This window comes from Streptomyces sp. LMG1-1-1.1 (assembly GCF_040815545.1).
Taxonomy (GTDB): domain Bacteria; phylum Actinomycetota; class Actinomycetes; order Streptomycetales; family Streptomycetaceae; genus Streptomyces.
This window is the reverse complement of the sequence record NZ_JBFPNH010000087.1, coordinates 167954-224628: the sequence shown is the minus strand read 5'-3', so window position 1 is coordinate 224628 and position 56675 is coordinate 167954. Positions and strand designations below refer to the sequence as shown.

Below are 56675 nucleotides of genomic sequence, written 5' to 3'. Positions count from 1 at the left end.
TCGAACTTCCGCAGCACCGGGATGCCGTAGTTGAACTCGTGGTTGCCGAGCGCGGCCGCGTCGTAGCCGATGGCGTTCATGGCCTGCGCCATGGGGTGGACCGGACCGCCGGTCTGCGTGATCGGGTCGACCTTCGCGTAGTAGTACGACAGCTGGGTGCCCTGGATGGTGTCGCCGGCGTCGATGAGCAGGGTGTTGCGGCGCCCCTTGGCGGCACGGATCTGCTCGACCAGAGTGGAGATCTTGGCGAGGCCGACGTCGTTGTGGGCCTTGTCGTCGAACTCCTTGTCCGTGAAGTAGTCCCAGTTGAAGACGTTGCCGTGCAGGTCGGTCGTGCCCATCACGGTGAAGGAGTACCGCTTCTGCGGACGCGGACGGCCCGCGGCGGCGACCTCGGCGGCCTCGGCGGGCGCGGCGGCGGCCCCGGCGACGGCCGCACCGGCCCCGACGGCGGCCGAGCGCTCCAGGAACGTCCTGCGGTTCAGCGGCATGTGTCTCTCCCCTTTGGTTCTGTGGCGCCCGCACCCAAACGTGGTGCACAACGCGCGTAGATTCTGGCCCAGACCTTCACGTCGGCAACAGACCTTTCGGGTTACGGAGTGGGAAAGTGTTCGGTGGACGATCGCCAACGAACACGGAGGATCAGGACGTGACGCAAGAACACGCGACCCCAGAAGCCCCCCAGGTGACCGTGCGCGGCGAGGGGCGCCTGGAAGTCGAGCCCGAGCTCGCCCGCATCTGGCTGACGGTCTCCGCACGGGGCACCGACCGCGCCGAGACACTCGCCGACCTCACCCGCCGCAACACACACGTGCTCGACCTGGTCAAGGCGCTCGGCGACACGGTCGAAAAGCTGGAAACCGGCAGCTTCTCCCTCGCCCCCGAACTGACCCGAAAGGGACGCGGAGAGCGAGTACACGCCTACACGGGCCGCGTGCGGGTGACCGCCGAACTGACCGACTTCACCGCGCTCGGCGAGCTGGTCACCCGACTCGCCGACCTGGACATGACCAGCGTCGAGGGCCCCTGGTGGGACCTACGCCCCGCCTCCCCGGCGTACGCGGAGGCACGCCGCCTCGCCGTCGACGAGGCGGTCCAACGGGCACGCGCCTACGCGGCGGCGCTGGGCACCTCGCTCGCCTCACTCCTCGAACTGTCGGACGCGGGCCTCGCCCAACCGCCCACGCCGCGCCGCGCCGGCTTCGGCGCGGCGGCCGTGGCCTACTCCGCCGAGGCAGCCGGCGAGACCCCGGCACTCGACCTCGAACCCCAGCGCCAGACGGTCACCGCCGAGGTCGTGGCCCGCTTCACGATGCGACCGCCCGCACTCTGAGACACCCGGCCCGGGCACGCGGAAAACGCTCATCGGAGCACCCCTGCGCACAGATTCAAGACTTGTCAACAACCTTTCACGGAAAGGTTGTTGAGTAGTCATGCCCAGCCAACTTCCTACTGGTGGGTAAGCCCTAGGCTCGCCTCATGCGCCGAGCGAAAATCGTTTGTACCCTTGGGCCCGCCACCGAAACATACGACCAGATCAAGGCGCTGGTCGAGGCCGGAATGGACGTGGCCCGCCTCAACCTCAGCCACGGCGGCCACGCCGAGCACGAGGAGCGCTACCAGCGCGTCCGCAAAGCCGCCGACGAGACCGGCCGTAGCGTCGGAGTCCTCGCCGACCTTCAAGGCCCGAAGATCCGCCTCGGCCGCTTCCGCGAAGGCCCCGTACTCCTTGAACGTGGCGACGAGTTCACCATCACCGTCGAGCCGACGGAAGGCGACCGCCACTGCTGCGGCACGACCTACTCCGGCCTCGCCACCGACGTGACCACCGGCGAACGCATCCTCGTCGACGACGGCCGCGTCACCCTGGAGGTCACCTCCGTCGAGGGCCCCCGAGTCAAGACCCAGGTCATCGAGGGCGGCATGGTCTCCGACCACAAGGGCCTCAACCTCCCCGGCGTCGCCGTCTCCGTCCCCGCGCTCTCCGAGAAGGACATCGAAGACCTCCGCTGGGCGCTGCGCATCGGCGCCGACGTCATCGCCCTCTCCTTCGTCCGCAGCGCCCAGGACATCGAAGACGTCCACCGGATCATGGACGAGGAAGGCCGCCGACTCCCCGTCATCGCCAAGATCGAGAAGCCCCAGGCCGTCGACAACATCGAAGAGATCGTCGCCGCCTTCGACGGCATCATGGTTGCCCGCGGCGACCTGGGCGTCGAAATGCCCCTGGAACAAGTGCCGATCGTCCAGAAGCGCGCGGTCAAGCTCGCCAAGCGCAACGCCAAGCCGGTCATCGTCGCGACCCAGATGCTCGACTCGATGATCGACAACTCCCGGCCCACCCGCGCCGAGGCCAGCGACGTCGCCAACGCCGTCATCGACGGCACCGACGCCGTCATGCTCTCCGGCGAGACCAGCGTCGGCCGCTACCCCATCGAGACCGTCCGCACCATGAGCCGGATCGTCGAAGCCGCCGAAGAGGACGTCCTCGCCAAGGGCCTCCCGCCGCTCACCGACCGCAACAAGCCCCGCACCCAAGGCGGCGCCGTCGCCCGCGCCGCCGCCGAGATGGGCGACTTCCTCGGCGCCAAGTTCCTCGTCGCCTTCACCCAGTCCGGCGACACGGTCAAGCGACTCTCCCGCTACCGCTCGCCGATCCCCCTGCTCGCCTTCACCCCGGACCCGGCCACCCGCTCCCAGCTCAACCTCACCTGGGGCGTCGAAACCTTCCTCGGCCCGCACGTCGACTCCACGGACGCGATGGTCGCCCAGGTCGACGAAGAGCTCCTGCGGATCGGCCGCTGCCGGCCCGGCGACATCGTGGTCATCACGGCCGGCTCCCCACCGGGCGTCGCCGGCTCGACGAACCTGGTGCGGGTCCACCACATCGGGGAGTCGCTGACGTAGTCAGTGCTTGGGCCCGACGTGCAGGTCCATGAGCGCGACGGAGGCTTTGCGGGCGATGGAGATGTTCTGCGCGGTACGCGACTGGTTCGCTGGCTTCCACTCGACGCTCACGCGGTCGAGGGCGTCGGTGAACAGTCCGATGATGTCGGCGGACGAGTTGGTGAAGAAGTAGCGGGGGTACTCGTATCGCTTCCGCTCGCCGCCGATGAGCCGGGTCGTCCAGTTCGTGATCCGGCTCCCGTCGGAGTGGATTAGTCCCCGGATGAAGTCCCACGGGTGCAGGTCGACGATCTCCTGTTGCCAGGCTTCGAGGGCGATGTGGCGCTCGTGCTTTCTACCGGGACCGTGCTGAGGGAAGAGGCATACGAGGTGTTGGGAAGTGATCTTGACGTCTGAGCACCCTTGCCGCTGCACCTTCGATGCGTGATTGCCAGGCAGGACGGAATGCATGGCTCGCACGCAGGCGTCGATAAGCCCCGGCCAGGTGTCGGTACACGAGATGGAGAGGCTTGGAACCCGCATAGCTGGGCTATGGGCGATGTGACCGTCACCGAGGTAGAGCCCCAGCAGGTACGCGTACGCGCCTCCGTCGAGCTTGCGCCCGTCGCACCGTGGACACAAGGGGCTGCGCCTGCCCGGGCACTCGCCACGCTTCGCGCGATCCTCGTGCTTCCAGTAGCTGATCGTGCCCTTCGGGACATTGAGTTCGCGAGCCACGTCCGCGTTCCTGGCGCCGCCTCGAAGGAGCGCGACCGCCCGCTGTCGCACTTCAGTGCTGTGAAAGATCATGCGATTACTCTGTGCAATGAACCGTCGCCGTGTGCAGCAAAAAGCGGACATTCACGCGAAGGTGAACGTCCGCTTCAGATGCTGTGCCGGGTGCGGGACTCGAACCCGCAAGCCCTCACGGGCAGATGTGTTTGAGACATCCGTGTATGCCATTCCACCAACCCGGCAGATTGCCACTCGGAGTGTACCCGGTCACTGGCCCGGCCAGCAGCTAGGTAGGCTTCCTAGTGCAGCGCACTGCCCCGCAACGAGGAGCCCCCGTGACCGCCCCCGAGTCGCCCCAGCCCGCCGACGACGCCGAGGCGTCGCACGTCCCGCCGCTCACGACCCGCGTCGTCATCGCCGAGGACGAGGCCCTCATCCGCCTCGACCTCAAAGAGATGCTGGAGGAAGAGGGCTACACGGTCGTGGGCGAGGCCGGAGACGGCGCGACGGCCGTCGAGCTCGCCCGCGAGCACCGCCCCGACCTCGTCATCCTGGACGTGAAGATGCCCGTCCTGGACGGCATCTCGGCCGCCGAGAAGATCGCCGGCGAGTCCATCGCCCCGGTCCTCATGCTCACCGCCTTCTCGCAGCGGGAGCTCGTCGAGCGGGCCAGGGACGCCGGCGCGATGGCTTACCTGGTGAAGCCGTTCAGCAAGAGCGACGTGGTGCCGGCCATCGAGATGGCGGTCTCCCGCTTCGCGGAGCTGCGCGCGCTGGAGAAGGAGGTCGCCGACCTCTCCCAGCGCCTGGAGACCCGCAAGCTGGTGGACCGTGCCAAGTCCGTCCTGCAGACCCAGTACGGGCTGACGGAGCCGGCCGCGTTCCGCTGGATCCAGAAGACCTCGATGGACCGCCGCATGTCGATGCAGCAGGTCGCCGAGGCCGTCATCGAGGACGCCGAGGAGAAGAAGGCGGCCCGGGAGCAGCAGTAGTAGTCCCGCCGCAACCCTCGTACGGCGAACGGAAGAAGGCCCGCCCCACAGCGTTGTGGGGCGGGCCTTCCGTCATGAGTGGTGCGGGCCGGGGGTCAGTCCTCGCCGAGGTACGTCTTGCGCACCTCGTCGTCGACGAGCAGGTCCTGACCGGTGCCGGACAGCTTCACGGTGCCGACCTCCATCACGTACCCGTAGTCCGCGAGGGAGAGCGCGGCCTGCGCGTTCTGCTCGATGAGCAGGATCGTCATGCCTTCGGACTTCAGGGCCGCGATGGTCTCCATGATCTTCTGCATCATGATCGGGGAGAGGCCCATCGAGGGCTCGTCCAGCATGAGCAGCTTGGGCTGGGACATGAGTGCCCGGCCCATCGCCAGCATCTGCTGCTCGCCGCCGGAGAGGGTGCCTGCGGCCTGCTTGCGACGCTCGCCCAGGATGGGGAAGAGGTCGTAGGCCTTCTGGATGTCCTTCTCGATGCCGGCCTTGTCGCTGCGGAGGAAGGCGCCGAGTTGGAGGTTCTCTTCGATGGTGAGCCGGGGGAAGATGTGCCGGCCCTCGGGGGAGTGGGCGAGGCCGAGCGAGACCACTTTGTGGGCCGGGATGCCGTTGAGCACCTGGCCGTCGAAGGTGACCGTGCCGCTGGTCGGCTTGAGGAGCCCGGAGAGGGTGCGGAGGGTCGTGGTCTTGCCGGCGCCGTTGGTGCCGATCAGGGCGACGACCTGGCCCGCCTCGACGGAGAAGGAGATGCCCTTGACGGCCTCGATCTTGCCGTAGGCGACCCTGAGGTCCTCGACCTCCAGAAGTGCGGTCACTTCGAGTCTCCTTCGGTGGTGCTGTCCGCGTCGGCGGCCGGAGCCTCGTCGGCGGGGGTGTCGTCGGCTTCGGGGGCCTCGTCGGCGGGCTCTTCCGCCGTCTCGGTCGCCTCGTCCTCGGTCGCCTCGTCCTCGGTCGCCTCGGTCGCCTCGGTCGTCTCGGCCTGGGCGGCCTCGGCGACCTCTTCGGCGGCCTCCGCGGCCTCTTCGGCGGCCTCGGCCACGGCCTCCGCGGCCTCTTCGGCGGCTTCGACCTCGGCCACCTCCGCCGCGCCGGGTGCCTCCTCGTACGGGGTGCCCAGGTACGCGGCGACGACGCGCTCGTCGCCCTGGACGACCTCGGACGTGCCCTCGACGAGCTTCTCGCCCTGGACGAGGACGGCCACGCGGTCGCAGAGCTTGAAGATGAACTTCATGTCGTGCTCGATGACCAGGACCGCGATGCCGCGGTCGCGGATCGCGAAGACGAGCTCCTCGGTGGTGCGGGTCTCGCTCTGGTTCATGCCGGCCGTGGGCTCGTCGAGCAGGAGCAGGCCGGGGTCGCTGGCGAGGGCGCGGGCGATCTCCAGCTTGCGCTGCTCGCCGTAGGGCAGGTTGCGCGCCAGGTGCTCCGCCTTGCTGCCCAGGCCTACGAACTCCAGGAGTTCCATGGCCCGTTCGCGGGACGCGGCTTCGGCTCGCTTGAAGCCCGGGCCGCGCAGCAGCGCGGACCAGAGGCCTTCCTTGGTCCGGGTGTGACGTCCGACGAGGACGTTCTCCAGGACCGTCATGTTGGAGAAGAGGCGGATGTTCTGGAAGGTACGCGCGATGCCGGCCTGGGTGACCAGGTGCGGCTTCGGCGGCAGGACCGTGCCCTTGTAGCTGACCTTGCCCTCGGTGGGGACGTACAGACCGGTCAGGCAGTTGAAGAAGGTCGTCTTGCCGGCGCCGTTGGGGCCGATCAGGCCGACGATCTCGCCCTCGCGGACGGTCAGGTCGACGTCGCGGACGGCGGTCAGGCCGCCGAAGCGCATGGTGACGCCGCTGGCTTCGAGGACCGGCGCGGCCGTGACGGTGCCGGTCGCGGTTTCGGTGGTGGTGGTCGTCATGGCTTTCACGCCCCTGCCTTGGCCGTACCGACGCCCGTGTCCTCGGGCTGTCGCTGTTCCGGTACGGCGACCTGGTCGTCGTTCTCGTGGAATTCCAGCTTCGCCCGCTTGTTGGCGATGAGGCCCTCGGGGCGGAAGCGCATCAGCAGGATGAGGGCGATGCCGAAGCCGAGCAGCTGGTAGTCCTGGAGGAAGGACAGCTTGGCGGGGATGAGGAAGAGGAGCGCGGAGCCGACGATCGGGCCGCTGATCGTGCCCATGCCGCCGAGGATGACGGCTGCGAGCAGGAAGGCGGAGTTCGGCGGGACGGGGCCGGCGAACACGTAGTTCTCCGGGACCACCGTCGTGTTGACGTGTGCCTGCACCGTGCCCGCGAGGCCGGCCAGGGCCGCGCCGAGGGCGAAGGCGACGAGCTTGACCCGGAAGCCGTTGATGCCCATGGCGGTGGCGGCGGTCTCGTCCTCGCGGATCGCGACCCAGGCGCGGCCGATGCGGCTGTTGCCGGCGCGGGCGAAGACGACCACGACCAGCAGCATGATCAGGATCATGAGCAGGTAGTAGTTGGCGTAGGCGCCGAGTTCGACGCCGAGCACGGTGTGCGATTCGCCGAAGTTGTAGCCGAAGAACTCCAGCTGCGGGATGTTCGGGATGCCGTTCGGGCCGTTGGTGATCTGCGGGCCCGACGTGCCGTCCAGGTTGCCCATGGCGATGCGGAAGATCTCACCGAAGCCGAGGGTCACGATGGCGAGGTAGTCGCCGCGCAGCCGCAGGGTCGGGGCACCGATCACGACGCCGAAGACCAGCGAGGCGGCCATGCCGGTGAGGGCGGCGGCCCAGAAGGGGAACTGGACGCCGAACGCCGACGAGGTGGCGCCGGAGACCAGGGCCGCCGTGTAGGCGCCGACGCCGAGGAAGGCCACGTATCCGAGGTCGAGCAGACCGGCCAGGCCGACGACGATGTTCAGGCCGAGGGCGACGGTCGCGAAGATCAGGATGTTGACCGCGATCAGCGTGTAGGTGTCGCCGCTCTGCTGGATGAACGGGAACGCGATCGCCATGACGATGGCCGCCGTGACGGTCACCTGGCGGTTGCGCGCCGTGATGCCGGAGAGCCGCTGGGTCAGACCGGACTTGACCAGCGCGGTGGCCGAGAAGCCGACGAGGATCAGGTACGCGATGAAGAGCTGCGGCTCGGAGTCGTCGGTGTCGATGCCGAACGTGACGACGAAGAGTCCGAGGGCGAACACCGCGACGATGACGAGGATTTCGGCCCAGGAGGGCAGTCGCTTGGCGGGGGCCGCCTTGCGGGTGTCGTCGGGCAGCAGGTAGGCGGCGACCGCGGGTACGGCGGACACGAGGACGGCGACACCGGCGCCGGGCTCCAGGTCCACCACGGCGCCGAGCTCCCAGACGATCGAGATCGCGGTGAAGGCGGTGGTGGCGAAGGTGCCGAGGCCCAGGATCCACAGCGCCTTGCGGGTGCCGGTGGGGGTCAGCCAGCGGAGGCCCTTGACGCCCAGCGCGGAGAGCGCGTGGAGGGCGGTGAGGACGCCGCCGACGAGGGTGAGGAGCTGGAGCGGGGCGGGGTTGCCGTAGATCGTGAGGTTGCCGGGGAAGGCGGTGGTCCACGTCCAGGCGAGGAAGGCGCTGGCGACGGTGGCGAGGCTGCCGCCGACGATGGCCCAGTGCAGCAGCGCCGGCTTGGGCGCCGCGGTCGTCTTGTCGATGCTCGTCATGGTGCTCACGCCCTGTCCGCGACGCGTTCGCCGAGCAGGCCTTGGGGCCGCACGAGGAGTACGAGGATGAGGAGGACGAAGGCCCAGACGTTGGACCAGGCACCGCCGCCGAGCTGCTGCATGCCGGGGATGTCCTCGATGTAGGCGATCGAGAGGGCCTCGGCGAGGCCGAGGACGACGCCGCCGACCATGGCGCCGTAGATGTTGCCGATGCCACCGAGGACGGCGGCGGTGAAGGCCTTCAGTCCGAGGATGAAGCCCATCTCGAAGTTGATCTGGCCCTTGTCGACGCCGTACGCGACGGCGGCGACGGCGGCGAACGCGGCACCGATGGCGAAGGCCATGACGATGATGCGGTCGGTGTTGATGCCCATCAGCTTCGCGGTGTCCGGGTCCTGCGCGGTGGCCTGCATGGCCCGGCCGCTGCGGCTCTTGGAGACGAAGACGCCGAGGGCGAGCATGCACAGCGGCGCGAGCACGAGGATGAAGGCGTCGGCGCGCTGGATCGAGAGGCTCTCGGTGATCTTGAAGGCGTCACCCTTGAACTCGGGGAAGCTGACGGCCTTCTTGGCGTCCGGGTAGAACTGCCAGACGAGCTGCTGGAGTGCGATGGACAGGCCGATCGCCGTGATGAGCGGTGCCAGCCGGGGCGCGCTGCGCAGCGGGCGGTAGGCGAACCGCTCGGCGGCGGTGGCGACGGCCACGGAGGCTATCGCGCCACCGACGATCATGAGCGGTATCGCCACCAGCAGGGACGTGCCGCTCGGGAGAGCGGTGTAGGTGGTGAGGGCTCCGAAGCCCCCGATCATGAAGATCTCGCCGTGGGCGAAGTTGATGAGCTGGACGATGCCGTAGACCATGGTGTACCCGATGGCGATGAGGCCATAGAGGGCACCGAGGGCCAGGCCGTTGGCCAGCTGTTGCGGCAGTTCGTTCACCGCAGGCCTCCGATGAGCTTGTCGGATATGACTCCGCGCGAGGGCGCTGTTTGCGCCCTCGCGCGGGATGGTTCATGTGGTGCGGGGTTCCCGGGTGGGTACCGGGGAGGTGACTACTGGTTGAAGGTGTCGCTCTTGACGTCGATCCACTTGCCGCCCTCGACCTTGTAGACCGTGAGCTGCTTGTTCGTGGTGTCGCCGAACTCGTCGAAGGAGACCTTGCCGGTCACACCGTCGAAGGAGACCTTGCCCAGGGCCTCGGTGACCTTGGCGCGGGCGTCGGAGGGCAGCTTGCCGTTGTTGGCGGCGACGACGGCCTTGACGGCCTGGATGATCGCCCAGCCGGCGTCGTAGGAGTAGCCGCCGTAGGCCGCGTAGGGGTCCTTGTAGCCGCCCGCCTTGTAGTCCTCGATGAACTTCTTGGCGGTGTCGAGCTTCTCGACCGGGTAGCCGATCGAGGTGGCGAGGTCACCGTCGTTGGCCTCGGCGGAGGCGCTGATGAAGGCCGGGTCGTAGATGCCGTCGCCGCCCATGACGGGGATCTTGGCGCCGGTCTTCTTGATCTGGTCGGAGAGCAGGCCGCCCTCGGGGTACTGGCCGCCGAAGTAGACGGAGTCGGCGCCGGAGGCCTTGACCTTGTCGGCGGTGGAGGAGAAGTCGGTCTCCTTCACGGTGACGTGGTCGGTGTCGACGACCTGGCCGCCGAGACGCTTGAACTCGTCGGAGAAGATCGCGGCGAGGCCCGCACCGTAGGTCTGCTTGTCGTCGACGACGAAGACCTTCTTCTTGCCGGCGTCCTTGAAGAGGTACTGGGCGGCGAACTTGCCCTGGACCACGTCGGTGGCGGCGGTGCGGAAGTAGGTCGGGAAGGGGCGCTTGAACTCGCCCTTGCCCCAGTTGTCGCCCTGGCTCAGCGCCGGGTTGGTGTTGGCGGGGGAGACCTGCGCCAGGTTGGCGGCGGCGAAGACGCCCTGCATCTGCTGGGAGACGCCGGAGTTCAGCGGGCCGACGACGCCGAGGACGTCCTTGTTGCCGACGAGCTTGGTGGCGTTGGCCTGGCCGGAGGCCGGGACGGCCTGGTCGTCGAGACCCTCGATCTTGAAGGTGACGCCGGGGACTTCCTTGTTCTTGTTGGCGGTCTGGACCGCCAGGTCCACCGAGTTCTTGATGCCCTGGCCGAGCGCGGAGAGGGAACCGGTCAGCGGCGCGTCGACGCCGATGACGACGGTCACGCCGCCACCGTCCGCGTTGTTGTCGCTGCCGCCCTTGTCGTCACGCGAACCGCATGCGGTGAGAGTGAGCGCTCCCGTGGTGAGCACGCTGGTGAGGATGAGCAGTGAACGGTGTCGCACGAAGAATCCTTTCCCTGGCGCGGCCCCCTCAAGCTGAGGCGGTGCCGTGAAGCTGTGTAGCTAGAGGTGCCGTTTCGATGCCGGGCCGTACGGGGTGATGCGGGCCGTGCAGTGGAAGCGCCCGGCGGCGCGGTGACTGGCCGTGACTCTAGGCGCAGGTGGGGAGGGTCGGGGAGCGCCGAGGTCAGGATGTGACTGTCTTGTTATGCCGACGGGGGGAGACGGTGTGCGGCGCAGGGGCAAATGGGGGCAAATGGGCCTGTAGCGCGGTGTTCACATCGTGAGAATCCCCAGTTCCGCTAAGGGGCTTGAGCGGATCACGGTCCTGACGGCGGCCCTGTGAGGGTCTCCGGATAGCGGAGATGGCCTCTGATGTGAGCGGACGAAGATCCGTCGTCGCCCGCGGGCGGCACCGGGCCCGTACATTGCGCCAATGTTACGGAGTGTGACGGCCGGCGTGGCCGAGATCAGCCGCTGGGGGACGCCGGGGGAGTCGTCCGCTGCCCGGGCGGGCGCCAGTTCTCCGAACTTCCGGTCGCACCCTTCGCCGCCTCGCAGCGCCGACGCGACTCCCGGTCGGCGAACGCCGTGGCCGCCTCGCGGCCCGCGCGCCGCTCCTCGGCCCTGGCCGCCGCGAGAACGTCGTCGTGGATCTCGTACTGCTCGTTGGAGAGGCCCTTCTGCTCCCAGTCGAGCCCGGCCCACATGCTGCCTTCGAGGGCTTCCTTGACCCAGTAGGACACCAGGCTCGTGCAGATGTCGGCGGGCGTGCTCGCGTGCGCCGAGGGGGAGCCGGTGCTGGGTGCCGGTGCCGGCTCCGGGGCGCGCTCGCAGCCGGCGGTGAGGGTCACGAGGCATCCGGTCAGGGCCGCGGCAAGGAGGTATCCGGTCGGGCCGACTCGGCTTCCTGTCACGGGAGTTCCCTCGCTGGGTGACGGATCGGGTGTTCTCCGGGGCGCGGTCAGCCAGTGAAGCGTGTCGACCCGTGCGGGGCAAGAGGGCGCGGGGCTGCGGGAGTTGGTGCGCATACGCCGAAGGGGGGCGGTGCGCTCACGCACCGCCCCCCTTCGATCGGGCTTCGGTCAGGCCTCGTTGGCCCGCCCGGCCGTCGGCAGGTTCCCGGCGTCCTGGGGGTTGACGTCCCGCAGCATGCAGGTCAGCCGGGCGGAGCAGACCCGCTTGCCCTGCTCGTCCGTGATCACGATCTCGTACGTCGCGGTGGACCGTCCGCGGTGCACCGGGGTCGCCACGCCGGTCACCAGGCCGCTGCGCGCGCCGCGGTGGTGGGTGCAGTTCAGGTCGACGCCCACGGCGATCTTCGAGACCCCGCCGTGCAGCATCGAGCCGACCGAGCCCAGGGTCTCGGCGAGGACCGCCGACGCGCCGCCGTGCAGCAGCCCGTACGGCTGGGTGTTCCCCTCCACGGGCATGGTGCCGACGACCCGGTCGGCCGAGGCCTCCACGATCTGGACGCCCATCCGGTTCCCGAGGTGTCCGGCCGAGAAGAGCGCCGGGAGGTCGACGCCCAGCGCCGCGTACTCGTCGATGACCTCCTGCGGGAACTTCACGTGCTGCTGCTCGCCCATGGGTCCGGCTCCGTTCGTCTGCGTACGGCTGCTGATCGTGGGTCGCGTGATCGCGCGACCGCCTGAGCAAACGCTTAGGCGGAAACCGATTGTTCCAGACGGACGACGACGGACTTGCTCGCGGGGGTGTTGCTGACGTCGGCCGTCGACTCCAGCGGCACCAGGACGTTCGTCTCCGGGTAGTAGGCGGCCGCGCACCCCCGGGACGTCGGGTAGTGCACCACCCGGAAGCCGGGCGCCCGCCGCTCCGTGCCGTCCGTCCACTCGCTCACCAGATCCGTGTAGTCCCCGTCGGCGAGGCCGAACGCGGCCGCGTCGTCGGGGTGCACGAGGACGACCCGGCGGCCGCCCTTGATGCCCCGGTAGCGGTCGTCCAGACCGTAGATCGTGGTGTTGTACTGGTCGTGCGAGCGGAGCGTCTGGAGCAGCAGGCGGCCCTCGGGCACCCGCGGGTACTCGACGGGCGCTGCCGTGAAGTTGGCCTTGCCGGTCGCCGTGGGGAAGCGGCGCTCGTCGCGCGGGGCGTGCGGCAGACCGAAGCCGCCCGGGTTCGCCGCGAGCCGGGCGTTGAAGTCCTCGAAGCCGGGCACCACGCGCGCGATCCGGTCACGGATCGTGGCGTAGTCGGCCTCGAAGGCCTCCCAGGGAGTCGCCGACCCGTCGCCCAGGACGGCCCGGGCCATCCGGGCCACGATCGCCGGCTCGGACAGCAGGTGCGGGCTCGCCGGCGGCAGGTTGCCCCGCGAGGCGTGCACCAGGCTCATCGAGTCCTCGACCGTCACCACCTGCCGGCCGCTCTTCTGCACGTCCTTGTCCGTCCGGCCCAGCGTGGGCAGGATCAGCGCACGCCGGCCCGTCACCGCGTGTGAGCGGTTCAGCTTCGTCGACACGTGGACGGTCAGCCGCGCGTTGCGCATCGCCGCCTCCGTCACCTCCGTGTCGGGCGTCGCCCCCACGAAGTTGCCGCCCATCGCGAAGAACACCTTCGCCTCGCCGTCGCGCAGCGCCTGGATCGACCGGACCACGTCGAAACCGTGGTGGCGCGGCGAGACGATCCCGAACTCCTTGTCCAGGGCGTCCAGGAAGGCCGGCGCGGGCCGCTCGAAGATGCCCATCGTCCGGTCGCCCTGCACGTTCGAGTGGCCGCGCACCGGGCACACGCCCGCGCCGGGCCGCCCGATGTTCCCGCGCAGCAGCAGCAGGTTCACCACCTCGCGGATCGTCGGCACCGAGTGCTTGTGCTGGGTCAGTCCCATCGCCCAGCAGACGATCGTCCGCTCCGAGGCCAGCACCATCTCCAGCGCCCGCTCGATGTCGGCGCGGTCGAGCCCCGTCGCGGCGAGGGTCTCGTCCCAGTCGGCCGCGCCGGCCGCCGCGGCGAACTCCTCGTAACCGTGCGTGTGCTCCCGTACGAACTCCTCGTCGACCGCCCCGGCCGTCTCCAGGACCAGCCTGTTGAGGAGCCGGAAGAGGGCCTGGTCGCCGCCGATCCTGATCTGGAGGAAGAGGTCGGTGAGCGCGGCGCCCCTGAGCATGCCCTGCGGGGTCTGCGGGTTCTTGAACCGCTCCAGACCCGCCTCCGGCAGCGGGTTCACCGAGATGATCCGGGCGCCCGCCGCCTTCGCCTTCTCCAGGGCCGACAGCATCCGCGGATGGTTCGTGCCCGGGTTCTGCCCGGCCACGATGATCAGGTCGGCCCGGTGCAGGTCCTCCAGGGAGACGCTGCCCTTGCCGATCCCGATCGTCTCGGTGAGTGCCGAGCCCGAGGACTCGTGGCACATGTTGGAGCAGTCCGGCAGGTTGTTCGTGCCGAACTCGCGCGCGAACAGCTGGAGCAGGAACGCGGCCTCGTTGCTGGTCCGGCCCGAGGTGTAGAACAGCGCCTCGTCGGGGGAGGCCAGCGCCCGGAGCTCCTCCGCGATGATCGCGAACGCCCGCTCCCAGGTCACCGGCTCGTACCGCTCGCCGTCCTCCGCGAGCAGCATGGGCTCGGTGATGCGGCCCTGCTGCCCCAGCCAGTACCCGCTGCGGGTCGCCAGGTCCGCCACCGGGTGCGCGGCGAAGAACGCCGGGGTCACCCGGCGCAGCGTCGCCTCCTCGGCGACCGCCTTCGCGCCGTTCTCGCAGAACTCCGCGACGTGCCGCTTGTCCTCCTCCGGCCACGCGCAGCCCGGACAGTCGAAACCGTCCTTCTGGTTGACCTTGAGCAGGGTCCGGGCGGTGCGACCGAGGCCCATCTGATCCCGTGCGATCCGCAGGGTGTGCCCGATGGCGGGCAGGCCCGCTGCGGCTCGCTGCGGCGGCGTGACCTGCGGTGCGTCCTGTACCGGATCACCGGCCGGCGGCTTGCTGACCATCGCGCTCTCCCTTGAGCGGTATTCCTGTGGCGTACGCGTTCGATCCTGTCACGGACCACCCGCGGCCCGGCCCGCAGGTCGCCGGGGACGGGGCCGCGCGACCGGGAGTGTCAGTGGGCCGTGGGAGGATCGTCCCGTGGCCGAGACAGCATCGAAGAAGACCGAGAAGACCGAAGCGGACCGCCCGCGACTCCTCCTCATGGACGGGCACTCCCTGGCGTACCGCGCGTTCTTCGCGCTGCCCGCGGAGAACTTCACCACCGCGACCGGGCAGCCGACGAACGCCATCTACGGGTTCGCCTCGATGCTGGCGAACACCCTGCGCGACGAGGCGCCCACGCACTTCGCCGTCGCGTTCGACGTGTCCCGCAAGACCTGGCGGTCCGAGGAGTTCCCCGAGTACAAGGCGAACCGCTCCAAGACCCCCGACGAGTTCAAGGGGCAGGTCGAGCTGATCGGCGAGCTCCTCGACGCGATGCACGCCCCGCGCTTCGCCGTCGACGGCTTCGAGGCCGACGACGTCATCGCGACCCTCGCCACCCAGGCCGAGGCCGAGGGCTTCGACGTCCTGATCGTCACCGGCGACCGCGACTCCTTCCAGCTGGTCAGCGACCGCACCACCGTGCTCTACCCCACCAAGGGCGTCTCCGAGCTCACCCGCTTCACCCCGGAGAAGGTCCAGGAGAAGTACGGCCTGACCCCCTCCCAGTACCCCGACTTCGCGGCCCTGCGCGGCGACCCGTCCGACAACCTCCCCGGCATCCCCGGCGTCGGCGAGAAGACCGCCGCCAAGTGGATCAACCAGTTCGGCTCCTTCGCCGAGCTCGTCGAGCGCGCCGAGGAGGTCAAGGGCAAGGCCGGCCAGAACTTCCGCGACCACCTGGAGTCCGTCCGGCTCAACCGCCGCCTGACCGAGATGGTCCGGGACGTCGAACTGCCGAAGACGGTGACGGACCTCGCCCGCGAGCCGTACGACCGCACGGCCGTCGCGCTCGTCCTCGACACCCTGGAGATCCGCAACCCCTCGCTGCGCGAGCGGCTCCTCGCCGTCGACCCCGGCGCCGCGGAGGAGGCCGCCCCCGCGCCCGCCGCGGGCGTCGAGCTCGACGGCACCGTCCTCGGCGCGGGCGAGCTCGCCCCCTGGCTCGCCGAGCACGGCACCCAGCCGCTCGGCATCGCCACCGTCGACAGCTGGGCCCTCGGCACGGGGAACGTCTCCGAGATCGCCCTCGCCGCCGCCGGCGGAGCCGCCGCCTGGTTCGAGCCCAGCGCCCTCGACGAGGCCGACGAGCAGGCCTGGGCCGCGTGGATCTCCGACGCCGCCCGCCCCAAGGTCATGCACAACGCCAAGGGCGCCATGCGGGTCTTCCCCGAGCACGGCTGGAGCATCGCGGGCGTCACCATGGACACCGCCCTCGCCGCCTACCTCGTCAAGCCCGGCCGGCGCTCCTTCGCCCTCGACGCGCTCTCCGTCGAGTACCTCGGCCGCGAGCTCGCCCCCGCGGCCGCCGCCGACGGCCAGCTCGCCTTCGGCGCCGACGACACCGCCGAGGCCGAAGCCCTCATGACCCAGGCGCGGGCCGTCCTCGACCTCGCCGACGCCTTCGACGAGCGACTCGGCGAGGTCGGGGCCCGCGGGCTCCTCCACGACGTCGAGCTGCCCACCTCCGCCCTCCTCGCCCGCCTGGAGCGGCACGGCATCGCCGCCGACCGCGACCACCTGGAGGCCATGGAGCAGCAGTTCGGCGGCGCCGTGCAGCAGGCCGTGAAGGAGGCGCACGCCTCCGTCGGCCACGAGTTCAACCTCGGCTCGCCCAAGCAGCTCCAGGAGGTCTTCTTCGGCGAGCTCAACCTGCCGAAGACCAAGAAGACCAAGACCGGCTACACCACGGACGCCGACGCGCTCGCCTGGCTGGCCGGCCAGACCGAGCACGAACTGCCCGTGATCATGCTCCGCCACCGCGAGCAGGCCCGGCTGCGCTCCACCGTCGAAGGCCTGATCAAGACCGTCGCCGCCGACGGCCGGATCCACACCACCTTCAGCCAGACCGTCGCCGCCACCGGCCGCCTCTCCTCCACGGACCCGAACCTGCAGAACGTGCCGGTGCGCACCGACGAGGGCCGCGCCATCCGGCACGGCTTCGTCGTCGGCGAGGGCTTCGAGGCCCTCATGACCGCCGACTACAGCCAGATCGAGCTGCGCGTCATGGCCCACCTCTCCGAGGACGAGGGCCTCATCGAGGCCTTCGCCTCCGGCGAGGACCTCCACACCACGGTCGCCTCCCAGGTCTTCGGCGTCGAGCGGTCCGCCGTCGACGCCGAGATGCGCCGCAAGATCAAGGCCATGTCGTACGGCCTCGCCTACGGCCTCTCCGCCTTCGGCCTCTCCCAGCAGCTGAACATCGACCCGGGCGAGGCCCGCGGCCTGATGGACACCTACTTCGAGCGCTTCGGCGGGGTGCGAGAGTACCTCCACCGCGTCGTCGACGAGGCCCGCGCCACCGGGTACACCGAGACCATGCTCGGCCGCCGCCGCTACCTCCCCGACCTCAACAGCGACAACCGGCAGCGCCGCGAGGCCGCCGAGCGGATGGCGCTCAACGCCCCGATCCAGGGCACCGCCGCCGACATCGTCAAGGTCGCCATGCTGAACGTCGACCGCGCCCTCACCGACGCCGGCCTCGCCTCCCGGATGCTCCTCCAGGTCCACGACGAAATCGTCCTCGAACTCGCCCCCGGCGAGCGCGACCAGGTCGAGGCCCTGCTCCGCGAGCAGATGTCCGGCGCCGCCGACCTCCGCGCCCCCCTCGACGTCTCCGTCGGCATCGGCCCCAACTGGGACTCCGCCGCCCACTAACCCCACCCCCCCCGCCCGCCCCCTCGCTGCGCCCCCGGAACCCACCGGTTCCTACCGCCCCAGCGGGGGGCGGCGCCCGTCCCCCTCGCTGTGCGCCCGGATCCTGCCGGTTCCTACCGCCCCAGTGAGGGCGGCGCCCGTCCCCCTCGCCGTGCGCCCGGATCCTGCCGGTTCCTACCGCCCCAGTGGGGGCCGCCCGGGCCTACCCTCCGGGGTGTGCGCGGCGCCCGCAGGTTCCCACCCCCGGGTGTGGGCGGCGCCTGTGCATCCCCCGGGGCGGGCGGCGCCCCCGAATCCCCCTGTACGGGCTGCGCCCCGCCCGCGCCCACCTCCCCGTGCGGGCTGCGCCCGCCCGCGCCTACCCCCGCACGGGGTGCGCCCGCCCGGCCCTACCCCCGTACGGGCTGCGCCCACCCCCGTGTGGGCAATCGTCCCGCTGGGGCGGGACGGGTGGGCACACGGGACGGCGCCCCCAGCCGGGCCCAGGCTGCCGCGCCCGAACCCGCACCCCCGGCACGGCGCCCGGTCCTGGACCCGCACCACGAAACCCCCCACACGAGAGCCCCCACCCGCCGGCATGCGACCAGGTGGACCAGCCAGCGCGAGCCCCCACGCCCCCCGCTCCCGACACTGGGCAGCATGATCGCAAGCCGCCCCCACCCCCACCTCCGCACCTGGGCCGCCCTCCTCACCGCCCTCCTCACCGCCCTCCTCTGCGCCACCGGCGCCACCGGCACCCCCGCCCAGGCCCAGGCCCAGGCCCACGCCCAGTCCCACGCCCAGTCCCACGCTCACGCCCACGCCCACCGCACCGCCCCCACCCTCTGCACCTCGTCCCGCGCCCCCGCCCTCGCCGCCCGCCTCTCCCAGGACATCGCGGCGGCGCTGGAGGACCGCGACGGCACCGTCTCCGTCGCCGTCCACGACGTCCGGCGCGGACTGCGCTGCCGGCTCGGCGACACACTGGCGTACGACTCCGCCAGCGTCGCGAAGGTCCTCATCCTGCAGGCCGTCCTCGGCCGCGCCGAGGAGCTCGGCCGGGCGCCCACCCGCACGGAGGCCCAGCGGATGAAGGCGATGATCACGCGCTCCGACAACACCGCGGCCACGGACCTCTGGCAGGGCCTGTCCCGCGCCCGGCTGAACCGGGTGCTGCGCGAGGCCGGCGCCCAGGACACCGTCCTCGGCCACGACCGCTACTGGGGCCTCACCCGGACCACCGCCCGCGACCAACTGGCCGTGCTCGCCGCGGTCTCCCGCCGTGCCGAGGCCCTGACCCTGATGGGCCAGGTCGGCCGCGACCAGGCATGGGGCGTCACCGCGGGCGCCCCCCGCACGGTCAAGGTCCACCTGAAGAACGGCTGGCTGCCCCGCAAGACCCACGGCTGGCGCGTCCACAGCATCGGCATCGTCCGCCCCGCCACCGCCACCGCCACAGCCACCGGCACCACCGCCACCACCGGCACCACCGGCACCACCGCCACCGACGCCCCCGCGATCGACTACCGGATCGCCCTCCTGAGCCACGACAACCCCACCATGCGCTACGGCGTCCGCACGCTGGAGGGGGTCGCCCTCGCCGTGCACCGAAGGCTCGCCGGCGGCGGCACCGCCGTCCGCGGATTCACCCCGCCCGAGAGGATCAGCGAGATCCCTGACGGGAGCGTTCCCCACGACGAGCCGGATCCGCACCCTGCCGGCCCGGTCCCGCAGGAGCCTCCGCAGGGACCCGCTCCCGGGACCGCTCAGGGTCTCCTCCCCGCAGCCGCGCCCCCGCTCCGTACAGCACGAGTCCGACGGCGAGCCCCGCGCCGGCCCCGAAACAGCCCGTCGGAATGATGTCGAGCGGTGTCTCGATCCGGTCCCAGCCCCAGTACGAGGCCCAGCGCAGCACCCGGTGGACGATGCCGGCGAGCACACAGCCGCCGATCAGGCCGACCGCGACGAGCCGACCGGACCGGCCCGGCACCGGCACCCCGGCCGGCAGGCCGACGCCGGGGCCGGAGGAGCGCAGCGCCCGCACGCCGAACCAGGCCAGCAGACCGAGGGCGAGCGCCGAACTCCCGTACTGCGCGTAGAGGTAGACCGGGAACCCGGCCACGACCTCGCCGAGGAAGGGGATCGCCTGGGTGCCCCAGCGGTCGAGGTGGGTGAAGGAGTCCCACCCCACGTGGGTCGCCGAGCCGATCACCGCGGAGAGGAAGAACCACCCGGCGAGCGCCGCCGGGTGCCGGTCCCGCCAGGGGCGCCCCCGGGCCAGCCCGTACACCGGTCCGCGCCACCGGGCGGGCAGCAGCGCCACGAGCGGTTCACGGACGATCAGCCACAGGCCCACGAGCGCGGCGGTGACGAGCACGTCGGCGGTGACGATGCCGACGGGGGAGTGGGTGACCGCCCCGAGGTCCATCGCGCCGGGCGCCGCGGTGGCGGCGAAGTAGGTCATGTCGGGGGCGAAGGAGCCCGCGACGAGCGCGGACGCGACCAGGGGCCCGCGCGCGGTCCCGTTCCGGCGCAGCCCGGGCAGCACGGCGGCGGCATGACTCAGGGTGAACGGCAACGGGAGGTCCCCTCGGATCCGGTGGTGGCGGCCGGAGAGCAGGAGCGGCCGCAGTGCAAGAGGCCCCCGGGCAGCCGGTCGGTTCCCGTCCTCCGTGGCGCCGGATCGAAAGGCGGCCGTTCGTAACGAAAGGCGGCCGTTCGTAAGGCGGCGCAGAGGTGACGAAACCGTGAAACCCGGTCAGCGGCCGGTGTTCGGCGGTCTGGAGTTGGCATAGGGTCGCCAGAGGTCGCGCGCGGGGAGCGCGGGACTCGAGTCGACGGGGAGGGGACCACGGGTATGGCAGCGCACATCGGCCATCGGCTGCGCAAGGGGGCCACCAGCGGTGTGGTGGTGGCCGCGGCGGTCGCCGCGCTGGCGGCCTCGCAGGCACCGGAGGCCGTTTCGCCGCCTGCGGACAACACCGGCGGGGACCGTGCGATCGGCGCTGGTGACACCGTTCCGCCGTCGGGCGAAGGCTCCGCGACCGGCGATTCCCCGTACTACACCGAACTGCCGCCGCTGAACACGCCGAACAAGCCCGGCGCGAGCACCAACCTGCCGGTGATCACCGGCCCCGCCGAGGCCGGTATACCCGCGTCCGTCCTCGCCGCGTACAAGCGCGCGGAGCAGGCGATACGCTCGACCACCCCCGGCTGCAACCTGCCCTGGCAGCTGCTGGCCGGCATCGGCAAGGTCGAGTCCGGGCAGGCGCGCGGCGGGCGGGTCGACGCCAACGGCACGACGCTCACCCCGATCCTCGGCCCCGTCCTCAACGGCGTCGGCTTCGCCGACATCTCGGACACGGACGGCGGTGCCTACGACGGCGACAAGGTCCACGACCGCGCCGTCGGCCCGATGCAGTTCATCCCGTCGACCTGGGCGACCTGGGGTCAGGACGCCAACAGCGACGGCAAGAAGGACCCGAACAACATCTACGACGCCGCGCAGGCCGCCGGCCTCTACCTCTGCGCGAACGACCGCAACCTCGCGCTCAAGGCCGATCTCGACCGGGCGATCCTCAGCTACAACCGCTCGACGGAGTACCTGAACCTGGTCATGACCTGGGTGACGTACTACCAGCGCGGCACCCACCAGGTCCCGGACGGCACGGGAGTCCTCCCGGTCGACCGCAGCGACGGCCGGACCCCGGGCAACCTCCCCAGCACACCGCTCTCGCCGGCGCCGACGACCCCGGCGCCGGGCACCCCGAAGCCGAAGCCGTCGGAGACCCGTCCCGGACAGGTCAAGCCGCCGACCGTGCCGACCAAGCCCCCGGTCACCCCGCCGACCGTCACGCCGGCCGCGAAGGTCACGCGGCTCACGATCGTGGCCAACGGGAAGCCGACCGCGACCACCGGAAGCGCCTTCACGGGAACGCCCAGGGTCGTGGCGCTCGACGCCTCGGGCAAGACGGTCGCCGGGGTCGGTGTCCGCTTCGAGATCGTCGGGGCGACCGACTCCCACTTCGTCGGCGGCGCGACGGCCGTCACCGTCACCACCAACTCGGCAGGTCTCGCGGCCTCTCCCACCCTCTGGGCCGGTGAGCGGACGGGAACCTTCACCGTGCGCGCCACCGTCGTGGGCCGCACCCTGGCCGCGGCCGATTTCGCCGCGACCGTCACGGAGCGCCGGGCGGACACCCTCGTCCGGGTCGGCGAGGAAGCCCTGTCGGCCACGACGGGTGGCGCGTTCACGACGCAGATCAAGGTGAAGGCCACCGACAAGGGTGCCCTCGCGCCCGGCGTGCTCGTCACCGCGCAGATCGTCACCTCGGCCACGGACCCCGAGGAGAGCGCCGAGGGCCCGTACTTCAAGCAGGGGGACAAGGTCGTCCGTACCGTCACCCTCACCACCGGCGTCGACGGGCTGCTCACCCTCGCCCCCGACACGGTGCTCGCCGGGGACAAGGCGGGCACGTACTACCTCCGGCTGACCACGCCGGGCGGCGGAGAGGTCTTCATCGCCCTCAAGGTCGAGGCGCCTTCGACGCCGCCTCCGACGACGGAGCCGACCCCGGACCCGACGCCGTCCGGGACGGGTTCGCCCGAGGCCACCCCCTCGCCCACGGCCTGACCCGCCGGTCCCCGCCTTCGCGCCGCCCCGCCGTCCCCACCGGACGACGGGGCGGCGCTCCGCGTTACCCGGGTGCAACGTGTTCTCATCTCGCGGTCGCGTTGCTACGGTGCCCCCGCCCTGACGACCTATCAGATCGCACCCGGGAGGCCGACCATGCGCGCCCTCGTCGCCGCCGCCATCGGACTCGCCCCAGTCCTCCTCTTCGCCCTCCTCGTGTCCGTGGTCGATCTGCCGCCCGACGGCCCCACCTCGCCCAAGCCCCTGCTCACCGCCGATCCCGGCGCCAAGAAGTAGAGGGGGCGACCGTGCGCCGCCCAGCCAGCCTCGTCCTGCTCGCCCTCGCCGTCTTCTGCGCCGGGATGGCCCCGTTCCTGCGCTGGTACGCCTTCCCCCGCCTGGCGAAGATCCCGCCGAACCAGTACCAGGAGACCGTCCTGGAGGCCCGCCCCGCGACCCTCCTCAACTACTCCACCCTCCAGGCCGAGAAGGTCGACAAGATCACGATCATCCAGACCCTCAAGGGCAACGTGGAGGAGTCCCGCCGCATCGAACGCGACGCCGGACGCGACGTCGTCGTCTGGGACGCCCTCGCCTACGTCACCGGCCCCGACGGCAAGATGGTCTCCCAGGTCCCCGAGCGGTACATCTTCGACGCCCACACCCAGGACCCCGTCCACGCCACCGGCGAGTCGGTCGACGGCGACCCGGTCCGGCGCGAGGGCATCGAGTTCAAGTTCCCCTTCCTCACCGAGAAACGGGACTACCAGTACTTCGACGCCCAGACCCGCACCGCGGCCCCCATCCACTACAAGGGCACCCGCACCTTCCGGGGCATGGAGGTCTACTACTTCGAGCAGACCGTCCCGTGGACCAAGGTCCCCATGCCCAAGACCATGCCGGTCAAGGGCATCACCCCGAAGGTCCTCGCCGACTCGGGCCTCACCCGCTGGTACACGACCAAGCGCATGTTCTGGATCGAGCCGGTCACCGGCGCCCCCGTCAACGGCGAGGAGATCCACAAGGAGGAGCTCCGCAACGCCAAGGCACTGATGGGCCGGGACACCCTCACCGTCTTCGAGGGCCATGTGAAGATGCGCGAGGACTACCTGGAGAGCGTCGGCGAACTGGTCTCCGCCAACCGCCTCACCGTCCTGATGCTCGTCTCCTACGGCCCCTGGAGCCTCACCGTCCTGGCCCTGGCCCTCCTCTCCCTCTCCCTCTGGCTCGAAGCCCGCTCACGCCGCGCCGCCCCGGAGCCCCCCGCCGCCGCCCCGGTCACCGCTCCCGTCTGAGCCGGGCGCTCGTGTGCCGGGTCGGCTCCGCCCCCGACGGGTCCTCCGGCCACGGGTGCTTCGGGTACCGCCCCCGCAGCTCCGCCCGCACCGCGCGGTAGCCGTCCCGCCAGAACGACGCCAGGTCCGCCGTCACCGCCGCCGGCCGCCCGGCGGGGGAGAGGAGGTGGACGAGGACCGGGACGCCCGCCACCCGCGGCGTCTCCGCGAGACCGAACATCTCCTGGAGCTTCACCGCGAGCACCGGCCGCTCGCCCCCGTAGTCGACGCGGATCCGCGAACCGCTCGGCACCTCGATCCGCTCCGGCGCCAGCTCGTCGAGCCGGCCCGCCTCGCCCGAGGCCCACGGCAGCAGCCGCCGCAACGCCTCACCCGCGTCGATCCGCCCCAGATCGGCGCGGCGCACCGCCCGGGACAGCTCCGGCTCCAGCCACTCCCCGGCCCGGTCGACCAGCGGCCCGTCCGCCACGTCGGGCCACGGCTCCCCCAGCTCCCGGTGGAGGAACGCGAGGCGCTCCCGCAGCTCCCCGGCCTCCCGGCCCCACCGCAGCAGCCCCGGCCCCTCACGCCGCAGACCGTCGAGCAGCGCCTCCCGGACGAGGGCGGGCGCGGCCCCCGCCCCCAGCGGCCGTACGGTCAGCTCCACCGCGCCCAGCCGGTCCACCGAGCGCGCCACCACGTCCCCGTCCTCCCAGTGCACCTCCTCGCCCGTGGAACGCAGGTGCCCGGCGGCCCGCAGGGCCATGGCCCCGTCCACCACGGCCGCGAGCCGCACCCGCGCCGTCGCGTCCCGCGCCGTACGGTCCGCCACCGCCACGGCCAGCCACGGCGAGGTGCGCAGCGCGGAGCCCTCGGGGAGCCGCGCACCGCTCCCCGACACCATCAGGTACCCGCCCTGCTCCCTGGCCCTGGCGACCCGCTCCGGGAAGGCCAGCGCCGTCACCAGCCCGGCCACGACGTCCTCACCCTCCCCCGCGGACCCGCCCGCGGGCCCGCCGCCGGACCGAGGGCCGCCCCCGTCCGCCGCCTCGGCGGCCGACCGCTCCAGACGGCGCGCCTCCGCCTTCCACCGGGCTCCGTAGCCGTCGGCCCCCCGGCGGGCCGTACGCCAGGCCGCGGCCAGGTCGTCCCCGTACTCGCGCGGCGGCTCCTCGCTGAGCAGCGCCACCACCTCCGCCGCCCGGCGGACCCCGACCTCGGCCGCGCCGTCGAGGAGGGCCCGTCCCAGCCGGGGGTGCAGCCCGAGCCGGGACAGCCGTGCGCCCCGCTCCGTGGCCCGGCCGCCGTCGTCCACGGCCCCGATCGACTCCAGGACCGCGCGGGCCGCCGCCATCGCCCCGGCGGGCGGCTCGTCGAGCAGCGCGAGCCCCGCCGCCGTCGGGTCGCCCCAGCAGGCGGCCCGGAGGGCGAAGTCCGCCAGGTCGGCGATCCTGATCTCGGGAGAGGGGAACCGGGCCCGGCCGCCGTCCTCCGCCTCGGACCAGCACCGGTAGACCACGCCGAACGCCTCGCGGCCCGAGCGCCCCGCCCGCTGGGTCGCCGCGGCCGTCGACACCGGCACCGTCGCCAGCGAGCCGAGGCCCCGCGCGTGGTCCATGCGGGGCTCGCGCGCGAGTCCCGAGTCCACCACGATCCGCACCCCCGGGACCGTCAGGCTCGACTCCGCCACGGACGTCGAGAGCACCACCCGCCGCCGCCCGCCCGGCTCGGCACCCCGCAGCACCGCGTCCTGCACCGCGGCCGGCGCCCGCCCGTGCAGCTGGAGCACCTCGGCGTCCAGGCCGGAGAGCAGCCCCGCCGTCCGCGCGATCTCCCCCGTGCCCGGCAGGAAGCAGAGGAGGTCGCCCTCGTGCCGCTCCACCGCCAGCCGCACGGTGGCCGCCACGTGGCGCAGCAGCGCCGGATCCACCCAGGTGCCGTGCGCGGGCCTGATCCCGGCGGGCGGCGCGGCGAACCTGACCTGGTGCCCGTGCCCCCGGCCCTCGCTCCACACCACCGGCGCGGGCCCGGTCCCGTCCACCACCGTGAGCAGCCGCGCCCACGCCTCCGCGTCGCTCGTCGCCGAGGCCGCGATCAGCTTCAGCTCCGGCCGCAGCGTCGCCCGCACGTCCACCAGGAAGGCCATGGCGGTGTCGGCGTCCAGATGCCGCTCGTGGCACTCGTCGAGCAGGACCACCTGCACGCCCGCCAGCTCAGGGTCGCGCTGGAGCCGCTGGAGCAGGATGCCCGTCGTCACCACCTCGACCCGGGTCGCGGGCCCGGTCCGCCGCTCGCCGCGCACCGAGAAGCCCACCGCGCCGCCGACCTCCTCGCCGAGCAGCCACGCCATCCGCCGGGCCGCCGCCCGCACCGCCATCCGGCGCGGCTCGGCCACCAGCACCTTGCGCCGGGGTCCGTCCCCTATGAGTCCCGCGAGAGCCAGCGGCACCAGCGTCGTCTTGCCGGTGCCGGGAGGAGCGGACAGCACCGCCGTGCCGCGCTCCGCGAGCGCGGCGAGCAGCTCGGGGACGGCATGGCGGACGGGGAGGCGGTCGAGTGCGTCGTGTCGGATCACGCGTTCAGTCTCGTACGTGCGGAAGACGAGGTGGGCCCCGTTGTCCACAGGGCCCACCCGGTCATACGACTGATACGACTTTCGCGGCGTGGCGCGCCGCGCCGCGTGGCGCGACTCCTCGCCGCGCGGTCCTCCCTACCTACTCCGTCACTCCGCGTTCCACCCCTACTCCGTTACCCCGCCACTCCGCGCGTACTCCGTTACTCCGCGCGCTCGCACACGAAGATCGCCGTCCCCGGGATCAGGTTCCCCCGCAGCGGGGACCAGCCGCCCCACTCCTGGCCGTTCCACGCCGGCCACTCCGGCTCGACCAGGTCCACCAGCGTGAACCCGCCGGCCACCACGTCGCGCACCCGGTCGCCGATGGTCCGGTGGTGCTCCACGTACACGGCCCGCCCCTCCTCGTCCTGCTCGACGTACGGGGTCCGGTCGAAGTAGGAGGCCGCCACCGAGAGGCCCTCGGGGCCCGGCTCGTCGGGGAACGCCCAGCGGATCGGGTGCGTCACCGAGAACACCCAGCGGCCGCCCGGCCGCAGCACCCGGCGCACCTCGCGGAAGACCCGTACCGGATCGGCGACGAACGGCACCGCGCCGTACGCCGAGCAGGCCAGGTCGAAGGAGCCGTCCCGGAAGGGCAGCGCCCCGGCGTCGGCCTCCACCAGCGGCACGTCCCCGCCGATCCGCAGCGCGTGCTGGAGCTGGCGGTGGGAGAGGTCGAGCGCGACCGGCCGCGCCCCCTGCGCCGCCAGCCACCGCGAGCACTGCGCCGCGCCCGCGCCGATCTCAAGGACGTCGCGGCCCTTCAGCGAGGAGGCCGGCCCCAGCAGGCCGGCCTCGGCCTCGTCGAGCCCCTCGGGACCCCACACGAACCGGTCGTCGCCGAGGAAGGAACCGTGGTCGCTCTGGTACTCGTCGGCGTTCCTGTCCCACCAGCCACGACTCGCTCGGCTGCTCTCCGCGTCCCCCGCGTCACGCCGGGTCGCCTCGGCCTCGTCCTCGGCCCCGTCTTCGTGTTCGTACTCTTGGTTCATCTCGCCCGCCGATGTAGTTTGCGCTCAGTGCCGCGGTGCGGCGGACCCCGCCGATGCGGCGTGGGAGGCATGAGTAGTGCCGGAATTGCGTGGATCTGCCCAGGGTGCGCGCTTCGCGCATTGACCCTGTCCGGCTGCCCCCGTATGCTAAAGGTTGCGCTGCGGGCCTGCGCGCCTCAGACGGAGCAGGCCGCGCTCGTACCTGTTGTATGTCCCCTCGGTTTTCGAGGCTCCCCCCGTCCGCGGGAAGGGTGCCTCATTGGCTGTCCGGCTTCTTGGTGCGATACGGGCTCTCGGCGTAGCAGTACCTACGACTTTCTGTCCGTAACCGGAGCCCTTTCCCACATGACGAGCAGCACCGAGACCACCGCCACCAGCACCACCCCGCAGGTTGCGGTCAACGACATCGGTAACGAGGAAGCCTTCCTCGCCGCGATCGACGAGACGATCAAGTACTTCAACGACGGCGACATCGTCGACGGCGTCATCGTGAAGGTCGACCGGGACGAGGTCCTGCTCGACATCGGTTACAAGACCGAAGGCGTGATCCCGAGCCGTGAGCTCTCGATCAAGCACGACGTCGACCCGAACGAGGTCGTCAAGGTCGGCGACGAGATCGAGGCCCTGGTTCTCCAGAAGGAGGACAAGGAAGGCCGCCTGATCCTGTCCAAGAAGCGCGCTCAGTACGAGCGTGCCTGGGGCACGATCGAGAAGATCAAGGAAGAAGACGGCATCGTCACCGGTACCGTCATCGAGGTCGTCAAGGGTGGTCTCATCCTCGACATCGGCCTCCGCGGCTTCCTGCCGGCCTCCCTCGTCGAGATGCGTCGTGTCCGCGACCTCCAGCCCTACGTGGGCAAGGAGCTCGAGGCGAAGATCATCGAGCTGGACAAGAACCGCAACAACGTGGTCCTGTCCCGCCGCGCCTGGCTCGAGCAGACCCAGTCCGAGGTTCGCCAGACGTTCCTCACCACCCTGCAGAAGGGTCAGGTCCGCTCCGGCGTCGTCTCCTCGATCGTCAACTTCGGTGCCTTCGTGGACCTGGGTGGCGTCGACGGTCTCGTGCACGTCTCCGAGCTGTCCTGGAAGCACATCGACCACCCCTCCGAGGTTGTCGAGGTCGGCCAGGAGGTCACCGTCGAGGTTCTCGACGTCGACATGGACCGCGAGCGTGTCTCCCTGTCGCTGAAGGCGACGCAGGAGGACCCGTGGCAGCAGTTCGCCCGTACGCACCAGATCGGTCAGGTCGTCCCGGGTAAGGTCACCAAGCTGGTTCCGTTCGGTGCGTTCGTCCGCGTGGACGAGGGCATCGAGGGTCTGGTCCACATCTCCGAGCTGGCCGAGCGCCACGTGGAGATCCCGGAGCAGGTCGTCCAGGTCAACGACGAGATCTTCGTCAAGGTCATCGACATCGACCTCGAGCGTCGTCGCATCAGCCTCTCGCTGAAGCAGGCCAACGAGTCCTTCGGTGCCGACCCGGCCTCGGTCGAGTTCGACCCGACCCTGTACGGCATGGCCGCGTCTTACGACGACCAGGGCAACTACATCTACCCCGAGGGCTTCGACCCCGAGACCAACGACTGGCTCGAGGGCTTCGAGACCCAGCGCGAGGCCTGGGAGACCCAGTACGCGGAGGCGCAGACCCGCTTCGAGCAGCACCAGGCTCAGGTCATCAAGTCCCGCGAGGCCGACGAGGCCGCCGCTGCCGAGGGTGCTGCCGCCCCGGCCGCCGGTGGCAGCGCCGGTGCGGGCATCTCGGGTGGTTCGTACTCCTCGGAGTCGGACGACAACTCCGGCGCCCTGGCGTCGGACGAGGCGCTCGCCGCCCTGCGCGAGAAGCTGGCCGGCGGCCAGAGCTGAACAGGCTCTCCGCTGAGCGCTAGCCGCTAGCGAATCGAGGCCCGCTTCCCTTCGGGGGAGCGGGCCTCGGTCGTTTCCGGCCCCGAGCCGGCTCAGGGGGTGACGGTGATGTTCGCCTTGATGTCGACGCTCTCGCCGCCGACGTCCGGCCCGATGACGTTGTTCAGGATCTGCGCGTCGTCGCTCCGGTCCGTGAGGGAGTTGGCGGTGCCGACGCACACCCCTTCGCCCATCCCGCGCCCGTCGTTCCCGGTGTCGTGGATCCGCGAGTTCCTCAGGACGCCGTTCTTCGAGGCGCCGTCGAGGTGCAGCCCGTAGCCGCCGCCGGCCGTGAGCACCGCGCGCGAGGAACCGGTCAGGGTATCCGGGCCGAGGCGGGGCCCGGGACGGCGGCCTTGAAGTTGCCGGTGTACGTGCCGTCGGCGAGGTGGATCGTGTCGCCGGGTCCGCTCCCCGCGCCGAACTCCACCGGAAGATCGCCCGGCCCGGGAATGGCCGTGCCGCACACGGCGTTTCCAGAGAGAACACGAGGAGGAGCGGTAATCGTGCTTGATCCCCAGGATTTGTACGAATGGGACGCGAAGGGCCTGGCCGTCGTCGACCTCGCCTTGGCGCAGGAGTCGGCCGGGCTGGTCATGCTGTACCACTTCGACGGCTACATCGACGCGGGCGAGACCGGTGAGCAGATCATCGACCGCCTTCTCGACACCCTTCCGCACCAGCTGGTGGCCCGCTTCGACCACGACCGGCTCGTGGACTACCGCGCGCGCCGGCCGCTGCTCACCTTCCGGCGCGACCGCTGGACCGCGTACGAGACGCCGTCCATCGAGGTCCGCCTCGTGCAGGACGCCACCGGCGCCCCCTTCCTCGTCCTCTCGGGTCCCGAGCCCGACGTGGAGTGGGAGCGGTTCGCCGCCGCCGTCCGGCAGGTCATCGAGCGGCTCGGCGTGCGCCTCTCCGTCAACTTCCACGGCATTCCCATGGGCGTGCCGCACACCCGCCCCGTCGGGCTCACCCCGCACGGCAGCCGCACCGACCTCATGCCGGGCCACCGCAGCCCCTTCGACGAGGCCCAGGTCCCCGGCAGCGCCGAAGCCCTCGTCGAGTACCGGCTCACCGAGTCCGGCCACGACACCCTCGGCGTCGCCGCGCACGTCCCGCACTACGTCGCCCGCTCGCCGTACCCGGACGCGGCCCTGACCGCCCTCGAAGCCATCACCGCCGCCACCGGACTCGTCCTCCCCGGCGTCGCCCACTCCCTCCGGACGGAGGCCCGCCGCACCCAGACCGAGATCGACCGCCAGATCGGCGAGGGCGACGAGGAGCTGGTCGCGCTCGTGCAGGGCCTTGAGCACCAGTACGACGCGGCGGCCGGTGCCGAGACCCGCGGCAGCCTGGTCGCCGAGCCGGTCGACCTGCCGTCGGCGGACGAGCTGGGCCGCGAGTTCGAGCGCTTCCTCGCCGAGCGCGAGGGCGACGGCTAGGCCCTGCCCGTAAACCAGCCTGGCCCGGGGGCGCGGGACCGCTCCGCCGGGGCAGGCCCTAAGCTGCCGCTCATGCTGAAGGTGGGCCTGACCGGCGGGATCGGCGCCGGCAAGAGTGAGGTGTCACGGCTGCTCGTCTCGTACGGGGCCGTGCTGATCGACGCGGACCGGATCGCCCGCGAGGTCGTCGAGCCCGGGACCCCGGGGCTCGCGGCCGTCGTGGAGGCCTTCGGGGAGGGCGTCCTCACCGAGGAGGGGACGCTCGACCGGCCGAAGCTCGGCGCCATCGTGTTCGCCGACCCGGACCGGCTCGCCACCCTCAACGCGCTGGTCCATCCCCTGGTCGGGGCCCGGTCGGCGGAGCTGGAGAGCCGGGCGGGAGCCGGGGACGTCGTCGTCCACGACGTGCCCCTGCTCACCGAGAACACACTCGCGCCGCTGTACGACCTGGTGGTGGTCGTCGACGCCTCCCCGCAGACCCAGCTCGACCGGCTCGTACGGTTCCGGGGCATGGCCGAGTCCGAGGCCAGGGCCCGGATGGCGGCCCAGGCCACGCGCGAGCAGCGGCTGGCCGTCGCCGACCTCGTGATCGACAACGACGGACCGCTCGACGCGCTCGCACCGCAGGTCCGGAAGGTCTGGGACGAACTGGAGCGCCGGGCCGCGGCCCCCGCCCAGGACGGGTAGCGCGGGCCCCGGCGGAATGCGGTCACGGGGTCCGGTGTTCAACCACCGGATCGAGGGGAAGGATGCAACCGTGGCCGACAGGAACCCGGAAACGCACGTCATCGACTTCCGCGCCGCCGAGCACCTGCTGGCCGCGCGGGACCCCCGCGGCGCCGTGAAGCTGCTGGACTCGGTGATCGCCGCCCACCCCGAGAACACGGCCGCGCGCCTGCTGCGCGCGCGGGCGTTCTTCGCGGCCGCCCAGCTTCGTCCGGCGCAGCTGGAGTTCGAGCTGGTCCTGGAGCGCGAGCCGGACAACGCGTTCGCCCACTTCGCGCTGGCCCGCACCTTCGAGCGCTCCGGGCAGACCGCCCAGGCCACCCGGCACTTCCGCCTCGCCGCCGCGCTCGACCCGAAGCCCGAGTACCTCCGGGCCGCGGGCTTCGACACCGGGCACTGACGGCGCGGGATTCACCGGCCCTGGCCGCCGTGGTCGGGCTCGTACGGCGGGATGTTCCTGCCCGGCTGCCAGTGCGGGCCCTGGTGGATGTGGTGCAGCACCATCGTCAGGTCGACCGTGACCACCAGGAACAGCACCCCGCAGGCCGCGGCCCAGCCGGGGCGGCCGAGCAGCGCGAACACCGTCGTGCCGAAGGCCGCCCAGAGCAGCCCCCACAGGCTCAGCCAGAACCGCAGCCGCAGCGCGCTGCGCGCGGTCGCCGGCTCGTTGCCGCTCCGCATGACGGTCACATCCCCCGTCCGGGTCCCCTAGGGGCTACCACCAGCATGTACCCGCGGCGGGGGAATGTGAACGGACGTGCGGACGCCCCCTGGGCCGGGCTTCGGCCGGCCCTCGTCGTCCGCTCAGTGGACGACGCTGTAGCTGCGCCAGGGCAGGGTGTCCGGCACGATGGAGTCGCTCAGGGTGGTGGCCAGGTACGTGGACGGGCCCCGGCAGTCACGGGTGGGGTAGAGCATGATGTCGACCAGCGTGTTGTTCTCCACCCTGGTCACACCGGACGGCGCCAGCTTGTGGCAGCCGTTCACCGAGGGGCTCGTCACGGTCACGAGCAGCTCGCGTTCCGTCTCGTACGAGAGGGTGCCCACGGCGCTGCGGCCGAGGCCCGAGCAGCCGGCGACGGCGAGAGTGAGCAGCACGGCCCCGGTGGCGGTCGTGAGACGCCGGCGAACGGACATGGCGGAATCCTCTTCTGTCGTGTCGTTTCAGGCCACCCTGCCGCCCGCGGCACCCGCTGTCATCCGGTGTTGGGCCGCCTGGGGGAACCACCCGACGGCCGTTGTCAGACCCCACCCGTAAGGTCGGAGGTCCGGTCGGGATCGCGACGCACAGCGGGAGGAGGGCAGAGCCGTGTCACACACCTGGACGACCAGCGCCGCCGTCTTCCTGCCCGCGGCCCTTCCCCGCGAGGGCCGGATCGCCTTCTGGGCGCCCGACGGCGGCGCGCTGCCCGAGGGCGCGGAGGGCGGCGCGGAGCGCGTCGAGCTGACCGTCGCCCGCCGGCACGGCGGCGGCGCCCGGGGCCGGGCCGTGCCCGCGGTCACCCTGCCGATCGAGGCCGCCCTGCCCCATCTCGTCGTGGCCCGCCACCACCCGGCGGCCCACCCCGCCACCGCGGGCTGGGGCGCCGCCGCCCTGCACGCCCTGCACCTGGCCGCCCGCGGCCGCCTGCTGCCGGGACTCACCGCGGACGACCTGGACGCCTGGCGGGCCGGCCCGCTGGACGCCGACGACATCGCCCATCTGCGGGCCGTGGCGGCGGCCCTGCCGTACGAGGCGTACGCCGTGCCCGTCCCCGGGCGCGGCGCGCTGCGGCTGCCCGAGCCGGAAGCCCTCGTGCGCGCCTTCCTCGACGCGGTCGCCGACACCCTGCCCCGCACTCCGGCCGCCGCCCACGCGGTCGGGGCGCCGTTCGCGGCCCGCGAGCCCCAGCACCTGCCCCGCGCGCGTGCCTGGGCGGCCGAGGCCGCGGCCGGGATGGACGCGGGGGTGCGCGTCTCGCTGCGCCTGGACTTCTCGGGGTACGAGCTCTTCGACACCACGGGCGACGAGGACGGCGACGAGCGGCACGCGGCCGCCGCGATCCTCCAGATCCACAGCCTCGCCGACCCCACCCTCGTCATCGACGCCACGGCCCTGTGGGCGGGCGACGGCGAGCACTTCGGGCCCCGCGCCCGGATCGACGCCGTCCTCGCGCTGCGCCGGGCCGCCCGCGTCTGGCCGCCGCTCGCCCGCCTCATGGAGCGGGACGTGCCCGACGTCCTCGCGGTCACCGAGAACGAGCTGTACGAGCTGCTCGGCCCGGCCGCCGCCCGGCTCGCCGACGCCGGGGTCGCCCTCCACTGGCCGCGCGAGCTCGCCCGCTCGCTCAGCGCCTCCGCCGTCGTCCGGCCGGCGCTCGCCGCACCCGGCTCCGCGACCGACGGCACCTCGTTCTTCGACAGCGAGGAGCTCCTGCGCTTCAACTGGCAGCTCGCCCTCGACGGCGATCCGCTCACCGAGCGCGAGATGGACCTGCTCGCCGAGTCCCACCGGCCCATCGTGCGCCTCCGCGACCAGTGGGTCGTCGTCGACCCCGCCCTCGTCCGCAAGGCGCGCAAGCGGGAACTCGGCCTGCTCGAACCGGTCGACGCCCTGTCCGTCGCGCTCACCGGCACCGCCGAGGTCGACGGCGAGACCGTCCCCGCCGTCCCGGTCGGCGCGCTCGCCGCGCTCCGCGACCGCCTGCTCGCCGGCCCCGAGGACGTACAGGCCCCGCCCGGCCTCACCGCCACCCTGCGCGACTACCAGCTGCGCGGCCTCGCCTGGCTCGACCTGATGACCTCGCTCGGTCTCGGTGGCTGTCTCGCCGACGACATGGGCCTCGGCAAGACCGTCACCCTCATCGCCCTCCATCTGCGCCGGGCCCGCCGCGCCCCCACCCTCGTCGTGTGCCCGGCCTCGCTGCTCGGCAACTGGCAGCGGGAGGTGCGGAGGTTCGCCCCCGACGTGCCCGTCCGCCGGTTCCACGGTGCCGACCGCGACCTCACCGGAACCGAGGGCGGCTTCGTCCTCACCACCTACGGCACGCTGCGCACCAGCGCCGCCGAACTGGCCGGGCGGGAGTGGGGGATGGTCGTCGCCGACGAGGCGCAGCACGTCAAGAACCCGTTCTCCGCGACGGCCAAGGCGCTGCGGGAGATCCCCGCCCCCGCGCGCGTCGCGCTGACCGGCACGCCCGTGGAGAACAACCTCTCCGAACTCTGGGCGCTCCTCGACTGGACCACCCCCGGACTCCTGGGGCCGCTCAAGGCGTTCCGGGCCCGCCACGCCAGGGCGGTGGAGAACCACGAGGAGATCGAGCACGAGGAGGCCGTCGAGCGGCTCGCCCGGCTCGTGCGGCCCTTCCTCCTGCGCCGCCGCAAGTCCGACCCCGGCATCGTGCCCGAACTCCCGCCCAAGACGGAGTCCGACCACCCCGTCGCCCTCACCCGTGAGCAGGCCTCGCTGTACGAGGCGGTCGTCCGCGAGACCATGGACCAGATCGAGGGGGCCGAGGGCATGGCCCGCCGGGGCCTCGTCATGAAGCTGCTGACCTCCCTCAAGCAGATCTGCAACCACCCCGCCCAGTACCTCAAGGAGCAGGCCCCGCGGGGCAGCGGCACGGCACGGCTCGCCGGCCGGTCGGGGAAGCTCGCCCTGCTCGACGAACTCCTCGACACGATCCTCGCCGAGGACGGCTCCGTGCTCGTCTTCACCCAGTACGTGTCGATGGCGCGGCTCCTCGCCGACCACTTGGCCGCGCGGGGCATCCCGGCACAACTGCTGCACGGCGGGACCCCGGTGGCCGAGCGGGAGCGGATGGTCGACCGCTTCCAGGCCGGTGAGGTCCCCGTCTTCCTGCTCTCCCTCAAGGCCGCGGGAACCGGTCTCAACCTCACCCGGGCCGGGCACGTCGTGCACTACGACCGCTGGTGGAACCCGGCCGTCGAGGAACAGGCGACCGACCGTGCCTACCGCATCGGGCAGACCCAGCCGGTGCAGGTGCACCGGCTCGTCGCCGAGGGCACGGTCGAGGACCGCATCGCCGAGATGCTCCGCGCCAAGCGGGCCCTGGCCGACGCCGTCCTCGGCTCCGGCGAGGCCGCCCTCACCGAACTGACCGACCGGGAACTGGCCGACCTGGTGTCCCTGAGGAGGCCCGCGTGAACCACGCACGGGACGCGCGCGGAGCCGCCCCCCGCCACGACGACCGCCGCCGCACCTTCCCGCAGGTCGCGCCCCGCGAGGCGCCCGACGGCCGGTTCGCCGCCACCTGGTGGGGGAACGCCTGGGTGGACGCCCTGGAGGACACCGCGCTCGACCCGGCACGCCTCGCCCGCGGCAAGGCCTACGCCGGGCGCGGGCACGTCGACGCGATCACGGTCACCCCCGGCCGGGTCGTCGCCTACGTCCACGGCAGCCGGGCCCGCCCGTACCGCACCGAGATCCGGATGCGGACGCTCGGCGACGACGGCTGGGAGCGGTTCCTCGACGAGGCCACCGCCCGCCCCGACCACATCGCGGCCCTCCTCGACAAGGACGTGCCGCACGCCCTGGAGGAGGTCGCCGGACTGCTGCCCGCGCCGGGGGACCTCGTCCCCGACTGCTCCTGCCCCGACGACGGTTACCCCTGCAAGCACGCCGCCGCCCTCTGCTACCAGGCGGCCCGGATCCTCGACGAGGACCCGTTCGTCCTCTTCCTGATGCGCGGCCGCGGCGAGCAGGAGCTGCTCGCCGAGCTCACCCGGCGCAACGCGGCGATGTCCGCCGCCGAGACCTCCGCCGCCGCACCGCCGATGCCCACGGTCCTCGCCCGGACCGTTCTCGCCCCGGACGCCGGGCTGCCGCCGCTCCCGCCCGAACTGCCGGTCCCGGACCGGCCCGGCCGCCCGGCCGTCTTCCCGCCGGACCCGCACGCGCCCGACCCGCTCGCCCTCGACCTCCTGGCCACCGAGGCCGCCGCCCGCGCCCACGTCTTCCTCGCCACCGGCCACGACCCGGTCGCCGCGCTGACCCCCTGGCAGGACGCGGTCCGGCTGGCCGCCGCGCACCCCGGTTCCGGGCTCACCGCCTCGACGCGCGCGCTCTACCGCGACCTGGCGGACGCGCTCGACCGCACCCCCACCGACCTGGCGCGCGCCGTCGCGGCCTGGCGGCAGGGCGGTGCCGCGGGACTCGTCGTCCTGGAGGAGCCGTGGGACCCGCCGGCCGGGCCGTTCGACCGCGCCAGACCCGCGCTGCTCGCTGCCGACTTCCCCGCCTTCCGCCCCTGGCGCAACCGGCTCTCCACCGAATCCCTGCAGCTCCGCCTGGGCAGGGACGGCCTCTGGTACGGCTACGAGTCGGACGCGGGCCGCGAGGACTGGTGGCCGCGCGGCGCCCCCGACCCGGACCCGGTCGGGACCCTCACCGACCTCCTGGGGTGATGACCGGACATGTGGACGGAATCCCACTCGATGGAGTGAAACCCGTCAAGGGCCGGATCCGGCACGCCCGTTTGTCGCGTTGATTCCGGTACGGGCACTTGCCCGTGTACACCTCCGGAAGGCAGGAAGCCATGAGGCAGATTCGCCGAAGTGGTCTGGCCACACTGTTGGTCACGGGTGGGGCGCTCGCGCTCTCGGCGGGCGCCGCGCACGCCGACTCCGGCGCCCAGGGCGCCGCGGTCGGTTCGCCGGGCGTCGGCTCCGGCAACGCGGTTCAGCTGCCGGTGCACGTGCCGGTCAACGTCTGCGGGAACACGGTCAACGTCGTCGGACTGCTCAACCCGGCCTTCGGCAACCGCTGTGCCAACCACTCCGCCGAACCGGGCGGCTACGGCTCGGACGAGGACGGCGGCGGCCGTGCCCACAAGGACGAGCCCGGCACCCCGCGAGGCGGGGAGCAGGCCGGCGGCTCGCACGGCGGGGGCGCTTCCTCCGGCGGCGGTTCGTCCAACGGCGGCGGGTCCACCGCCGAGGGCAGCGCCGTGGGTTCGCCCGGCGTCCTCTCCGGGAACGGCCTCGAGCTCCCCGTCGACCTGCCCGTGAACCTCAGCGGCAACTCGGTCAACGTGGTCGGCGTCGGCAACCCGGCCTTCGGCAACACCTCGGTCAACGGCCCCGGCAAGCCCGAGCAGCCGATCGAGGTCCCGACGCCGCGCCCGCAGACCCCCGTCAGGAACGTGCCGGTCCCGCAGGCCGAGACCGAGACCCCCGCCCCGGCTCCGCAGGGTGAGACGAGCTCGGTGGCGCTGGCCTCCACCGGTGCGGACACCATCGGGTACGCCGCTCCCGCGAGCGCCGCGCTGCTGCTGGGCGGCGCCCTGCTGTACCGTCGCGCGCGCCGCGCCGGAGACCAGGCCTGAGGGTCCGCTCCCCGCGGTCCGGCCGCCGCGCGCTGACCCCCGAGCCGTCAGCCGCGTCCCCGGCCGCGCGCGTCCCCGCCGCCGCGGCGCCAGGCCCGGAGCACCGCCTCGATGGCGGGAGCGACCCTCGTCCGGGCCTGGTGCCGAGGAACCCCCTGCATCAGCAGGGTGTCGTACGGGGTGTCGACGTGCCGTACGGACGCGCGCACCGCGGCGGTGACGGCGCCGCGGTCGAGCGAGCGGCCCGCGGCCGTGCGCCCCACCCGTCCGCTGCCCTTTGTCGACGCGTGGACGGCGATCTCCGTGACCCGGTCCTCCGGGCAGGACGGGAAGAGGCGCCGGATCTCCGCCCCGAGGAGCGCGGTGATCTCCGCGTCGAGCGCCGCGCGCCGCGCCGCGTCCCGGGTCCGCCGCCTGGCTCGCGCCTCGGCGTCCGCCAGGCAGGCGAGCTCCGCCCGGGCGAGTGCCGCCTCCTCGACGAGCAGGCCCTGGCGCTCGTACCGCGTGCGGCGCCGGTTGTGGCGGACGACCACGGCCCAGAGGCTGCTGCCCTCGCGGGCGCGCCGGGTGAGGGCCGTGTCGCCGCGGCGGAGGAAGACCAGGTGGCCGAGGTCGGCGCAGTCGAGGCAGACCGGTGCGTTGAACTCGACGATCATCCGCTCCAGCGGCCCCTGCCGGCATTCCGAGCAGCGGCGGCGCTTGAGCGGTTCGACGACGACGGGTGCCACGAGGTCCATGGCGGGTCCTCCCTCCGTTACCCGCTCAGCGGACGCCGGGCGCGGCGGCGGCGATGAACGCGGCGAGTGCTTCCTTCGCCTGCTCCGAGCGGCGGGCGCGGTCCGCCTCGTCGACGGCCTCGTGCATGCAGTGGGAGTCGACGAAGGCCGCCTCGGCCAGCCGGCGGACCTCCGGGTCCTCGCACACCAGCTGGACGCGGAAGAGGGCCTGCCGGGCGGCGGTGCGCTGGCGGTAGGAGGCGTGCCGGGACTCCTCCGCCTCATCGGAGCCGGGCTGCTGGAGCGTCCGGAACCAGCGGTCGTTCTGGCTGTGACGGTAGTCGACGACCGCGCCCGCGAAGGCGCTGTAGGTCGCGATCCGTTCCTGCCGGAGCTGTTCGGTGCGCGCGAGCGCGGCCGTGCGCTCGGTGGCCCGCCCCTGGAACCAGTGTGTGAAGACGGCACCCAGCAGGGTTCCCGCCACGGCTATCAGCGCCGCATCCATGACCGGTCGCCCTCCCGTTTCCCCTCGGCCTGCAGACCCGTAGATCATGACAGTCCGGGGGGCGGGGCGTCACTGCCGGTAGCTGCTCAGGAAGCGGCCGATGCGGCTGATCGCGGCGTCCAGGTCGTCGGCGTACGGCAGGGTCAGGATGCGGAAGTGGTCCGGGCGCGGCCAGTTGAAGCCGGTTCCCTGGACGACCTGGATCTTCTCCCGCAGGAGCAGGTCGAGGACGAACTTCTCGTCGTCGTGGATCCTGTGCACGGCGGGGTCGAGGCGCGGGAAGGCGTACAGCGCTCCCTTCGGCTTCACGCAGGAGACGCCGGGGATCTCGTTGAGCTTCTCCCAGGCGCGGTCGCGCTGTTCGCGCAGTCGGCCGCCCGGTGCGGTCAGCTCGTGGATCGACTGCCGGCCGCCGAGCGCGGCCTGGATGGCGTACTGGGCGGGGGCGTTGGGGCAGAGCCGCATGGAGGCCAGCATGGTGAGGCCCTCCAGGTAGTTCCTGGCGTGCTGCTTGGGGCCGCTGACGACCAGCCAGCCGGAGCGGAAGCCCGCCACCCGGTAGGTCTTGGAGAGTCCGCCGAAGGTGAGGACGACCACGTCGGGGGCGAGGGAGGCGGCCGGGTGGTGGACGGCGTCGTCGTAGACGATCCGGTCGTAGATCTCGTCGGCGAAGACCATCAGGCCGTGGCGCCGGGCGAGTTCGAGGATGCCGTCCAGGACCTCCTTCGGGTAGACGGCGCCGGTGGGGTTGTTCGGGTTGATGACGACGATGGCCTTGGTGCGGTCGGTGATCTTCGACGCCATGTCGTCGAGGTCCGGGTACCAGTCGGCGGCCTCGTCGCACAGGTAGTGCACGGGCTTGCCGCCCGCGAGCGTGGTCACCGCCGTCCACAGCGGGTAGTCCGGGGCGGGTACGAGGACTTCGTCGCCGTCCTCCAGGAGGGCCTGGACGGCCATCGAGATCAGCTCGGACACGCCGTTGCCGAGGAAGATGTCGTCGACGTCCACGTCGGGCAGGCCCATGGACTGGTAGCGCTGGGCGACCGCGCGGCGGGCGGAGAGGATGCCGCGGGAGTCGGTGTACCCGTGGGCCCTGGGGAGCATCCGGATCATGTCCTGGACGATCTCCTCGGGCGCCTCGAAGCCGAAGAGCGCCGGGTTGCCGGTGTTGAGGCGCAGGACGCTGTGGCCCGCCTCCTCCAGCGCGTTGGCGTGCTCGATCACCGGGCCGCGGATCTCGTAGCAGACCTCGTTCAGCTTGCTCGACTGCCGGAACTCCATGTCCGACCTCCCCAGGTCCCCGGAATCAGTGTTGCTTGGTTTTACCAAGTTCGAGCTTGGAAAGTCCAACAACATGTCTAGACTGCGTCGCATGCCACGTCAGCCACGCCGCCGCAGCTACGACCAGCACTGCGCCGCCGCGCGCGCCCTCGACCTCGTCGGCGACCGCTGGACCCTGCTCGTCGTCCGCGAACTCCTCGCCGGGCCGCGCCGCTACACCGACCTCCACGCCGACCTGCCCGGCGTCAGCACCGACATGCTCGCCGGCCGCCTCAAGGACATGGAGGGCGCCGAACTCGTCACCCGGCGCAGGCTGCCCCCGCCCGCCTCGGCGTACGTCTACGAACTGACCCCGCGTGGAAGGGACCTGCTGCCCGTGCTGCGCGCCCTCGCCGCCTGGGGTGCGCCCGACCTCGGCGAACCCCGGCCGACCGACGCCGTCCGCGCCCACTGGTACGCCGTCCCGCTCCTCGGGGCGCTCGCCGAACTGGGCGAAGGGGTCGTCCAAGTGAGCCTGGACGAAGGGGAGTTCCACGTACGGATCGGCGCCGACGGCAGTACGGCGTACGGTGACGGCGCGTACGGCGACGGGACCGCGGAGCTGCCCGACACCCGGCTGGCGACCGACACGGCGACCTGCCGAGCCCTCGCCGGCGGCGAGCTGACCCTCGCCGAGGCGGTCGCGTCCGGGCGCGCCACCCTCGAACGGACCGTCGCGGCAGCCGGGGCGCGCGCGACCTGACCGTCGGCGGCGGCAGGGGGCACGCGCGGGCTGACCGGAGCGAGGCTGGGGCGGAGGCGGTCAGGAGTGTGCGCGCTCCGGCGCCGGAGCCGCCGCGAGGGCCTGCGCGAGACGGTCGCGCGCCGCGGTCTGCGCGGCGATCCGGGCGTCGAGGACGGCCAGCCGCTCGCGGGCGATCTCCAGGCCGCGGGCGGACGGAGGAGCCGCGGAGACGTCCCCGTCGAGGCAGGAGCGGAACGCGGACACGTCGTCCAGGGTGAGCCCGGCGGCGAGGAGGTACCGGATGTTCGCCACCCGGGCGACGGCACCCTCCTCGTACACCCGGTACCCGTTGGCCGCGCGGGCCGACGCGATCAGACCCGCCGCCTCGTAGTGGCGCAGCGCACGGGCCGACGCCCCGGTCCGCAGGGCCAGTTCACCGATGCGCAAGGACGCCACCTCCTCGCGCAGTCGTATCACGAGACCAGCGCGCCCCCGTCGACGGGCAGTACGGTGCCGGTCACGAAGGCGGCGTCGGGCGCGGCGAGCGCGGTGATCGCCCAGGCGACCTCCTCGGGCCTGCCGATCCGGCCCAGCGGGGTGTGCGCGAGCTGCCACGCCCGCAGCGCCGCCCGCCGCTCGGGCGAGAGCCCCATGTGGTCCGCGATCGGGGTCTCGATCGCGCCGGGGGCGACGGCCACCACCCGGACGCCGTCCGGCGCCAGCTCCACCGCCCAGCAGCGGGTCAGGGTCTCCAGGGCGCTCTTGGTGGCCGGATAGAAGGAGTTGGCCGGCCAGCCGCGCAGGCCGATCGTCGTCGTCACGTTCACCACCGCGCCCCGGGACTCCCGGAGCGCCGGCACGGCGGCCTGGGTGAGCAGCACGGGGGCGACGAGGTTCGTCTCCACGAGAGGGGTCATCACGGCGCGGTCGAGGGTGCCGAGCGGGCCGCCGGCGGAGACGCCGGCGTTGTTGACGAGGACGTCGAGGCGTCCGTGGGAGGCGAGGGCGGCCCGCACGATCTCCTCGGCGGCCCCTTCGGCCGTGACGTCGGCGACGAACGGGTGGATCCCCGCGTGCCCGCCGGCGGCCTCCCGCAGCGGCTCCTCCCGGCGCCCGACGGCGACGACCGTCGCCCCCTGCCCGGCGAAGGCCCGCGCGGTGGCCCGGCCGATGCCGGTGCCCGCGCCGGTGACGACGACGACCCTGGTGGGTGTGGTGGTGTCCATGGATGCGATGGTCGAACGGTGACGCCAGTGACAAGGTCAAGCGGTGACCCACGAACGGCGGGCAGGATGAGCGGGATGCGATACGAGGCGATCACCTGGGACCGGCTGGCCGAGACCCTCGCCGGGCACGTCGAACCGGCCACCCCCGGCGACGGCGGCGAGTGGCTCAAGGTCGGCATCGACGGGCCGCCCGCCGCGCCCGGCGGCGAGCTCGCGGGGCTGCTCGCCGAGGCGCTGCGGGCACGCGGGCGCTCCGTCCACGTGGTGGGGACCGGGGGCTTCCTGCGGCCCGCGTCCCTCCGGTTCGAGTACGGGAAGCGGGACCCCGACGCGTACTTCGACGGCTGGGTCGACACCGGGGCCCTGTGGCGTGAGGTCTTCGGCCCGCTGGGGCCGGACGGCACCGGCCGTGTGCTGCCGGATCTGTGGGACCCGGTCAGGGACCGGGCGACCCGCAGCCCGTACGTCACGCTGCCGCCCGGCGGCGTGCTCGTGGTGCACGGGCCGTTCCTCCTCGGCCACTGGTTCCCGTTCGACCTCACCGTGCACCTGCGGCTGTCGCCCGCCGCCCTCGCCCGGCGCACCGAGGAGCAGTGGACCCTTCCCGCCTTCGCCCGGTACGAGGCGGAGGTCGACCCCGCCGGGACCGCCGACGCGGTCGTGCGCGCCGACGACCCCCGCCACCCGGCCTGGACGGGCCTCGGCGGCGGCCAAGGCGAGGGGTAGCGCGCGGACGCGGGCCCTGGTGGGTGCCCGGTCGGTTTCGTGCCGCTGGGCCGTGCCCGGTCGGTTTCGTGCCGCGGGGCCGTGCCCGGTCGGTTTCGTGCCGCGGGGCCGCGCCCGGTCGGTTTTGTGCCGCGGGGCCGCGCCCGGTCGGCCAAGTGCCGCGAGCCGTGCCTGACGCCCTCATGCCGCGAGCCCGGCCCCCGTGTCGCGGACCCGGCCTGGCCCCCGTGTCGCGGACCCGGCCCGACCGGCGGGACCCCCCTACGGGCCCTGGAGGTCCGGGGGTCTGCCGCCCACGACGGTGACCGCCTCCGCGCCCGCGCGGCAGCCCGCCTCGGCGGCCCGTACGGGGTCCGCGCCGGCGAGCAGGGCGGCGAGGAAGGCCCCGGTGAAGGCGTCGCCCGCCCCCGTCGAGTCGACGCGGCGCACCGGCGGCACCAGGGGTGCCGCCACCCGTGCCGTGACCGCGCCGCCCTCGGCGACCAGGGCCCCCGCGGCGCCCAGGGTGACCACGACCAGGGGGAAGCGCCGGCTCAACTCCGCGGCGGCCGAGTCGGGTTCGGCGCCCCCGCTGAGCGCCCGGGCCTCGTCGGCGTTGGGCAGCAGGACCTCGGCGTCCTTCGCCGCGGCCAGGAACCGGTCCACGCCGAGCCGGTCGAGGAACCCCGTCGAGGCGGGATCGACGCTCACGGGGATGCCCGCCTGCCGGGCGTCCCGCAGCGCCCGCAGGGCCGTCTCTCGACTCGGGGCGGCGAAGAACAGGTAACCCGAGAGGTGCAGTCGGGCCACGCCGTCGAGCAGCCCGGCGGACCAGTCGGCGGGGGAGAGGCGGAGCGCGGCGCCGCTGTCGGTCAGGAAGGTGCGCTCCGAGGTGGCGTCCACGAGTGAGATCACCGTGGCGGTGGCGGTCTCCGCGTCCGGGACCAGGAGGGGCCGCACGCCCGCCCGCCGCAGCGCCCGGTCGTGCCAGTCGGCCGCGTCCGTGCCCACCCGGCCGAGCAGCCGCACCTCCCGCCGGCCGGAACGCGCCGCCCAGCAGGCCGCGTTGGCGCCGGCGCCACCCGGGAGGGTCCGGATCTCCGCCGCCGTGTCCGTCGCGGGCGCGAGGGGCGTCCGGTGCCGGGCGACGACGTCCGTGACCACGTCCCCGACGACGAGGAGCGCGCCTTCGGCGGGGGGCGTCACCGGTCGGCCGGGCCGCGCGTCCCCGCGCCGTACGCGCGCGCGATGTCCGCGGCGAGCCGCACGTTGCCCCGTACCGCCGCGAGGTTCGCCTCCAGGGACGCCCCTTCCGTGTGGACCGTCAGGTATTCGAGGAGGAACGGGGTGACCGCCTGGCCCATGATCCCCTTCTCCTTCGCCGCTTCGAGGCCGGCCGCCAGCACCCGGTCGTGCAGTGCGGGGTCCAGTTGCTCGGCCACCGGGACCGGGTTGGCCACGACGAGGGCCGCCGCGGGTCCGCCGAGCGCGTCCTGGGAGCGGAGGACCGCGGCCACCTCCTCCGGGGTCCGCAGGGTCCAGTCGACGGGCTCGCCCGAGGAGGAGAGGTAGAAGCCGGGGAATCGGTCCGTGCCGTACCCGACGACCGTCACCCCCAGGGTCTCCAGGCGCTGGAGCGTCGCGGGCACGTCGAGGATCGACTTGACTCCGGCGCACACCACGGTGATCCCGACCTGGGCGAGCAGCCGCAGGTCGGCGGACTCGTCCTGGGTCTCGCTCCACTCCCGGTGCACGCCGCCGAGGCCGCCGGTGGCGAACACCCGTATCCCGGCGGCGTGGGCAAGCCAGGCCGTCGCCGAGACCGTCGTCGCCCCCGTGACGCCGGCCGCCAGGGCCGGGGCCAGGTCGCGGTGCCCCAGCTTCCGTACCGCCGGGTCCTCGGCGATCCGGGTCAGGGCCGCGCGGTCCAGGCCCACTCTGGCGGTGCCGTCCACGACCGCGATGGTGGCGGGGACGGCGCCCCCGGCGCGTACCAGCTCCTCCAGCTCCCCCGCCACGGAGAGGTTGCGCGGGCGCGGCAGGCCGTGGGCGATGATCGTCGATTCGAGCGCGACGACGGGACGGCCCTCGTGGAGCGCTTCCCGTACCTCTTCGGACACCTGTGTGGACATGTCCCATTCCTTGGCGCGCCCGCGGGTCCCGCAAACCTCGTCGGCGACCTCCCGCCACGCCCCGGGCGGTGCCTGCGGAATCCGTCACGGGGCGGCCGGCGTGGTCGCCGGGGAGCCCGCCGCGCCCGCGGGGCGTCGTGCCGGAGGGCCGGTACGGATTTCGTCGCCGGTCTCGGATTCGGGCATCGGGCCTGGTGGGAGGCGAAGCGGAGCGGGTTATTCCAGCAGGTCCCGGGCGTGGGGCGGTCCTGGACCCCCGCTACAGTCACCGCCCATGACGACACATGACCTGCCCTCCTTCGCCGTGCACATCCCCGACGCCGAGCTCGAAGCGGAGCCACTGGACCCCGGCCAGATCGTCTCCGGCACGCCCGAGGTGACCGGCAAGGTGCTGTGGGAGTCGGCCGACGGCAAGCAGCTGCGCGGCATCTGGCAGATCACCCCCGGCGTCGTCACCGACACCGAGGCCAACGAGCTCTTCGTGGTGGTCTCCGGGCGGGCGACCGTCGCCGTCGAGGGCGGCGAGACGCTGGAGATCGGGCCCGGTGACGCCTGCGTGCTGCGCGAGGGTGACCGGACCACCTGGACCGTGCACGAGACCCTCCGCAAGGCGTACCACATCAGCCTCTGAAGGCCCGGGGAACGCCGGCGGTCGAGAGTCTGGTAGGAAACCTTCCTATCCGATAGCATCCCCGGCGGCGGCTTGGCGCGGCGCCCGAACCAGCGGCGTGACGCGCTCAGCGAGAGCTCTGACCCGGCCGCCGAGCACCACCCCACCGCGTGGCGCCCGAATCGCCACCGGTCGGTCGCCCGCGCCCGCACTCCCGCGGCGCGGGCGCCGGCCCGCGCGGCCGGGCCGTGGTGCGCCGCACCGGTGTCCAGCTCTCGCCACCCCTCAGGCCAGGGAGCCCAGGTATGCGCCTGTACGCCTCCGCCCCACCCCACCGCCCCACCACCCGCCTCCCCTTCGTCCTCACCGCCGTCCTGCTCCTCGTCGGCGGGCTCCTGCTCGCCCTCCCGGACCGGGCCGGAGCCGCGGCCGACTCCCTGATCTCCCAGGGGCGGCCCGCCACCTCCTCCTCCGTCGAGGACTCCACCTTCGGGCCGGAGAAGGCCTTCGACGGCGTCGCCACCACCCGCTGGGCCAGCACCGAGGGCGTCGACCCGCAGTGGATCAAGGTCGACCTCGGCCCCTCGTCGACCGTCTCCCGCGTCAAGCTCGTCTGGGAGGCCGCCTACGCCAAGGCCTACCGCGTCGAGATCTCCGCCGACGGCACCACGTGGACCCGCCTCGCCACCGAGACCGCCGGGAACGGCGGCACCGACGACTGGACCGGGCTCACCGGCACCGGCCGCTACCTGCGCGTGTACGGGACCGCCCGCGGCACCTCGTACGGCTACTCGCTCTACACGGTGGAGGTCTACGGCACCACCTCCACCACGCCCCAGCCCGGCGGCGGCTTCACCGTCGTCGCGGCCGGCGACATCGCCGCCCAGTGCACGGCCTCCAGCAGCTCCTGCGCCCACCCCAAGACCGCGGCGCTGGCCCAGCGGATCGCGCCGTCCTTCTACCTGACGATGGGCGACAACCAGTACGACGACGCCCTGCTCTCCGACTTCCGCGCCTACTACGACAAGACCTGGGGCGCCTTCAAGGCGAAGACCCGGCCCGTCCCCGGCAACCACGAGACCTACGACCCGGCGGGCCCGCTCGCCGGCTACAAGGCGTACTTCGGCGCCATCGCCTACCCGCAGGGCAAGTCGTACTACAGCTACGACCAGGGCAACTGGCACTTCGTCGCCCTCGACTCCAACTCCTTCGACGACGCCGCGCAGATCCAGTGGCTCAAGGACGACCTCGCGCGGAACACCAAGGGCTGCATCGCCGCCTACTTCCACCACCCGCTGTACTCCTCCGGCGGCCACGGCAACGACCCCGTCTCCAAGCCGGTCTGGCAGATCCTCTACGGGGCCAAGGCCGACCTGGTCCTCAACGGCCACGACCACCACTACGAGCGCTTCGCCCCGCAGAACCCGAGCGGCCAGGCGACCGCCGACGGCATCGTCGAGATCGTCGGCGGCATGGGCGGCGCCGAGCCGTACGACATCGAGACGGTCCAGCCCAACAGCCAGAAGAGGATCAGCGGCACCTACGGGGTCCTGAAGCTGGACCTCACCGACACCACCTACACCTGGCAGTACGTCGGCACCGACGACCAGGTGAAGGACTCCGGCCCGACCTACACCTGCCACTGATGTACCTCGCGACCACCGGTCGCCGCGACGCGCCGCCCACCCCTTCGGGGGTCAGGCGGCGCGTCCCGGGCACCGTCCTCGCCCTCGGCGCGGTCAGCCTCGTCACCGATGTCTCCTCCGAGATGGTGACCGCCGTCCTGCCGCTCTACCTGGTCCTCGGACTCGGCCTGTCCCCCCTCCAGTTCGGGCTCCTCGACGGCCTGTCCACCGGCGCCACCGCGCTCGTACGCCTCCTCGGCGGGGCCACCGCAGACCGCGGCGGCCGCCACAAACTCGTCGCCGGACTCGGCTACGCCCTCTCCGCCTGCTCCCGGCTCGGCCTCCTCCTCGCGGGCGGCGCGACCGGCTGGATCGCCACCGCGCTCGCCGCCGACCGGCTCGGCAAGGGCGTCCGCACCGCCCCGCGCGACGCGCTCATCACCCTGCACAGCCCGCCGGAGGACCTGGGCCGCGCGTTCGGCATTCACCGCGCCATGGACACCACCGGCGCGCTCCTCGGCCCCCTCGCCGCGTTCGCCCTCCTCACGGTGACGGCCGACGCGTACGAGACCGTCTTCGCCGTCAGCTTCAGCGTCGGCGCGTTCGGTGTCCTGCTCTGGCTGCTCCTCGTCCCCGGGCGGCGGGGGAGCGGACCGGCGGCACCGCCACCGGCACGCGGGCCGATCGACGAGACGGGGAGGCGCCCGGCCCCTCCGCGCGCGCGTGGCGGGCTCTTCGCCGCGACGCGCTCACCCGCGTACCGGCGGATCGTGCTCTGCGCCGGTCTCCTCGGGGCCGCCACCGTCGGCGACGCCTTCCTCTACCTGCTGCTCCAGCGGCGGCTCGAACTCGACGCGACCTGGTTCCCGTTCCTGCCGCTCGGCGCCGCCGCCGTCTACCTGCTGCTCGCCGTCCCGGCCGGACGCCTCGCCGACCGCACGGGCCGGCGCGGGCCGCTCCTGTACGGCCACGGGGCGCTGCTCCTGGCCTACGGGCTGCTCCTGGCCCCCGTGCCCGGCGGCGCGGCCCTCGTCGGCGTCCTCCTGCTGCTCGGGATCTTCTACGCCGCCACCGACGGCGTCCTCATGGCCCTGGCCGGCCCGTACCTCACCGAGGGACGGCAGGCCGGCGGACTGGCACTCGTCCAGACCGCCCAGGCGCTCGCCCGGTTCGTCGCCGCCGTCGCCTTCGGCGCCGTCTGGACGGCGAGCGGCCCCGAGACCGCCCTCGTGGCCGCGCTCGTCGCCCTCGCGGCGGCCCTGTGCTGCGCCGCCCGCCTGCTGCCCAGGACGCCCGCGGCCCCCGCCGCCCCCAAGGCCCTCCGAGAGGACTGACCCCCATGAACGCACCGACCGGTGCCCGCCTCTCCGCACGCGCGCGCGTGGGCGTCCTCGTCCTCGCCCTCCTGCTGCTCGGCGGCGGCGCCACGGCCTACACCCTCCGGGCGGCCTCGGGGCGGCAGGCCGCGGCCGCCGGCACCGCCGACGCCGGCTTCACCCTCGACGGCGCGGCGGCGCTCTACGCCCGCGACACCGCGAGCGGGCGCATCGCGCGCGTGGACCCGGCCGCACCCGGCGGGCGGGTGGTCGGCGGCCCCTCCTGCGACCGCTTCCACGCGGCCGGCCCGACCGTCGTGTGCCTCCAGAAGCGGCCGGGCGTCCCCGCCCGCTCCTACGTCCTCGTCCTCGACCGGCGGCTGCGCGAACTGCGCCGCATCTCGCTGCCGGGCATCCCCAGCCGGGCCCGGGTCTCCGCCTCGGGCCGCATGCTGTCCTGGACGATGTTCGCGACCGGCGACTCGTACGCGCGCTCGTCCTTCTCCACCCGCACCTCGATCCTCGACCTGCGCACCGGCTACCTGGTGAAGAACATCGAGCAGATCCCGCTCACCCTCGGCGGCCGCCGGTACCACGCCCCGGACGTCAACTACTGGGGCGTCACCTTCGCCGCCGACGACAACCGCTTCTACGCCACCGTGTCGACCGGCGGCCGCACCCACCTCGTCGAGGGCGACATGCGGTCCTGGTCCGCGCGTGCGCTCCGGGAGAACACCGAGTGCCCGTCGCTCTCCCCGGACGGCACCCGGATCGCCTTCAAGAAGCGGGTCTCGGACGGCCCGCGCGAACCGTGGCGGCTGTACGTGTACGACCTGCGCTCCGGCCGAGAGCACCCCGTCGCGGAGCGGCGCGGCATCGACGACCAGGCCCTGTGGACGGACGGGGAGACCCTCGCGTACGGCTACGGGGGAGCGGTCTGGTCGGTGCCGGCCGACGGCACGGGCGCACCCCGCCGCCTGGCGACCGGGGCCTCGTCCCCGGCGGCCCCGCGCTGACGGCCCGGGTGTCAGGCCTTGCGGACGGCGGACAGCGCCGCGAGGGCCGCCATCGGCAGGAGCAGGCACGCGGCGATGGCGTTCAGGGGCCCGTAGCCGGCCTGCGAGACGATCAGGCCCGCCGCGATCCCGCCGAGACCGGCGGCGGTGTTCATGATGGTGTCGGACAACCCCTGGACGGCCGCCCGCGCGTCCTGCGGCACCGAGTCCGTGAGCAGCGCGGAGCCGGAGACGAGCCCCGCCGACCAGCCGAGGCCGAGGATGAAGAGGCCCGCGGCGGTCTGGCCGTGACTCGACCCGGAGGTGCCCGCGACGAGCGCCGCGACGCCGAGGAGCCCGACGGCGAGCCCGATGACCGACAGTCGGCCGAGCCGGTCGGACAGCCAGCCCATCACGGGCGAGAAGGCGAACATGCCCGCGATGTGGCCGCTGATGACCAGCCCGATCAGCCGGATGTCGGCGCCGTGGTGGGTGAGCGCCACCGGTGTCATCGACATGATCGACACCATCGCGGTGTGCGAGGCGGCGATGGTGACGAGGGCGAGGCGGGCCGTCGGCGACTCCCGTACCGCCCGCATGCCGGCGCGCAGCGACCGTCCTTCCGCGGCCTTCGCCGGGTCGGAGGGGCTCAGCGCGCGGGCGGTGAGGAGCGGGTCGGGCCGCAGCAGCACGGCCACCAGGACCGCGGCGACGACGAAGACGCCGCCGGCCCACAGGAAGGGGCCCGCCGTGGCCGGGATGCCCAGGCCGGAGACGCTCTTCCCGGCCGGCGCGGCGATGTTCGGGCCGAGTACCGCCCCGATGGTCGTCGCCCACACGACGGTGGAGATGGCCCGCGCCCTGCGGTCCGGTTCGGCCAGGTCGGCGGCGGCGAAGCGGGCCGCCAGGTTCGCCGAGGACCCCGCCCCGAAGCCGACGAGGCCGGCGAGCAGCAGGGGGAAGCTGTCGACGACCGCGCCGAGCACCGCGACCCCGGCGCCGAAGGCTCCGATGAGGTACGCGAGGACGAGCCCGGCCCGGCGCCCGCGCGAGGCCATCAAGGAGGCCAGCGGCATGGCGAGCAGGGCGGGTCCGGCCACGGTGGCCGTCGACGCGAGGCCCGACAGGGCCTCGGAGCCGCTGACGTCCCGGGCCAGCACGGCCGAGAGCGCGACGCCGGTGGCGATGCCCAGGCCGCCGAGGATCTGGGTGCCGATCAGCACGGCCTGGATCCGGCGGCGCAGGGCCGGCAGTTCGGCCTCGGGGACGGATATGTGCTCGGGCAGGGTGGAGTCAGGGGCATCGGAGGTGTGAGTCACTGACGTGAGTGTGCCAGCCGTCCCATCCGTTGGGAACGCCATCAGGGCAACCGGAGGAGGCGCCCCGCCCGGAGCCCGAGGAGGCGCCCGCTCAGAACAGGGGTGCGGGCAGGACGCCCTCCAGGGCCAGCAGCCGCCGCTTGGTCTCCAGGCCGCCCCCGAAGCCGCCGAGCCCGCCGTCCCTCTCCACCACGCGGTGGCACGGCACCACCACGGGCAGCGGATTGGCGCCCATCGCCGCCCCGACCGCCTGCGCGGCACCGGGCTGCCCCACGCGCCTCGCCAGCTCCCCGTACCCGACGACCGTCCCGTACGGGACGCCGGCGGCCAGTTCGCGGAGCACCTGCCGGTTGAAGCCGGTCGTCAGGCTCCAGTCCAGGGGCAGGATGATGTCGCCCGGCTCGCCGGCGAAGTACCGCTCGAACCGGCGCACCGGCTCGGCGAGCAGTCCGGAGGCGCGCTCCACCGGCTCCGCGCCGAGCTGCCCGGCCAGCCGGTCGAGCATCCGCTCCCGCCGTGCGGCGTCGGCGTGGAACTCGACCCGGACCAGCCCCCGCTCGGTCGCGGCGAGGAAGAGCGGCCCGATGTCGCTCGCCATGACCGTCCACTCCACCGGGACGGCCTCCGCCGCACGCGCGGGCCCCGCTTCGATGTCCATGCCGCCCACGGTACGACCGGGCACCGACATCCGGGGCGGGGACCGGTGGCGGCCCAAGATCACGGACCGGTCTCGCTCCGGTCTCACCACCGGCAATTCCCCGGTGACGTGGTCGCCGGGGCCCCTTCGCGCCATACTCTCGCCCCGGTAGTACTACCCAGCGGTACCGACTGTTTTCGGACGACGTTGCACCAGGGGTGGAGGACTCACGCTCATGCAGGGCACGGTCGACGGATTCAGCTACGGGCTCGTCACGCCGGTGGCCGCCTTTCTCATGGCGTGCCTCGGCGGCGCCCTCGGGCTGCGGTGCACCACCAGATCGCTCCGCCACCGCGAGAGCTTCAAGGCGGGCTGGCTCGCCCTCGGCGCCACCTCGATCGGCACCGGCATATGGACGATGCACTTCATCGCCATGATGGGCTTCTCGGTCCAGCAGGCGCCCGTCAACTACGACCGCCCCATCACCTTCGCCAGTCTGGGCGTCGCCGTGCTCATGGTCGGCATCGGCATCTTCATCGTCGGCTACCGCGGCGCCACCGCCCTGACCCTGGTCACCGGCGGCACCATCACGGGCCTCGGGGTCGCCACCATGCACTACCTCGGCATGGCCGGCATGCGCCTCCAGGGCCGCATCGAGTACGACACGCTCACCGTCGCCTTCTCCGTGGTCATCGCCGTGGTGGCCGCCACCGCGGCCCTCTGGGCGGCCGTTTCCGTACATGGATTTCTGGCCAGCCTCGGTGCGAGCCTGGTGATGGGCGTCGCCGTCAGTGGTATGCACTACACCGCCATGGCCGCGGTCAGCGTCCACCTGCACGGAGCGGAGCCCCGCAGCGGGACCGGCGACACCGCGACCTCGCTCCTCCTGCCGATGCTGATCGGCCCGGCGGTCTTCCTGATCCTCGCCGCGGTCGTCGTCATGTTCGACCCGCTGCTCGTGATGGGCGACCCGGACTGGCAGCGCCCCGACGCCCGGAGCGTGAACCGCCCCGGGGTGCCCGCCCCGCGCCACGTGCCCTCCTACGGCGAGCCCGCGAACTGGACCGCGCGCCCCTCCGGACGCGCCGCGCGCAGGAGCGTCCCCCGGGGCGGCCACCGCTCCCAGGACTGGTGACGGGACACCCGCGGACGGGGCGGTGAGCCGATCACCGCCCGTGTGTCAGTGCCGGGTCGTACGGTGGTTGCATGCGGCCCGTTTCCAAGATCGAACGTTCGGTGGCGCCCTTCGAGGTCGTCAGCTCCTACCAGCCAAGCGGCGACCAGCCCGCTGCCATCGCCGACCTCGAGCGGCGCATCCGCGCGGGCGAGAAGGACGTCGTGCTCCTCGGCGCGACCGGCACCGGCAAGTCGGCGACCACCGCCTGGATGATCGAGAAGCTCCAGCGCCCCACCCTCGTGATGGCGCCGAACAAGACGCTGGCCGCCCAGCTGGCGAACGAGTTCCGCGAGCTCCTGCCGAACAACGCGGTGGAGTACTTCGTCTCGTACTACGACTACTACCAGCCCGAGGCGTACGTGCCGCAGTCGGACACGTACATCGAGAAGGACTCCTCCATCAACGAGGAGGTGGAGCGGCTCCGCCACTCCGCGACGAACTCCCTGCTCACCCGCAGGGACGTCATCGTGGTCGCCTCCGTCTCCTGCATCTACGGCCTCGGCACGCCCCAGGAGTACGTGGACCGCATGGTCCCCCTCAAGGTCGGCGAGGAGATGGACCGCGACCTGCTGCTCCGCCGCTTCGTCGACATCCAGTACACCCGGAACGACCTGGCGTTCACCCGCGGCACCTTCCGCGTCCGCGGCGACACCATCGAGATCTTCCCGGTGTACGAGGAACTCGCCGTCCGCATCGAGATGTTCGGCGACGAGATCGAGGCCCTCTCCACCCTCCACCCGCTCACCGGCGAGGTCATCAGCGAGGACCGCGAGCTGTACGTCTTCCCCGCCAGCCACTACGTCGCGGGCCCCGAGCGCATGGAGCGCGCGGTCAACGACATCGAGCGCGAGCTCGAGGTCCGCCTCGCCGAGCTCGACAAGCAGGGCAAGCACCTGGAGTCGCAGCGCCTGCGCATGCGGACCACGTACGACATCGAGATGATGCGGCAGATCGGCTCCTGCTCCGGCATCGAGAACTACTCGATGCACTTCGACGGCCGCGAGCCCGGCTCCGCGCCCAACACCCTCATCGACTACTTCCCCGAGGACTTCCTCCTCGTCATCGACGAGTCGCACGTCACCGTGCCGCAGATCGGCGCCATGTACGAGGGCGACGCCTCCCGCAAGCGGACCCTCGTCGACCACGGCTTCCGCCTGCCGTCCGCCCTCGACAACCGCCCGCTGAAGTGGGAGGAGTTCCAGGAGCGGATCGGTCAGACCGTCTACCTGTCCGCGACCCCGGGGACGTACGAGCTGTCCCGCGGCGACGGCTTCGTCGAGCAGATCATCCGCCCCACCGGCCTCGTCGACCCCGAGGTCGTCGTCAAGCCCACCGAGGGCCAGATCGACGACCTGGTCCACGAGATCCGGCTGCGCACCGAGAAGGACGAGCGGGTCCTCGTCACCACCCTCACCAAGAAGATGGCCGAGGACCTCACCGACTACTTCCTGGAGCTCGGCATCCAGGTGCGCTACCTGCACAGCGACGTCGACACCCTGCGCCGCATCGAGCTGCTCCGCGAACTGCGCGCCGGCGAGTACGACGTCCTCGTCGGCATCAACCTCCTCCGGGAGGGCCTCGACCTTCCCGAGGTGTCCCTCGTCGCCATCCTCGACGCCGACAAGCAGGGCTTCCTGCGCTCCGGGACCTCCCTGATCCAGACGATCGGCCGCGCCGCCCGAAACGTCTCGGGCCAGGTCCACATGTACGCCGACCGGATCACGCCGGCGATGGAGCAGGCCATCGACGAGACGAACCGGCGCCGCGAGAAGCAGATCGCGTACAACACGGAGCACGGCATCGACCCGCAGCCGCTCCGCAAGAAGATCAACGACATCGTCGCGACCATCGCGCGCGAGGAGATCGACACCGAGGAGCTCCTCGGCAGCGGCTACCGCCAGGCGAAGGAGGGCAAGGGCGCCAAGGCACCCGTCCCCTCGCTCGCCGCGCACGCCCCCAAGGGCCGGGGCAAGGCCCGCGGGTCGGGCTCGACGGTCGAGCTCGGCGACCGTCCCGCGACCGAACTGGCCGCGATCATCGAGGAGATGACCGACCGGATGCGGGCCGCGGCCGCCGAGCTGCAGTTCGAGGTGGCCGCCCGGCTCCGGGACGAAGTGGGAGAGCTGAAGAAGGAGTTGCGCCAGATGAAGGAGGCGGGACTCGCCTGACCGTACGCGGTCCGGTGTGTTGCAAGACCGACACAAAACCGGACCTCGCCTCCGCGGTGTCGGTGGCGCTGCGTAGGGTGCTCGACAACCGCACGCACCGGAACAGCGGACGCGGGGAACGCCAACGAGAGGGGCAGACGCGTGTCGGTCAACATGACCAAGGGCCAGGCCATCAGCCTGGAGAAGAAGGGCGGGGGCAGTCTCACCCAGGTGCGGATGGGCCTCGGCTGGCAGGCCGCGCCGCGCCGCGGTCTCTTCGGTTCGCGCACCCGCGAGATCGACCTGGACGCCTCGGCGGTCCTCTTCGCCGACAAGCAGCCGGTCGACGTGGTCTTCTTCCGCCACCTGGTCAGCGACGACGGCTCGGTCAAGCACACCGGTGACAACCTCGTCGGCGGCGCCGGCCAGGGCGGCGACGACGAGGCGATCCTCGTCGACCTGGAGCGGGTCCCGGTCCACATCGACCAGATCGTCTTCACGGTGAACTCCTTCACCGGCCAGACGTTCCAGGAAGTGCAGAACGCGTTCTGCCGCATCGTCGACGAGACGAACGGGCAGGAGCTCGCGCGCTACACCCTCGACGGCGGCGGCAACTACACCGCGCAGATCATGGCGAAGGTGCACCGGGTCGGCTCCGGCTGGCAGATGACCGCCCTGGGCAACCCGGCCAACGGCCGCACCTTCCAGGACCTGATGCCGGCGATCCTGCCGCACCTGTAGTCGCGGCGCGGACCGCACCCACAGCTCCCGGAGGCACGAGGCCGCCGGGAGCTGTCCCGCATGAACACGTTCGGGCACCAGGAAACACCGAGGGGACAGAGTCGATGACGGCCGAGCTGGTCCGGGGGCAGAACCACCCCCTGCCCGACACCCGACTGGAGATCCGGGTGTCGGCCGGACACCCCGTCCTCGCCGGAGCCACACTCGGCGACGAGCACGGCCGGATCCCCGGCGTCGAGTGGATCGCCCACCCCGGCGCGCCCTCGCTGCCCGGCGTCGACGTCCCCGGGCGGTGCGCCGCCGACCACCGCCTCACCGTCGACCTGGCGGTGGTCCCCGAGGCCGTCCACCGCGTCTCCGTTCTCCTCGCCCTCCCGCCGGGCGCCGGAACCGTCCGCTTCGGCGCCCTCGCCGCCCCCTTCGTCGCCGTCGCCGGCCAGGACGGCACGGACGTCGCCAGCTACACGATCACCGGACTCGACAGCGAGTCCGCCGTCGTGGCCCTGGAGCTGTACCGCCGCCAGGGCGCCTGGAAAGTCCGCGCCATGGGCCAGGGGTACGAGGGCGGCCTCGCCGCCCTCCTCGGCGACCAGGGCCTTGACCGCCCCGCCGACCTGGCCGCGTCCATCCTCGCGGCGGTCGCCCCGGAGCAGCCCGCCACCGAGCCGGCGCGTCCGCTCGCCGACCCGGCGGCGCTCCTCCCCGAGGTGGAGCGCGTCGGCACGTCCGCACCGGACACCGCCCCGACCCCCGTCCCGCCGCTGCCGCCGACGCCCCCCGCCGTCCCCACGACGGGCACGCCCACCCCCGCCATGGGCACCACCGACCCGATCAGCTACGCCCATCCCCGACGTCAGGCCGCCGCCCCGGAGCCCCGGCAGGCGCCGCCGACGCCGGTCGCCGGGGACGCCTCGGGCTGGTCGATGGACGAGCGCCTGTACAACCAGGTCTGGGGGATGTTCGAGGACCTGGCCCGTACCGCCGCCGCCTACCGCAGCGCCTGCGACTTCGCGGAGTCCCGGCTCGACCGGGAGCTCGACCAGTCGCTCTCCGACTACCGCTCCCGGGTCGGCGGCGCGAACGACGCGGCCCGGGCGACCGCCCGCGCCCGGCACGACGAGCTCGTGGAGCGGGCCAAGGAGGTCCTGGACCGGGACCTCGCCCAGCTCGCGGCCGAGTCCGAGGTCGTCGAACCGGCCCTGCCGCCCGCGTACGCCCGCTGGGACAGCCCCGTCTGGCACGCCTACCGCGTCCCGGCCGAGGAGCCGATGGCCGTCCGCCTCGGCGACCTCCACCTCCCCGAGCGCACCGACCTGCGGATCCCGATGCTCGTCCGGCTGCCGCTGGAGCGGGGGCTCTGGGTGGACAGCGGGAGGGGGCACTCCGAGGCCGCCGGGCTGCTCGACGAGATCGAGCTGCGGCGGCTCGCCCTGGACAGCGCGGTCGCGCACGCCGCCCGGCTGCTCGCGGCGCACCCGGCGGGCGAGTTCACCGTCCACGTCCTCGACGCCGCCGGCGCGGGCACCACCGCGCTGGCGCCGCTCGTGGAGACGGGCGTGCTGGCCGCGCCGCCGGCCCGGGGCGCGACCGGG

General features: G+C 72.8%; 48 protein-coding genes, 1 tRNA gene and 2 pseudogenes (2 of these 51 running past the window's edge). 25 read left to right on the top strand and 26 right to left on the bottom strand.

From position 1 onward, the window contains the following. Positions 1–491: the beginning of a bifunctional metallophosphatase/5'-nucleotidase gene (locus MRBLMG1_RS36055; protein WP_367828376.1), read on the bottom strand. It extends 1318 nt beyond the left edge of the window; 491 of the gene's 1809 nt are visible here — the first part of the coding sequence; its start codon is at positions 489–491; its stop codon lies off the left edge, out of view. Between the two features lie 158 nt (positions 492–649). Between MRBLMG1_RS36055 and MRBLMG1_RS36050 the strand changes: the two genes are divergently transcribed. Together MRBLMG1_RS36050 and pyk are read left to right on the top strand one after the other, a co-directional pair. After that, on the top strand, positions 650–1333 hold the full coding sequence (locus MRBLMG1_RS36050; protein ID WP_367828375.1) for an SIMPL domain-containing protein: 684 nt from the start codon (positions 650–652) through the stop codon (positions 1331–1333). 146 nt (positions 1334–1479) lie between these two features. Beyond that, positions 1480–2907, top strand: coding sequence for a pyruvate kinase (pyk, locus tag MRBLMG1_RS36045; RefSeq protein WP_367828374.1), 1428 nt, complete (start codon positions 1480–1482; stop codon positions 2905–2907). Here the strand turns inward: pyk and MRBLMG1_RS36040 are convergent, their stop codons facing one another. Both MRBLMG1_RS36040 and MRBLMG1_RS36035 read right to left on the bottom strand, forming a co-directional pair. Continuing rightward, a complete protein-coding gene (locus MRBLMG1_RS36040; protein WP_367828373.1) occupies positions 2908–3696 on the bottom strand; it encodes a transposase in 789 nt (262 codons plus the stop codon). 84 nt (positions 3697–3780) lie between these two features. After that, a tRNA-Leu gene (locus tag MRBLMG1_RS36035) sits at positions 3781–3863 on the bottom strand. A gap of 93 nt (positions 3864–3956) precedes the next feature. On the opposite strand from MRBLMG1_RS36035, the gene MRBLMG1_RS36030 reads away from it, so the two are divergent. After that, on the top strand, positions 3957–4613 hold the full coding sequence (locus MRBLMG1_RS36030; RefSeq protein ID WP_017238705.1) for an ANTAR domain-containing response regulator: 657 nt from the start codon (positions 3957–3959) through the stop codon (positions 4611–4613). Positions 4614–4708: 95 nt separating this feature from the next. Here the strand turns inward: MRBLMG1_RS36030 and MRBLMG1_RS36025 are convergent, their stop codons facing one another. The 8 genes from MRBLMG1_RS36025 to MRBLMG1_RS35990 form a co-directional block, all read right to left on the bottom strand. Beyond that, positions 4709–5425 (bottom strand): ABC transporter ATP-binding protein, encoded by a 717-nt coding sequence (locus MRBLMG1_RS36025; protein WP_367828372.1) that lies wholly within the window; start codon positions 5423–5425, stop codon positions 4709–4711. Then, a complete protein-coding gene (locus tag MRBLMG1_RS36020) occupies positions 5422–6513 on the bottom strand; it encodes an ABC transporter ATP-binding protein (RefSeq protein ID WP_367828371.1) in 1092 nt (363 codons plus the stop codon). Before MRBLMG1_RS36020 ends, MRBLMG1_RS36025 begins: the two co-directional genes overlap by 4 nt. Positions 6514–6518: 5 nt before the next feature. Continuing rightward, entirely contained in the window at positions 6519–8249 is a 1731-nt protein-coding gene (locus tag MRBLMG1_RS36015) for a branched-chain amino acid ABC transporter permease (protein WP_367828401.1), read from the bottom strand. Between the two features lie 5 nt (positions 8250–8254). Next, entirely contained in the window at positions 8255–9187 is a 933-nt protein-coding gene (locus MRBLMG1_RS36010; RefSeq protein WP_367828370.1) for a branched-chain amino acid ABC transporter permease, read from the bottom strand. A 113-nt stretch (positions 9188–9300) separates the two neighbouring features. Further along, entirely contained in the window at positions 9301–10539 is a 1239-nt protein-coding gene (locus MRBLMG1_RS36005) for a branched-chain amino acid ABC transporter substrate-binding protein (protein ID WP_367828369.1), read from the bottom strand. Positions 10540–11006: 467 nt separating this feature from the next. Next, positions 11007–11453 carry a hypothetical protein gene (locus MRBLMG1_RS36000; protein ID WP_367828368.1) on the bottom strand — a complete coding sequence of 149 codons (447 nt, stop codon included), beginning with the start codon at positions 11451–11453 and terminating at the stop codon, positions 11007–11009. A 168-nt stretch (positions 11454–11621) separates the two neighbouring features. Next, a complete protein-coding gene (locus MRBLMG1_RS35995; protein WP_367828367.1) occupies positions 11622–12125 on the bottom strand; it encodes a PaaI family thioesterase in 504 nt (167 codons plus the stop codon). A 74-nt stretch (positions 12126–12199) separates the two neighbouring features. Beyond that, positions 12200–14482 (bottom strand): FdhF/YdeP family oxidoreductase, encoded by a 2283-nt coding sequence (locus MRBLMG1_RS35990; RefSeq protein WP_367828366.1) that lies wholly within the window; start codon positions 14480–14482, stop codon positions 12200–12202. A gap of 136 nt (positions 14483–14618) precedes the next feature. Here MRBLMG1_RS35990 and polA point away from each other — a divergent pair, with 136 nt between their 5' ends. Then, positions 14619–17339, top strand: coding sequence for a DNA polymerase I (gene polA, locus MRBLMG1_RS35985; RefSeq protein WP_367828365.1), 2721 nt, complete (start codon positions 14619–14621; stop codon positions 17337–17339). 639 nt (positions 17340–17978) lie between these two features. Continuing rightward, positions 17979–18749, top strand: a pseudogene (locus tag MRBLMG1_RS35980) (serine hydrolase); the annotation flags it as partial. Positions 18750–18981: 232 nt separating this feature from the next. Here the strand turns inward: MRBLMG1_RS35980 and MRBLMG1_RS35975 are convergent. Then, entirely contained in the window at positions 18982–19896 is a 915-nt protein-coding gene (locus MRBLMG1_RS35975; protein WP_367828364.1) for a DUF4184 family protein, read from the bottom strand. A 279-nt stretch (positions 19897–20175) separates the two neighbouring features. Between MRBLMG1_RS35975 and MRBLMG1_RS35970 the strand changes: the two genes are divergently transcribed. The 3 genes from MRBLMG1_RS35970 (at position 20176) to MRBLMG1_RS35960 (ending at position 23246) form a co-directional block, all read left to right on the top strand. After that, complete coding sequence (locus MRBLMG1_RS35970; protein ID WP_367828363.1) at positions 20176–21951, top strand: lytic transglycosylase domain-containing protein; 1776 nt, start codon at positions 20176–20178, stop codon at positions 21949–21951. 156 nt (positions 21952–22107) lie between these two features. Next, a complete protein-coding gene (locus MRBLMG1_RS35965; protein WP_367828362.1) occupies positions 22108–22248 on the top strand; it encodes an SPW_0924 family protein in 141 nt (46 codons plus the stop codon). Positions 22249–22259: 11 nt separating this feature from the next. Then, the gene (locus tag MRBLMG1_RS35960) at positions 22260–23246 is read left to right on the top strand and encodes a DUF3068 domain-containing protein (protein ID WP_367828361.1); all 987 of its coding nucleotides are present in this window, start codon (positions 22260–22262) and stop codon (positions 23244–23246) included. Here the strand turns inward: MRBLMG1_RS35960 and hrpB are convergent. Further along, on the bottom strand, positions 23230–25800 hold the full coding sequence (gene hrpB, locus MRBLMG1_RS35955; RefSeq protein WP_367828360.1) for an ATP-dependent helicase HrpB: 2571 nt from the start codon (positions 25798–25800) through the stop codon (positions 23230–23232). The two genes, MRBLMG1_RS35960 and hrpB, sit on opposite strands and share 17 nt — an antisense overlap. Before the next feature lie 200 nt (positions 25801–26000). Then, positions 26001–26831 (bottom strand): class I SAM-dependent methyltransferase, encoded by an 831-nt coding sequence (locus MRBLMG1_RS35950; RefSeq protein WP_367828359.1) that lies wholly within the window; start codon positions 26829–26831, stop codon positions 26001–26003. A gap of 345 nt (positions 26832–27176) precedes the next feature. Here MRBLMG1_RS35950 and rpsA point away from each other — a divergent pair, with 345 nt between their 5' ends. Continuing rightward, positions 27177–28691, top strand: a complete 1515-nt coding sequence (gene rpsA, locus MRBLMG1_RS35945; protein WP_367828358.1) for a 30S ribosomal protein S1 — start codon at positions 27177–27179, stop codon at positions 28689–28691. Between the two features lie 104 nt (positions 28692–28795). Here the strand turns inward: rpsA and MRBLMG1_RS35940 are convergent. Beyond that, positions 28796–29136, bottom strand: a pseudogene (locus MRBLMG1_RS35940) (sheath polysaccharide-degrading enzyme); the annotation flags it as partial. Positions 29137–29236: 100 nt separating this feature from the next. Between MRBLMG1_RS35940 and MRBLMG1_RS35935 the strand changes: the two are divergent. The 3 genes from MRBLMG1_RS35935 to MRBLMG1_RS35925 all read left to right on the top strand — a co-directional run bounded on the left by MRBLMG1_RS35935 (position 29237) and on the right by MRBLMG1_RS35925 (position 31301). Further along, the gene (locus tag MRBLMG1_RS35935) at positions 29237–30175 is read left to right on the top strand and encodes a PAC2 family protein (protein ID WP_367828357.1); all 939 of its coding nucleotides are present in this window, start codon (positions 29237–29239) and stop codon (positions 30173–30175) included. A gap of 72 nt (positions 30176–30247) precedes the next feature. After that, complete coding sequence (gene coaE / locus MRBLMG1_RS35930) at positions 30248–30862, top strand: dephospho-CoA kinase (RefSeq protein ID WP_367828356.1); 615 nt, start codon at positions 30248–30250, stop codon at positions 30860–30862. Between the two features lie 70 nt (positions 30863–30932). Continuing rightward, the gene (locus tag MRBLMG1_RS35925; protein ID WP_367828355.1) at positions 30933–31301 is read left to right on the top strand and encodes a tetratricopeptide repeat protein; all 369 of its coding nucleotides are present in this window, start codon (positions 30933–30935) and stop codon (positions 31299–31301) included. 11 nt (positions 31302–31312) lie between these two features. Here MRBLMG1_RS35925 and MRBLMG1_RS35920 read toward each other — a convergent pair whose 3' ends face one another. Then, positions 31313–31582, bottom strand: coding sequence for a DUF6343 family protein (locus MRBLMG1_RS35920; RefSeq protein WP_367828354.1), 270 nt, complete (start codon positions 31580–31582; stop codon positions 31313–31315). Positions 31583–31705: 123 nt separating this feature from the next. Continuing rightward, a complete protein-coding gene (locus MRBLMG1_RS35915; protein ID WP_367828353.1) occupies positions 31706–32038 on the bottom strand; it encodes a hypothetical protein in 333 nt (110 codons plus the stop codon). 172 nt (positions 32039–32210) lie between these two features. Here MRBLMG1_RS35915 and MRBLMG1_RS35910 point away from each other — a divergent pair, with 172 nt between their 5' ends. The 3 genes from MRBLMG1_RS35910 (at position 32211) to MRBLMG1_RS35900 (ending at position 37227) form a co-directional block, all read left to right on the top strand. After that, on the top strand, positions 32211–35048 hold the full coding sequence (locus MRBLMG1_RS35910; RefSeq protein WP_367828352.1) for a DEAD/DEAH box helicase: 2838 nt from the start codon (positions 32211–32213) through the stop codon (positions 35046–35048). Further along, positions 35045–36307 (top strand): SWIM zinc finger family protein, encoded by a 1263-nt coding sequence (locus tag MRBLMG1_RS35905; protein ID WP_367828351.1) that lies wholly within the window; start codon positions 35045–35047, stop codon positions 36305–36307. The genes MRBLMG1_RS35910 and MRBLMG1_RS35905 overlap by 4 nt, the downstream gene beginning before the upstream one ends. Before the next feature lie 131 nt (positions 36308–36438). Beyond that, on the top strand, positions 36439–37227 hold the full coding sequence (locus tag MRBLMG1_RS35900; RefSeq protein ID WP_367828350.1) for a chaplin: 789 nt from the start codon (positions 36439–36441) through the stop codon (positions 37225–37227). Between the two features lie 47 nt (positions 37228–37274). Here MRBLMG1_RS35900 and MRBLMG1_RS35895 read toward each other — a convergent pair whose 3' ends face one another. From MRBLMG1_RS35895 to MRBLMG1_RS35885, 3 genes are all read right to left on the bottom strand, one after another. Then, positions 37275–37964, bottom strand: a complete 690-nt coding sequence (locus MRBLMG1_RS35895) for a DUF2293 domain-containing protein (protein WP_367828349.1) — start codon at positions 37962–37964, stop codon at positions 37275–37277. Positions 37965–37989: 25 nt separating this feature from the next. Further along, positions 37990–38448, bottom strand: a complete 459-nt coding sequence (locus MRBLMG1_RS35890; RefSeq protein ID WP_367828348.1) for a hypothetical protein — start codon at positions 38446–38448, stop codon at positions 37990–37992. Positions 38449–38517: 69 nt separating this feature from the next. Next, the gene (locus MRBLMG1_RS35885) at positions 38518–39729 is read right to left on the bottom strand and encodes a pyridoxal phosphate-dependent aminotransferase (protein WP_367828347.1); all 1212 of its coding nucleotides are present in this window, start codon (positions 39727–39729) and stop codon (positions 38518–38520) included. A 91-nt stretch (positions 39730–39820) separates the two neighbouring features. Between MRBLMG1_RS35885 and MRBLMG1_RS35880 the strand changes: the two genes are divergently transcribed. After that, complete coding sequence (locus MRBLMG1_RS35880; RefSeq protein WP_367828346.1) at positions 39821–40471, top strand: winged helix-turn-helix transcriptional regulator; 651 nt, start codon at positions 39821–39823, stop codon at positions 40469–40471. A 60-nt stretch (positions 40472–40531) separates the two neighbouring features. Here the strand turns inward: MRBLMG1_RS35880 and MRBLMG1_RS35875 are convergent, their stop codons facing one another. Together MRBLMG1_RS35875 and MRBLMG1_RS35870 are read right to left on the bottom strand one after the other, a co-directional pair. Then, positions 40532–40900: a MerR family transcriptional regulator gene (locus MRBLMG1_RS35875; RefSeq protein WP_367828345.1), complete on the bottom strand. Its 369-nt coding sequence runs from the start codon at positions 40898–40900 to the stop codon at positions 40532–40534. Between the two features lie 26 nt (positions 40901–40926). Beyond that, positions 40927–41679: an SDR family NAD(P)-dependent oxidoreductase gene (locus MRBLMG1_RS35870; protein ID WP_367828344.1), complete on the bottom strand. Its 753-nt coding sequence runs from the start codon at positions 41677–41679 to the stop codon at positions 40927–40929. Positions 41680–41754: 75 nt separating this feature from the next. Between MRBLMG1_RS35870 and MRBLMG1_RS35865 the strand changes: the two genes are divergently transcribed. Continuing rightward, positions 41755–42405 (top strand): uridine kinase, encoded by a 651-nt coding sequence (locus tag MRBLMG1_RS35865; RefSeq protein ID WP_367828400.1) that lies wholly within the window; start codon positions 41755–41757, stop codon positions 42403–42405. Between the two features lie 261 nt (positions 42406–42666). On the opposite strand, the gene MRBLMG1_RS35860 is transcribed toward MRBLMG1_RS35865, so the two are convergent. Together MRBLMG1_RS35860 and MRBLMG1_RS35855 are read right to left on the bottom strand one after the other, a co-directional pair. Next, positions 42667–43590, bottom strand: coding sequence for a carbohydrate kinase family protein (locus MRBLMG1_RS35860; RefSeq protein WP_367828343.1), 924 nt, complete (start codon positions 43588–43590; stop codon positions 42667–42669). Further along, positions 43587–44516: a pseudouridine-5'-phosphate glycosidase gene (locus tag MRBLMG1_RS35855; protein WP_367828342.1), complete on the bottom strand. Its 930-nt coding sequence runs from the start codon at positions 44514–44516 to the stop codon at positions 43587–43589. Before MRBLMG1_RS35855 ends, MRBLMG1_RS35860 begins: the two co-directional genes overlap by 4 nt. Positions 44517–44790: 274 nt before the next feature. On the opposite strand from MRBLMG1_RS35855, the gene MRBLMG1_RS35850 reads away from it, so the two are divergent. The 4 genes from MRBLMG1_RS35850 to MRBLMG1_RS35835 all read left to right on the top strand — a co-directional run bounded on the left by MRBLMG1_RS35850 (position 44791) and on the right by MRBLMG1_RS35835 (position 49083). Further along, positions 44791–45147 carry a cupin domain-containing protein gene (locus MRBLMG1_RS35850; protein WP_017238672.1) on the top strand — a complete coding sequence of 119 codons (357 nt, stop codon included), beginning with the start codon at positions 44791–44793 and terminating at the stop codon, positions 45145–45147. 284 nt (positions 45148–45431) lie between these two features. Continuing rightward, positions 45432–46772: a discoidin domain-containing protein gene (locus tag MRBLMG1_RS35845; RefSeq protein ID WP_367828341.1), complete on the top strand. Its 1341-nt coding sequence runs from the start codon at positions 45432–45434 to the stop codon at positions 46770–46772. Beyond that, positions 46772–48085 (top strand): MFS transporter, encoded by a 1314-nt coding sequence (locus tag MRBLMG1_RS35840; protein WP_367828340.1) that lies wholly within the window; start codon positions 46772–46774, stop codon positions 48083–48085. The genes MRBLMG1_RS35845 and MRBLMG1_RS35840 overlap by 1 nt, the downstream gene beginning before the upstream one ends. A gap of 5 nt (positions 48086–48090) precedes the next feature. Beyond that, entirely contained in the window at positions 48091–49083 is a 993-nt protein-coding gene (locus tag MRBLMG1_RS35835; RefSeq protein ID WP_367828339.1) for a TolB family protein, read from the top strand. An 11-nt stretch (positions 49084–49094) separates the two neighbouring features. Here MRBLMG1_RS35835 and MRBLMG1_RS35830 read toward each other — a convergent pair whose 3' ends face one another. Continuing rightward, positions 49095–50381 (bottom strand): MFS transporter, encoded by a 1287-nt coding sequence (locus MRBLMG1_RS35830; RefSeq protein ID WP_367828338.1) that lies wholly within the window; start codon positions 50379–50381, stop codon positions 49095–49097. Between the two features lie 91 nt (positions 50382–50472). Further along, a complete protein-coding gene (locus tag MRBLMG1_RS35825) occupies positions 50473–51039 on the bottom strand; it encodes a methylated-DNA--[protein]-cysteine S-methyltransferase (RefSeq protein WP_367828337.1) in 567 nt (188 codons plus the stop codon). A 214-nt stretch (positions 51040–51253) separates the two neighbouring features. Between MRBLMG1_RS35825 and MRBLMG1_RS35820 the strand changes: the two genes are divergently transcribed. From MRBLMG1_RS35820 to MRBLMG1_RS35805, 4 genes are all read left to right on the top strand, one after another. Beyond that, positions 51254–52153 (top strand): MHYT domain-containing protein, encoded by a 900-nt coding sequence (locus MRBLMG1_RS35820; RefSeq protein WP_367828336.1) that lies wholly within the window; start codon positions 51254–51256, stop codon positions 52151–52153. Positions 52154–52224: 71 nt separating this feature from the next. Next, the gene (uvrB, locus tag MRBLMG1_RS35815) at positions 52225–54363 is read left to right on the top strand and encodes an excinuclease ABC subunit UvrB (RefSeq protein ID WP_367828335.1); all 2139 of its coding nucleotides are present in this window, start codon (positions 52225–52227) and stop codon (positions 54361–54363) included. Positions 54364–54504: 141 nt separating this feature from the next. Further along, complete coding sequence (locus tag MRBLMG1_RS35810; protein WP_367828334.1) at positions 54505–55083, top strand: TerD family protein; 579 nt, start codon at positions 54505–54507, stop codon at positions 55081–55083. Positions 55084–55187: 104 nt separating this feature from the next. Next, positions 55188–56675, top strand: partial view of a TerD family protein gene (locus tag MRBLMG1_RS35805; protein ID WP_367828333.1) — the 5' portion only. It continues 429 nt past the right edge of the window; only the first 1488 of its 1917 coding nucleotides appear in the window; it begins with the start codon at positions 55188–55190; its stop codon lies beyond the right edge, outside the window.

What these genes read in the sequence shown, in the direction of transcription:
- pyk (WP_367828374.1), top strand. Translation starts at nt 1,480, where the DNA reads ATGCGCCGAGCGAAAATCGTTTGTACCCTTGGGCCCGCCACCGAAACA.
- MRBLMG1_RS36040 (WP_367828373.1), bottom strand. Translation starts at nt 3,696, where the DNA reads ATGATCTTTCACAGCACTGAAGTGCGACAGCGGGCGGTCGCGCTCCTT.
- MRBLMG1_RS36020 (WP_367828371.1), bottom strand. Translation starts at nt 6,513, where the DNA reads ATGACGACCACCACCACCGAAACCGCGACCGGCACCGTCACGGCCGCG.
- MRBLMG1_RS36015 (WP_367828401.1), bottom strand. Translation starts at nt 8,249, where the DNA reads ATGACGAGCATCGACAAGACGACCGCGGCGCCCAAGCCGGCGCTGCTG.
- MRBLMG1_RS35995 (WP_367828367.1), bottom strand. Translation starts at nt 12,125, where the DNA reads ATGGGCGAGCAGCAGCACGTGAAGTTCCCGCAGGAGGTCATCGACGAG.
- MRBLMG1_RS35990 (WP_367828366.1), bottom strand. Translation starts at nt 14,482, where the DNA reads ATGGTCAGCAAGCCGCCGGCCGGTGATCCGGTACAGGACGCACCGCAG.
- MRBLMG1_RS35970 (WP_367828363.1), top strand. Translation starts at nt 20,176, where the DNA reads ATGGCAGCGCACATCGGCCATCGGCTGCGCAAGGGGGCCACCAGCGGT.
- MRBLMG1_RS35965 (WP_367828362.1), top strand. Translation starts at nt 22,108, where the DNA reads ATGCGCGCCCTCGTCGCCGCCGCCATCGGACTCGCCCCAGTCCTCCTC.
- MRBLMG1_RS35950 (WP_367828359.1), bottom strand. Translation starts at nt 26,831, where the DNA reads ATGAACCAAGAGTACGAACACGAAGACGGGGCCGAGGACGAGGCCGAG.
- rpsA (WP_367828358.1), top strand. Translation starts at nt 27,177, where the DNA reads ATGACGAGCAGCACCGAGACCACCGCCACCAGCACCACCCCGCAGGTT.
- coaE (WP_367828356.1), top strand. Translation starts at nt 30,248, where the DNA reads ATGCTGAAGGTGGGCCTGACCGGCGGGATCGGCGCCGGCAAGAGTGAG.
- MRBLMG1_RS35920 (WP_367828354.1), bottom strand. Translation starts at nt 31,582, where the DNA reads ATGCGGAGCGGCAACGAGCCGGCGACCGCGCGCAGCGCGCTGCGGCTG.
- MRBLMG1_RS35915 (WP_367828353.1), bottom strand. Translation starts at nt 32,038, where the DNA reads ATGTCCGTTCGCCGGCGTCTCACGACCGCCACCGGGGCCGTGCTGCTC.
- MRBLMG1_RS35900 (WP_367828350.1), top strand. Translation starts at nt 36,439, where the DNA reads ATGAGGCAGATTCGCCGAAGTGGTCTGGCCACACTGTTGGTCACGGGT.
- MRBLMG1_RS35895 (WP_367828349.1), bottom strand. Translation starts at nt 37,964, where the DNA reads ATGGACCTCGTGGCACCCGTCGTCGTCGAACCGCTCAAGCGCCGCCGC.
- MRBLMG1_RS35890 (WP_367828348.1), bottom strand. Translation starts at nt 38,448, where the DNA reads ATGGATGCGGCGCTGATAGCCGTGGCGGGAACCCTGCTGGGTGCCGTC.
- MRBLMG1_RS35885 (WP_367828347.1), bottom strand. Translation starts at nt 39,729, where the DNA reads ATGGAGTTCCGGCAGTCGAGCAAGCTGAACGAGGTCTGCTACGAGATC.
- MRBLMG1_RS35880 (WP_367828346.1), top strand. Translation starts at nt 39,821, where the DNA reads ATGCCACGTCAGCCACGCCGCCGCAGCTACGACCAGCACTGCGCCGCC.
- MRBLMG1_RS35870 (WP_367828344.1), bottom strand. Translation starts at nt 41,679, where the DNA reads ATGGACACCACCACACCCACCAGGGTCGTCGTCGTCACCGGCGCGGGC.
- MRBLMG1_RS35865 (WP_367828400.1), top strand. Translation starts at nt 41,755, where the DNA reads ATGCGATACGAGGCGATCACCTGGGACCGGCTGGCCGAGACCCTCGCC.
- MRBLMG1_RS35855 (WP_367828342.1), bottom strand. Translation starts at nt 44,516, where the DNA reads ATGTCCACACAGGTGTCCGAAGAGGTACGGGAAGCGCTCCACGAGGGC.
- MRBLMG1_RS35850 (WP_017238672.1), top strand. Translation starts at nt 44,791, where the DNA reads ATGACGACACATGACCTGCCCTCCTTCGCCGTGCACATCCCCGACGCC.
- MRBLMG1_RS35845 (WP_367828341.1), top strand. Translation starts at nt 45,432, where the DNA reads ATGCGCCTGTACGCCTCCGCCCCACCCCACCGCCCCACCACCCGCCTC.
- MRBLMG1_RS35840 (WP_367828340.1), top strand. Translation starts at nt 46,772, where the DNA reads ATGTACCTCGCGACCACCGGTCGCCGCGACGCGCCGCCCACCCCTTCG.
- MRBLMG1_RS35835 (WP_367828339.1), top strand. Translation starts at nt 48,091, where the DNA reads ATGAACGCACCGACCGGTGCCCGCCTCTCCGCACGCGCGCGCGTGGGC.
- MRBLMG1_RS35825 (WP_367828337.1), bottom strand. Translation starts at nt 51,039, where the DNA reads ATGGACATCGAAGCGGGGCCCGCGCGTGCGGCGGAGGCCGTCCCGGTG.
- MRBLMG1_RS35820 (WP_367828336.1), top strand. Translation starts at nt 51,254, where the DNA reads ATGCAGGGCACGGTCGACGGATTCAGCTACGGGCTCGTCACGCCGGTG.
- uvrB (WP_367828335.1), top strand. Translation starts at nt 52,225, where the DNA reads ATGCGGCCCGTTTCCAAGATCGAACGTTCGGTGGCGCCCTTCGAGGTC.